Source organism: Streptomyces sp. NPDC001530 (genome assembly GCF_042894545.1).
GTDB lineage: Bacteria > Actinomycetota > Actinomycetes > Streptomycetales > Streptomycetaceae > Streptomyces.
In genome coordinates this window covers 1-55,925 of record NZ_JBIAVS010000029.1, presented here as the reverse complement: position 1 = coordinate 55,925, position 55,925 = coordinate 1, and the positions used below count along the sequence as shown (strand labels likewise).

Genomic DNA, 55,925 nt, shown 5'->3' with positions numbered 1-55,925 from the left:
GGACACGATCGGTGCCTCCGGCCCGGGCCCGGTGTTCCCGTCATGCGCGCCGGCGGCGAAGTCGCCGACAGCCCGGACATTGTTGCGCCGCACCCTGCGACTCAGCGTTCGAGCGAGAGGGAGCTCTTCGTCGTGCCAGGGTCAGTGCAGTGCGTCGATGGCCTTCACGATCAGGGCGCGGGCGTTGGCGCCGTGCACGGCCATGCCGTGCAGCCGTTCGAACGCGTCCGCGTAGAGGGCGATCTCGCTGGGCTGCGTGACCGTCACACGCGCTGCGAGGAGCTCCACCGATACGAGACTGTCGTCGTACATGTGGAACGTCTCCACGGGCCACATGGGCCTTGTCTGGGCCGACATGGGGATAACGCCGAGCGACACGGCCGGCAGCGCGCCCGCGGTGAGCAGATAGCCGAGCTGGGCGGCCATGGCCTCGGCGTCGGCGACCTGGTGGTGCAGCGCAGCCTCCTCCACCACGAGGAGAAAGCGGCGTCCTGGTTCGTGAAGGATCCGGGAGCGGTCCAGGCGCGCGGCTACGGCTTCCGCCACGTCGTTGGGGATGTCGCGGAACTCTGTGATGAGGGACAGCAGTCCCATCGCGTATCCCTCGGTCTGCAGCAGGCCGGGCACGAGAGTGGGTGAGTAGACGCGGAAGAGCTGGGTTGACTTGAACAGGGGCACGTAGCTCTTCTGCAGCTGCTTGAGTCCGGTGCGCAGCCTACGGCGCCATTCCACGTACATGGACTCGGCGTTGTGGGACTGGGCGATGATGTCCGGCGCCTGGTCGGCTGCCTCGCACGCCTCGCACCAGCGGCGGATGTCATCGGCCGACGGGGGCGTGCGAGCGCCTTCGATCCGGTAGGTCTTCGGGTGACTCCAGCCGCAGCGTGCGGCCAGCTCAGGCCCCGTGATCCCTGCATCGGCACGGAGCTCCCGCAGGCGTTGCGCGACTGCTTCGCGAGCAGCCTGGGCCGAGGAGGACGGAGAGAGAGGCATGAGCCGGCCTGGTCACCTTCGTGCTAGCTGATCTTGTAGTTCTCGTGGGGGATCGCGCGCGCCCACACCGTTGCAAAGGCGTCGGCACACAGCTTCGCCGCGGCCGGATCGTCGCTGGTCTCCCCGCCCGCCGAGGCCCCGTCGCCGGTGAAATGGTTCCAGAGGATGAGGCGATCATCGATCAGCCAGAAGTCATTGCCGGGCAGCGCAATGTCAGATGCTTGGCGGCGTGGCAGCCACCGCACTTGCTCGCCCGCAGCGACGTTGGTGAACGTGCCTGAGTGCTCGAAGCGGATGTATTCGCTGACCGGTTCGGAGACGATGCGGGCGCGGCGCACCACGACTTGGCGGGCCACCGTCTCCGCGATGAGATCGAGCCATGGCCGCCACCAGGAAGCGCGGTCTGCCGGGTCGTGGCGGAAGCCGGCCCGCCACTCGGCGAACGGGCCTTTCTCGTAGTCGACGGCGTAGGAGTCGCGCATCTCCAGGTGGACGGCTGAGCGCGTTGCCGACCCGAGAAGCTCAGCGAATGTCGGGACGATCGAGGACATCGCATGCCTCCCTGATCATGGGCATCATCCGGGCCGGAATTCGGATCACTGCCTCGTGGTCCGGGATCCCCTTGGCGTGGCCGGGGACCTCGAACTCTGCACACGCCGCCTCAAGTTGCAGGCTCGGCTTCCATCCTTGGAGCACGAGCTCTTCCTTCTCCTGGTCAACCCACACGGTGGGGCTTTCGCCGTCTCCGGTGTTGGGGTCGATCCCGATGAACTGTAGGTCCACGGCCGCCTCCAGCGCTCGTCGTGTTCAGGGATGTACACCACCATTCTGTGCCAGAGATAGCAGGCCAAGGGCGCAAACCAGCCGCGTGTACATAGGTGCACATTGCTGGCACTGCGGCACACCGGGCTCGTAGCGTCGTGACCAGCGGCAGCCCACTATCTGCCCATGCACACGCCGCGCTCCGGTGTCTGGGCAGGCCCACGCCAGCGGAGGCACGCGGATGAAGACGACCATGAGCCCACCCGTCACGCTCGGAATGCCCATCGACGAGCCCCCGCCGGCGCCGGGCTGCGGTGTCTGTACGGCCCTGGCCCGACAGCGGGCCGACGCCATCGCGGCCGGGGACCCCTCTCGTGCGACGGACTGCAACGTCGAGATCCGCAACCACCCCCACCCCAAGCGCCACGGAGGCAGGTCGTGACCGGCGCCCGGTGGGAATGGCGCGACTCGGGGAGCGCCTCCGGCCACATGCAACAGGTCGCCAGCAGCGGCACGTACAACCGCATCCAGACCGCGTATCGCGCCTACATCGACCACGCCACCACGTGCGACGGCTGCGGGCACGGAGAGCGGCGGTGCGCGGAGGCGGACCAGCTGTGGAGGGCGTACCGCGCCGCCCGCACCTAGCACCCTGCCCGACCCCGTACCCCATGAGCTCCGGGGACGGGCAGGACCAGGCCCCGGCCTCCGGAACCCGGCTCGCCGGCGACGACGGCTTCCTCGTTGGCCCAACGTCGGCGGCGGGCTCAACTGCCAGCCGCGTGCGGTGGCGCCCGGCGTGGAGGCTCCGCGGGCTAGAGCGACCTCCATGCAGTGTGCGTCGTCGTCAGACGGCGGTGGCGAGTACATCAAGGACCGACCGCGGCGTCGTCGTTGGGATGGCGGGCTCGCCAGTCACGGCGTCCTGTCTATCGCAGATAGGGACCATCCCCGCGCGTACGGGGAGCAGGCGAAGGGCAAGCTCGAGGACTTGAAGGGGAAGGGACCATCCCCGCGCGTGCGGGGAGCAGGCTGCGCGCTGTATGGCGCTTCGGGTGGCGCGGGGACCATCCCCGCGCGTGCGGGGAGCAGTTGCCCGCGTACCGCCAGGCCTGCTTGGCGAAGGGACCATCCCCGCGCGTACGGGGAGCAGGTGGTGTGGACGCTCTTCTGTGGATACAGGTAGGGACCATCCCCGCGCGTGCGGGGAGCAGAGCGCGGCGGGCGTCGAGGACCCACTTCTCGACGACGGCCCGAGTTCAGCCGACGCCGACACCACTCGGGCTGGGACCATCCCCGCGCGTACGGGGAGCAGAGGATCTGCACCGCGCGGCGCTGCCACTGCTCGGGACCATCCCCGCGCGTGCGGCGAGCAGCCGCGGCCCCGCTCGGAAATACAAAGAGCAGAGGGACCATCCCAGCGCGTGCGGGGAGCAGATGATGCCGCCCTTCCCGTTCTGCCGGGGCACGGGACCATCCCCGCGCGTGCGGGGAGCAGTGCACAGGGAACCGGGACTCGTTGACGAAGCCGGGACCATCCCCGCGCGTGCGGGGAGCAGGCGGGCGGGCGCCCGCCCGGCCGCGCGGGGTCAGGACCATCCCCGCGCGTGCGGGGAGCAGGCCTACAACGGGACGGGGCGCCCCGAGCCGGTGGGACCATCCTCGCGCGTGCGGGGAGCAGCACTACCTCACTTCTTGGTACGCACGTTGACGGGGACCATCCCCGCGTGTGCAGGGAGCAGTGGAACAGGCCGAAGTGGCCCTTCTTGTAGGTGGGACCATCCTCGTGGTCGACGATCACGTATTTCCCATCGGCAGCATCAGTTTCCTCGCCCAGACGTTCGGGCTTCAGGCACGCGGCTGTACTCGCCTCTCTGACCGAACAGCTGGCGAAGCGGTGCCCGGCTGGTCAGTCCCAGTCGGACGGCGGCTGGTCGACTCGGCCGCCCTTGTGCGGCGTGGGGATGTAGTCGCGCGCACCGCCAGGCAGCGCGGAGGCACACGCCGATGAGCAGGCGTTCACTAGCAAGGGCAATACGTCAGTGGCCACGCGCAGTGAGATCCACATCTGGTGGAGCCCGGCCTGTCCGATCGGGCAGTCGCAGACGCTGCAGCTGTGGATGGCCGTGGTGCCCCAGCGCCGGGGATCCAGGCTTCCCGGGTCGAGGTCCGTGACGGAGTCCGGGAAGGGCTGCAGCCGCGGGAACGGCGGTCGCAACTTGTAGTTGCCGAACAACGCGCGCGTGCTCACCGTGCTGCGGGTCAGCTTCCGGCATCGGGTGATCTCGTAGGGGAACCAGTGCAGCCGGTAGGACGTGTAGGGCGTGAACTCCTCCAGGCTGGTCATGGCCCCGATCTCGGGCGGGATCCGGACCAGGTTGCTGCCGTAGAGCACGAGGTGCTTGACCGCGGTCAGCTGGGCGATGCTCGGCGGCAGGGTGACGATCTGCCGCCGCTCTTCCGGGCTGAGCTCAATCAGGGGGCGGAACTCTTCGCGCCCGTCGGCGGCGGCCTCGTCGATCAGCTCCAGCAGATGCTGCCAGCCTGGAGCGGAGGTGTCCTGGCGCTCGTTGTGAAATCCGACCCGGGCTCGCGGATGAGGCCTGGACTGGTCGAAGCACGCGCAGACGTCCTGGCGGGACCCGCGCCGTTCCGGGGCCGGATCCGATGTGTCGCCCCAGCGATTCACACAGAGCCGCGGCTCTCTCTCGCTCGTCATGGCGCCAAGATACGAGGGCTGCCGCAAACCGCCTGAGTGATTATTCGGGTGAGCGCACAGACGCCATCCGCCCGCCGTGCTCGAACGTTTGGCCGGGGAAGCTGACGCTGCAGGTGGGGAATTACGTGACGTTCCACACCCCGCGCGTGCGGGGAGCAGTGGAGCAGCAACCGGGCGTTGGGCCCGGTCCTGGGACCATCCCCGCGCGTGCGGGGAGCAGGCGGTCGGCGCGGGGGTGATGTCGCACTACGAGGGACCATCCCCGCGCGTGCAGGGAGCAGCGCGTCTCGGGGGTGCGCAGGAACGTCGCGATGGGACCATCCCCGCGCGTGCGAGGAGCAGCGAACTTGCGCAGTCCCTGGACGCAACCCGGTCCGGGGGACCACCCCCGCGCATGCGAGGAGCAGTCGACCCGGGTGGAGAAAGCGTAGTTCTTGGCGGGACCATCCCCGCGCGCGGGGAGCAGGAGCCGGTGTTGTCACGCAGCTCGAAGATGATGGCACCATCCCCACGGGTTCGGAGATGAACCAGAAATGGCTAGAGGGCCGATGACTTGCACCGCCACACAGCATGTTCCAGGCCTGCGGGATCGTGTCCGAGCTGGGTGGCGGCCGCCTCATACACGGCCCGCAGCTGTTGGTGGGTCAGGCCCGTGATGCTGGCGTCTGCGGCGAAGGAGCGTAGGTGCGTGTCGATGGCGATCTGAGACCGGCCGACAAGGTTGCCGATGTAGTCCACGGTCTTTGGCCCGACGCCTTTCACGGTCCGCAGAGCGGCGCGGTTTTCTCGGTGTCCTACCCAGGTGTTGAGGTCTTCCCGGGTGTCGACGGCGCGGGCGGCCAGCAGGTCGGCTATGTGGTGGGCGGTGGCGACCCTGCGGGGGCTGTTGAAGTTCATGGCGACGGCCAGGTCGTCGGTGGCCAGGCGAGCCCGGAAGCCCCGCACGGTGGCGGCGTCGGGCCAGGCCGCCTGGAGCTGGAGGAGACGGGGGCGGATCGTCGAGGCGTACTTGCGGCGTGCCTGGAAGCTGGCGTCGCAGATGACGGCCCCCATGTGCGTCCAGCCTCCGGGTGCCAGGAACGGACCGTCGCCAAGAGTGCGACGAATGTGGGCGGCGAGCTGCTGGACGTGATGCTGTGCGGTCATAGCTCCAACGAGCTCCGTCCTGCTTGAAGAGACCTGGGCAACAAGCCTGCCGGACCGTGACCGCTCCCGCCCGCAGGATCAGGGGTCCGGATGCCGGAACGGCTCTGGGCGTACAGGGAACTTGAGGTGCCGGCGTACCGCCTCAAGGACGACCCTGGGTCGGAGGAGCCGAAGCCGGCCAAGGGTCCAGAGGCGAACCGATGGCTACAAGCTGGCTCTGGGAGGGGCTCCCTTCCGCGGCACCACCCCCGCGCGTACAGGGAGCAGACCTTCTCCGCGATCTGCTCGGCGAGTGCCGGGGGGCCATCCCCGCGCGTACGGAGAGCAGCGACAGACGTACGCCGATGTGAAGTACGGGTCGGGACTATCCCCGCGCGTGCGGGGAGCAGTCGGTCACCGTGGTCGTCGAAGTCCGGTCGGTGGGACCATCTCCGCGCGTGCGGGGAGCAGTTGTTCCCGCCCGGGGGAATGCCGTACTGGTCGGGACCATCCCCGCACGTGCGGGGAGCAGGTGCCGAGCCGGGTGGCCGCCTTGCGCAGTGCGGGGAGCAGTCCAACGCCAGCGCCCAGCGAGTGCCCGTTCTGGGACCATCCCCCGCGTGCGGGGAGCAGTACGGCGCCACGATCACGGACCGCACCGTGACGGGACCATCCCCGCGCGTGCGGGGAGCAGCTCTCAAACGCGCTCTTGTCGATACCCGTGAAGGGACCATCCCCGCGCGTGCGGGGAGCAGCAGACCGGGGTGTCGTCGAGGCCGGCGTCGGGACCATCCTTGCGCGTGCGGGGAGCAGTCGTTGTCGTCATCGGGCTTCACAGCAGGCGTGGGACCATCCCCGCGCGTGCGGGGAGCAGGGCGACGTCCCGTACTTGCCGATCTTCGTGATGGGACCATCCCCGCGCGTGCGGGGAGCAGTTGTAGGCGGTCGCGTCGCACACGAACGCCTTGGGACCATCCCCGCGCGTGCGGGGAGCAGCAAGCTCTTCGATCCGGCGAAGATTGGCTTGGTGGGACCATCCCCGCAGGTGCGGGGAGCAGGCCTCGGGCCCGTTGTCGCACTTCTCGATGGCGGGACCATCCCCGCGCGTGCAGGGAGCAGGTGGCTGCCGCCCTGTTCATGGGGCTGCGCCTGGGACCATCCCCGCGCGTGCGGGGAGCAGTGCCGCGCGACGACACACGAGAAGATAGGGCCAGGAACATCCCCGCGCGTGCGGGGAGCAGAAGGCGCCCGTCACCGGGCTGATGACCGTCCGGGGACCATCCCCGCGCGTGCGGGGAGCGGCCGAGACTCTTGCTGATCTGCCCCTTCGCCTTGGGACCATCCCCGCGTGCGGGGAGCAGGGCGACCTGCAGCACGTCATCGACTCTCTGCTGGGACCATCCCGCGCGTGCGGGAAGCAGCCGATGTTCTGGTAGACACCGCGGATGGCCTCGGGACCATCCCCGCGCGTGCGGGGAGCAGCACGGCCCGTGGATCTCGATGTACGGGTACGTGGGACCATCCCCGCGCGTGCGGGGAGCAGTTCCCCAGCGGGAGCAGTGGCCGCGTCGCATGGGACCATCCACGTGCGCGCAGCGACCAGCTGGACGGCCGTATCTACCCGGTCGTCAAGCAGGGCCCATCCTCGCGCGGGTGGGGCGAAGTCGGCCCGGCCGGAGCGAGGTTGGCCGCTTACCGGGTCAGCAGTAGTCCGCAGCCATACGCCCGGCCGTGCCCAATGCCCTGGGTCATCGCGTCGACCAGAGCGCCTGGGTCGGTGACCGTGAGCGTGCCCCGTATTTCCGCGCGGGCGATGCGCAGACCCTTGTGGGGGCCGGCGCTTGTGACCGTGGGGAGCATGCGTACGGACAGGGACTCCTCTTCTGCGGTGGCGCCGATACGGGTGACGCCGTCGGGATCCTTGCGCGGCTCGCCGGGCGGTTGGAGGCGGCGTGCGAACCAGTTCTTCACGTGGTCGGGGCGGGTGTGCGCGGCGCGGCGGCCGCGGGGACGGTCCGGGGCCGGCGGCCCGGACGGACGGCTGCGGATGGGGTTGACGACTGTGCGGAAGGTCAGGGAGTCGCCGGTGCGGAAGGTGCGGTCGACCGTGATCACATGCGGTTTGTCGGTGAGCGCGCCGCGGGGCATGCCGGCCCAGTCCCCGGGGACTCGGGACTGCACGACCAGGACGAGGGCGCCTGCTTTCAGGTCGACGGACCACGTGGACATCACTCCCATCTGCGCGCGGGCATCGCGGTCGCCATCGGTGACCCAGCCGCGGAATCCGCTCATGACCGTGCGGTGCATGTCCTGGGCGTCGATCAGTGACTTCGCTACGTAGGGGTGGCGCGCGTCCAGGGTCAGCACGGAGTGGGTCGCGACGAAGCGGGCTGCGGCCGTGCCGGTGTGCGGGGAATTGTTCACGGGATGATGTCTTCCCAATCGGTGGCGTCCGGGGCGATGGTGAGCCTGCGTCTGACCTCCCAGCGGGTGGTGTGCTCGGGCTGCAGTGCGTCGAAGCTGACCGGCTGGTCCTGGACGGGCACGGCGCCCCGTTCGGAGGGCGGGGTCTGGATCCATGCCCAGGGCCTGCGCGCCGGGTCGGCGGTGCCGTCCGGCCCGGGCAGGAGACGGTGGGTGCGGAATGCTGTGTCGAGGTCGCCGCGGATGGTTTTGAGGGCCAGGGTTCCGGACGGGGGGCAGGACTTGCGGCCCAGCCAGAGCAGGCGCTGCGGGTGCTCCAGTGCTCGCGCCACGGAGTTCAGGAAGTCTTCGTCCTCGTGCTGGAGGCCTGCCAGGAAGGTGGCGTCGGCGAGGTACCACCGCTCGGTGATGAGGGCCGAGCGGGCCAGTTCGCCGGAGATGAGCACGCCGGAGAGAGGGTCGGTCGCGATCTTCTTGGGGGCGCCGTACCATCCGGCCAGCGTGTGGTGGCCGAACTGGTCCGGCGACGCCGCCGCGTCGAGGGCTGCCGAGACGGCGGAGGCCCGCCGGTGGTCGGTGATGAGGTCGCGGGGGCGCAGTGGATAGGTTCCTCCGCCGACGGTGTGGTAGTCGCGGACGGGGACGCCGGGGTGGTCTGCGCGCACCCCGAAGAAGGCCCGGGCCAGTTCCCCCAGGGCCGTCAGCCGCGTCTGTTCCCTGTTGTCGTTGTCTGTGCGTGCTGCCGGGTGTGTGAGGGCCATGGTCCTCGGAAGTCCCAGGGCTGCCGCGCACATTCCGGTCACGGCCGATTTGGTGGGCCGGCTGTGCGAGTCGCGGCGTGCGGCGAAGCGGCTGGCCGTGCCCCACGACTGCAGGGGGCCGGCCAGCCGGATGAGCAGCACGTATGTCACGGTGTCAGTCCCTCGATGGTGTCCACCCGGGTCGCTCCTTCGGAGTTCAGGGTGTCGAGGAGTGCGTCGATCTGCGGGTCGTAGGTGAGCAGGCGGGCCGTGCGGATGTCGGGGCGGCGGGTGGCGACGAATGTGTGGTGGTCGAGGAGCCGTCTGACGCCGGCGGGTCCGGCCGGTCCTTCGCCGCCCTTGTCCTCGGGGTTCTCGTCAATGGGTTTTTGGAAGGCGGCCGCGTAGTTGTAGGGGCGTTCGCCTTCGAAGGCCAGTACCAGCGCGGGCAGCGAGCCGGTGGATGCGGTGGAGTTCTTCTTGGCCTCGGGGAAAGCCTCGACGAATGCGGTGACGAATTCCTGCTCCGCGGCGGCCGCGGCCTCTTCCGCTTGTGTCCGGGTCATGCCCGCGGCCTGGAGATTGTTCTTCAGCCGGCGGCGGTCGAGGACGGCGTGCCGGTAGAACGTTCCGGAGATGAGTGACTGGTAGCCGGTCATTCCCGCGCCCGCGTCGTCTGCGGCGTCCAGGAAGTCCAGTGCGTTCTTCTTGCGCTCGAGCTTGGCGTCGTCGGCCGCGGCGTAGAAGTCGTCGATCTGTTCGGCTTCCTGGACGGTGAAGGCATGCGCGCTCTGCACGGCGCCGTCCACGTTGGGCGAGTCGGGGATCTCGGCGAGGAACCGGCCGTACAGGGCGATGTCGATGGCGTCGCGCGGGGCCAGTGCGGTGAGCACCGCGGCGCGTGATTGCTTGGGCAGCGGGGGCAGGTCCTTGGTGTCCGCTCCGCCGGCGTCTTCGTATTCGGCGCTCTCGGGTGTCTTGCGGGCGCCCCGTTTGGGCTTGGCGAGGGCGCTCTGCGCGGCAAGATACTCCTCCCGCCATGCGCGCAGCGGTTCGGCTTCTGCCGCGATGTGCGCGGCGATCCGCTCGCCGGTGTCGGCGGGGGCGAACAGGAGCACCTTGGTGAGGTTGGCGACGGTCTTTTTGGCCTGGTCGCCGAACTTCAGTCCCGTCGCCTCCAGTACGGCCCGGGCCGTAATGAGGGCCTCGTCCTTCTCCCAGCCGTGGGCCGTCTCCAGTTGCCGCGCGGTGAGCAGCGCCCATTCCCGGGTTCGTATCCCGGTGGTGTGGCCGGCCAGGGGGCCGACTCCCGCGTTGGCGCGCTGGCGTGCGTGTACCCGCTCGGCGCGGCGCCGGGCCTGGCTCGTGATCATGTGCCGTTCGGTGCCGCCGTACACGATGGTTTTCGGCGATCCGTTCTCGTCGCGTACGGGCAGGACCGCGGCAAGGGTCTCCAGCAGGTGGAGGGAGAGGAACTGGCCACGCGGGGCGGAGGTGTCGGTCACGTGCTGCTGCCCTTCTGAGGGTTTGGGCCGGCTTGGTACGGCTCGTGGAAGTCGACCGCCCAGTGGTAGGCGATGCGGGCCTGGCGGTCGTTCCACCGCTCGAGATCGACAACGAGGTCGGTCCAGGACGGCGGTTGCTGTTCACAGGCGCGCAGCCGGGTGATCGCGTGCTGGAGGTGCCGCCAGGGGATGCGCCGGCTGGCCACGATCCGGTCCACCAGCCGTGTGGCGCCGGGGTCCCCTGGCCCGCGGCTGCCCGGGCTGCCGATCCTGCGGGCTGCTGTGCCGAGACTGCCGAACCCTCGAGCGGGCCGTCCCACGCCCCGGTGGTAGACGGCGAACAGGAACGCGACCTGTTCGTAGATCTCTCTGTGGTCCTGGTCCGGGGCGTACCAGCCGGCGCGGATGCCCGCGCTGGTGCCGGCCGTGACGCGTCGGAGCTGGGCGAGGTCGCCGTATGCACGGTTGTGCACCAGCGTGGTGAGCCAGGCCGTGAGGCCGTCTGCACCCTCTTGCGCGGATTCCCGCCCGGTTGCGCTGGTCATGCTTCTCCGTCCTTGAAGCCAGTGAGGTCGGCCGGCGCCCTGGGGCTGGTGAGCTCGCTCGTGAAGCGCCTCAGGGCCGCAGCGCGGGCCTTGAGGCCCTGCCCGTTCTTCGGAAGCGAGTCCAGTCGTTTGCCGAGGAACTCTCGTGCCGTCTGCACGAGCCACTCCACATATCCGGGCATGCAGTCGGTGACCATGGCCCCGTCGGCGACGTCCAGAAGCAGGGTGTGGAAGGGTTCTTCCGTCGCTTTCCACTGCTCACCCCGGGCGTCGAAGCGAGCGATCTGCGCCTTCTTGTCGGCGGGTTTGGGGTTGGCATACATGATTTCCCAGGCCGCGTAGGCAGCCCGGTCCAGGCTTCGCGCCACGTGCTCCGCCACCTGGGAGCCGCGTAGCGACGCCTGGTAGAGGACCGGGGCCAGGCCCGGGGCGAAGGGGAAGACGCTGGTGACCCAGCCGATCGGGGTGGTCTTGTTCGACAGGAGGCCGACCGCGAGCAGGTCGACGGGATGCCGGTCGGCGCTTTTTTGCCTGGGCAGCTTCGCCAGACGTGCATAAAGGCCTCCGGACTCCTCCTCCACCGCGGCGTAGAGGGCGTGCGCCTCACGCCACAGGTCACGGGTGACCGACGGCCACAGCGGCTTCTTCTCCCCCGAGCGCGTGACGGACATGACGGCGTCCTGGAGATGCAACTCGGCGTCCAGATCGAGAAGTTCACCGGCACCGATCAGCACCCGGTCGACAACGGCCCTGTCGCCGTCGAGTCCCGCCTTCGGTCTCATCAGCACCGAACGGCCCAGATAGCTGTGCAGGTCCGCGTACCCCTGCACGGGACGGGCCGGTGGCTTGGCCTGGAACCCTCTGCGAGTGATCGGCCCCTGCGTCCACGTCAGGTTGAGCACGCGCGACTCATCGGGGGCCGGCATCAGGTTGAGGCGCAGGGTGTCCCCCAGGGTCCGCCCCACGGCCAGGACCCGGATCCGGCCGCCGAGCCGCCCCGTGGCCAGGTTGGTCACGGCAGCCCCCAGCGTCGCCTTGCCCGATATCCGGGCGCGGCCGGACAGGCCGAAGACGTGCTGGGTCAGCATGGCCCGGAACGCCTTGGCCGCGGGCAGCGGATCGGGGTGCTCGAGATGGTGGTGATCGGCGAACTGGTTGTAGTCACCGGCATGTTCAATGACCAGCTGTGCCGGCCCCGTCCCGTGTTCCGCCAAGAACTCGGCGAGCTGAGCGTTCTGCCCCAGCGGCCGGGTGGGATGGAACAGGTCCCACTCCCCCGCTGGCTGCCCCGCCAGCCAGGACGCGACCTCGGCCAACGGGTGCGCCTCCTCCACCCATTGCTGCCACTCCTGCACCGAGGTGGGGTGAACCCCCGAGGCGTAGCACAGGGCGAGCAGGAACTCGACGACGGCGATCTTCTCGCCGGGGGTGTCCCCGTCGACGTCCGCCGCCTCCTCGGCCAGCGAGAACAGCTCCACCAGGTTCCGTCCCACGACCTCGCCGTCCAGCGACAGAGCCCGTACGCACACGTGCTCGCGGGGATCCCAACGCGGCCGTCCGCCCGCGTCGTTGAGCGGGGGTAAATCAGGCAGGTTCATATCGTGCGACCTCGATGTCTCGCGGATCGTCCACCTGAATGGAGCAGGAAAAGCTAGCAGGCGCCCAGGCCGGGACCGAGGCGTTCAGCACCATGGCGTGTCCCCGGCATAGAGCTGCTCTTTGGACTGCCTCAGCCGGCCGGGGTACGCCGATGGTCCGACCGGGGGCCGTCTGCTCGATTGCAAGCAGCAGGGCTCTCGTCCCCGCAGGCGCGGGGAAGAAGCGGAGACGTGACGTCCGACGCCTCCCTCCGTCGGGCCATCCCTGCTGTCGCAGGGAGTTGGCCGGCTTTTGAGCCCGCAGGTTCCGGTATCGTCCGCAGCAGTTGCCCACAAGCCGCCACGGCCCCGATGCCTTGATCCTCGGCAGCAAGGCCCTGGCCGTGGCCTGAGGCGGTCTCTCCCGGCAATACGCGTGCCGGGAGAGACCTCTTTACCTGAGCATCATGAGACGTGAGACCACCGTCGCGACGACGACTTCAATCGTCAGCCAGACCATGTCCTCGCCGTGTCTCCGTAACCACCCCCTCGCTTCCATCAGGCGCTCCCTCAGCCGGCGACGTACGCACTCGCTCACCGTTCACGCTCCTCCTGCGCTCCGCGCCCTGGGCGGTATGCAGGGCGCGGGACAGCGGGAGGGGCGCCGGGCAGCACCGCCAGGTTCACACGATGCCATCGCCCGGATGAGGCACGGACGAGTTGGAAAGTCTTTACGACACATCCTTCCGTGTTGCGGTATCTTCCGCCGCGGATGCGGCGAGGCCCATCGGCCGGTCACTCTCGGGGCGTCCGCCGCACCAGGATCGCCAGGGTCGCCCGTGCGTCGCGGCGCCGGGCCGGCGTGCGGGAGGCGACCGAGACGAGGGCGACGCCGAGCAGGGTCACGGAGTAGCTGAGGCCGGTCGCGGCGGCCAGTACCGTGGCGTCGGTCACCAAGGCGGGCAGTGCGGGCATGACGGTTCCCTTCCGGACAAGCTGTCCGGCGGGTCTGCCGGTCAGCGGGTGCGCCAGTTGTCCCGCGTCCGGCGGGTTTCCGGCGACGTAGGCAGCCCCGACCAGCTGGCATCCGTGCTGGTCATACGTGCCGCAAAAAGTGTCCGGGGACTTTCCGACGAGGAGACGGATTGAACGCCGAGAACACCAAGAACGCCGTCGCACGGTTGGGCAGTTGCTTGAACGCGCTGCATGAGGAAGCCAAGAGAACGCACGCCGCAGGGGTCACGCTCCCGCGACTGAACGAGGCACTTGCGGTGTCCACCTCGGCGCTGGGTGCTTGGTTGAACGGCCAGTCGGCGCCGTCACGGCGGAGACTTCCCAAGTACCGCGAGCTGATTGCCTATTTGGAGGAGCGTGCCAAGGGTCCCCGCCGCACCAGCGCGGAGTGGGATCTGCTCATCAAGGCAGCCATGGACGAGAGCCACGGCAAGCGTGGTGGGCGGCCCCCCAAAACCTCCCGCCCCGCCCGCGTAGCGCCGTTCCGCTACTGCCACACCGCCGCGGCCTACATGCCTCAGGTCCTGACAGGACGGGAAGCCGAACTCGAGCAGCTACAGACACTGATTGGCACAGGGTCGCCTTACCTGGTCCTCGTCGCGCCGCCGTGGGCGGGCAAGACCGCGCTGCTCGCCACTTTCGTGACGAGTCGTGCGACGGACGACGTCGACCTCGTCGCCTACTTCGTCCGCCGCAAGCACGGCACGGACACCGCTGAGGCCTTCCTTGGCACCATGGTGGAACAGCTGAGCCTGCATGTAGGGAAGCGACGGGGCCGGCCCGACAGAGCCACTCTGCTCGCCCTGTACGAGGAGGCCGCCCGGACGAGCATCACGCGTGGCCGGAACCTTCTCCTCATCGTCGACGGCCTGGATGAGGACGCCAGGCAAGACAACGCCGGAAACAGCGGCGGAGAGAGCATCGCCTCGCTGCTGCCACCACAGCCGCATCCGGGGCTACGCGTCCTGGTCAGCCACCGGTGGCACCCGCCTCTGCCCGGCGACGTGCCCATGGACCACCCGTTACGCAGAGCCGAGCAGATGCCCGGATTCCGGTCTTCTCCTCACGCCGGTGTCCTACGCAGCACCGCGCTGGACGACCTAAGCGCACTGTTCCGCGATTCCCGGGGCTGGGTAAGCGAGGTGGTCGGATTCCTGGCCCTGGCCAGCGGAGGGCTCAGCCACAAGGACCTGAGCCAACTGGCCGGAGCCGGTGGCCCGGTGCCCACGCTGATCCCGTACAACGTGCAGGATCTGCTGCACAGTGTGGCCGGGCGGGTCCTCGGGCCCGAGGACCTGGAGCCGGACACTTTCGTCCTGGCACACGAAGAACTGTACAAAGCAGCCACGGAGTCACTGGACCCCGACATGCTCGCCGAGCTGACCCAGCGCCTCCACGCCTGGGCCGACCGCTACCGTGCCCAAGGCTGGCCCGAATCCACTCCCCCGTACCTGCTCCACGGCTACCACGAGCTCCTGGCCAACGGTGGCGACCTCGACCGCCTGACCACCTTCGCTATCGATCACCGCCGCCTGCTGCGCCTCACCGACCGGGGACGTCCCGACGTCGCCCTGGCCTGCCTCGACCACATCACACAGACGACACCCACACCCGCGGTCCTGGCATCAGCAGCCGCTTCCCGCTCACTCCTCGAGGCGCAGAGTCGGCTGGTCCCGCGTGAGGTGCTGCACGCTCTTGGCGTGGTCGGCGACATCGCCCGCGCCCGCTCACTCGCGCTGTCGCCCTCCGATGCCGCCTCCAAAGCGGTACGGCTCCTCGAGGTGGTCCAGGCTCTCATCAGTGTCCGATCCGCGAAAGCGGCAGACCAGGCAGCCGGTCTTGCGCGCGAGGCCGCGGCGTGGGCCGAACAGGCGCAGCAGCACAACACGGTGACCGAAGCGGTGGCTGAGCTCGACAGCGAGGCCATCGTCCCCCGCGCCGCAGTCGCCCTCGCCGCAACGGGGCAGCCGGCCGCGGCGATCCGCATGCTCACAACGATCGACATCTGCCGGCCGGACCACGTCTCGGCCGTGGCCCAGGCCGCCGCTCTGCTGCTCGGGACCGATCCGGCCTTCGCGGGCCGGCTGCTGGACGAGTTGACCGCCGAAGCGGAAGACCAGGCGGAATCCGCCGAAGGCACGGCCTTCGCCCTGGAGATCTGGGCGGCCGTCGCCGCCGCCGACCCGGAACGGGCCGAGCCGATCCACCGCCGCATGCTGCAGTTCAACCCCGAGGTGAACAAGGAATCCTCGGATCCGGCGGCCCGTCGCGCTCAGCGAAACCGCGCCGGCATCTCGCGAAGCGCGAGGAATGCCCGAGGCGTGATGCCGCCGCGCGAGCCGAGCACGCCGTCGGCCGAGGTGGCGCACCAACTGCTCGCCGCCGGGGAGAGTCCCGAGAAAGTGCACGCCCTGCTCGCCGAGGCAGAGGAGACCGAGAAGCTGCTCAAGGAGATCGAGCGCCTGTCAGACCTCGGAAACGGCCCCCAACTGCGATGGCATCTCGAGCAATTCACGATGAGAACCGTCAAGAGATCTGCCGCCGCCCCCTGGCTCCCCTTCCTGGCACAAGCCCTGTCCAGCACCCGCGACGCCACCGGAAACGACCTCCTCTCCGCCTTGGAGGCCGAACTGTCTGACACCCCCCTGCACGTTCAGGTCCTCACCTCAGCCGCGCTGGCACACGCGGACGCAGGGCGCCGTGGCCAGGCACTGCAGTACACGAAGAAGGCGGCCGCGATCACCCAACGCATGACGGCCCCACAGCCACAAGCCCTCCTCGTCGCCCAGGCATTCGCTCACGCAGGTGATGGCGAGCAAGCCACCCACTGGGCATCCCGATTCCACGGACACAGACCGACCGGCAGGGCAGGCATCCTGTACCGGCGCACCGCCCTGGCCCTCGACATGGGCCTCAACCCCAAGGCCACCAGCACCCGCATCCTCACCGACAACGTCCCACAGATCAGACTCAGCTCATCCGGAACCAGCCTCCTCCAAGTCCTGCGCGACCGTGCCGCCGGAGCACACACCGACGCCCAGATCGCCTCGCTGCAGACCACAGCACGCGCCCGCCTCCGCACAGAACCCTCGATCACCACCGGGCTCGCCCTGCTCCACGCCACCCTCGGTGACACCAAACACGCATGCGACACAGCAGCCGCCTTGCCCGACCCCACCGCCCGCGGCACGGCACAAGCAACCCTCGCCACCTACCTGGCAGGCATCCCCACCTACCTGGACGTCACCGCCGACGAGGACCACTGGACACTCTCCCTACTCCAGACCCTCGCCCACCACACACACCCGCCACAACTCGACCAGACCCCCACCGTGCACAACCTCCTCCACCAAACCCTCAACACCCCAAGCTGGCACCAGGCCCTGCCCGTACTCGCCCGCACCCACCCCACAGCCCTCCACACAGTCACCGACACCCTCAACCAACATCAACAACTGCAATCCCACACATGAACAGCACTCCCGCCACCCCCGACCCTCACCCTGCACCCGCAGGGATGACCCCTGGCTATGAGTCGAAGCCCGCGCCGTCACCACACCTCCCGCACCCGCGGGAATACCCCTCGGCCTGCGCGAAATGACCGCGTTCTGACGCACCGCTCCCCGCACCCGCGGGGATGATCCTGCCACTCTGGAGATGGTGGCCCCGTACTGGCTCTGCTCCCCGCACCCGCGGGGATAGTCCCGAGCTGGCGTCCGGCAAGGCCGTCATCGTCGGCTGCTCCCCGTATCCGCGGGGATGGCCCCGTCGCCGTCGTTGGATGTGGCCGGCTGCTCCCCGCACGTGCGGGGATGGTCCCATGTACGGCGGCCTGTCCGACGAGCGGATCGGCTGCTCCCCGCACGCGCGGGGATGATCCCGGCGAATGGGAGGCCCTCACCGACTTCGGCAACTGCTCCCTGCACGCGCGGGGATGGTCCCGACTGGGACTACGAGATGATCCAGGCCGAGCACTGCTTCCCGCACCCGCGGGGATGATCCCCAGGCCCGGGTCCGCTCGGAGAGCGTCAGCCCCTGCTCCCCGCACGCGCGGGGATGGTCCCGACACGCAGTCGGTCCGCCCGACACGTTCGGTCTGCTCCCCGCGCCCGCGGGGATGGTCCCTCCGCATCGCACGCATGACCGTGTGCCGCATGCTGCTCCCCGCGCCCACGGGGATGGTCCCCCCTGGCGGGGGCGGCTGTTTCTTTGGCTGCGGCCAGGGCCGGCCCGCTGGTGACAAGGAGGCAGGAGCCAGAGGGGTGCTTACGGCGTAGACCTCTCTGCTGATCGCCGCGGGTCAGTCCTCGGGGTGTTGTCGCGCGCTGGCGACGATGTGGGACCAGGTGCCTGCGGTGCCGCCGTGCTCGTGGGCCAGTTGGCCGGCGAGTTGGGCTGCAGGAGTTTTGGGGTTTGCCTTAATCGCGGTGCGGGCCTGGTCCAGGCGGGGATCGCCGTCGTAGGGGTAGCGGCGGTCCGTCGTTCCGGTCGGGCGGCCGCCTCCACGCTCGCGGCGCTCGGCGTAGGTCCAGATGTCGCCGCGCCGGTACTTTCGCTTGACGAAGCCCTTTTCCGTCGTCGCCTCCTCGGCTGGTGCCGGCCAGTGCTTCGGCGGTCTCACCGGGTACTGGGTGATGCTGGTCGGTTGCATGCCCAGGACCCGGGCGGCTTCGGACAGTGAGATCAGGTCCTCGGCGTTTCCACTGAGGTCGACGTTCGTGCGCCACTGCTGATTGGCTTTGTAGCCCTCGTACCAGGTGTCCCAGGTCTTCGGGTTCCAGTACATGGTGTTGCCGATGGTCTTCTCCGGCTCGGGGTGCCGGTTGGACTTCCTGTCACGCCACAGCAGTTGGAGGGTGCTCAGACCCAGGCCCGTACGGTCGTGCAGGTCCGCGCGGCTCTCCAGCGCAGCGACGTCGGTGTGGCGCTTGTACCACTGGTGCCAGTCGGCGGCGTACCAGACCAGCGCGCGATTGATCGTGCCCGCGGCCTCGGGGTGGCCGTTGACCTCGCGCTCGCGGTACAGCCTCTCCAGGTGGGTGATGCTGAGCTCGTAGGTGTCGGCGAGCTCCTTGCGAGTCAGTACGGGGCGTCCGTCCAGCGCGGCCATGGGGGTGTCCTTTGTGATCTGTGGGTCCCGCGGCAGGGCCTCACGCGTCATCTTCGGCTCCCTCCTCGCGGCGGTCGTTGTGGTCGGCCGGCTGATGGCAGGAGCACCACGCCGGTCTCGGTGAGCGCGTGCTCGGCGTCACGCTCCGCACCGCTCGTGACGTTGCGGCCCTGGGAACCCAGAGGCTGTGCGACGGATGCTCCGGCACGAGGCGCCGTACACCCTCCGGCCCCAAACAACCTGAGACCGCGTGTCGTTCGAACGCCGGTAACAGTGTCAGCTGGACCAAATCGGGGGCAGAAGCAAGCCGGCTGGCGGTGATCCGCTCGGCAGCACCAGACCGGATGGCGCCTCGCCGGTCGCGCCAGAGAAGTCGACCGTACCGCCGGAGAACGTCGACCCGTCGAAGCTGCTACTGAACCCTGCGTCGACGAAGAAGCGGTCCGCGCCGCCCCTGAACTCTGCGTTTTCGAAGAAGACGCTGCCGCCGCTGAACGTCGAGCAGGGGAAGTTGACCCTGCCGCCGGAGAACGTCGACCCGGTGAAGCTGACCGTACCGCCGGAGAACGTCGCGGCGGAGAAGTCTCCGCCGTCGAACGTGACTCCGGTGAAGTCGAAGTCGTGGCCCTGCCAGGAGTGCGGATGCTCGGGTTCCAGACGGAGGTGGTCGCGGACGAGTCGGATGACGGTGTGCCGGACTTCCCGCAGGGCCAGGTAGGCGTGCCGGGCTTCCGCGTCGTTCGCCGGGAGGTCGGCCTCGGCGGTGTAGGGCAGGCGCAGGTAGGCGCACAGGACATCGATGCAGGTCTGGCGCAGGTCGCGGGTGGGGGCGTCGTCGGCGAGGCTGGCCAGGGCGTGCACTCCGCCGAGGCGGACCGGGGCGGATTCCTGGCCGAGCTGGGAGACGGCGGTGGTGAAGCGTTCGGTGTGCAGCCGGGTGGCCTCTCGCAGAGCGCCGTCCTCGTCGACCCGCTGGCGCCGGTAGGCCACGACCGGGGCGACCAGGGCGCCGGCCCCGGCGACCACGCCGAAGGACAGCTTCACCAGGTCGAAGAGCGTCTTGGAGTCGATGCGACGCTCCGGCTTGAGTTCCCGGGCGCCGAGCAGGTCCCACCCGGCGAAGAACACCGCGGCGGCCACCAGGAGCGCGGCGGTGAAGGTCAGGACCAAGACAGGGCCGACCGGCCAAAGACGCAGGCCGCGCCGTTCGGTCCGGCGCCGGGGCGCAGGTGCTCTCACGCATCAACAGGACGGTCAGGGCCGTCCGCCGGTTGCTGCCACACACCGACTGATGCCGGAACCACGCGAAGTCATGGACTGGACTCCGGACAAGCTCCCCATGTCCGGAGTCCAGAGCAGGGCTCATCTCCGGTATACGGGACGGGGCATGACAGACAGTCGGGTAACAGTCACCCCGGTCGTCACTCCAGTTGTCACCCCGGCGGCACCGGTCCGGCCCGAGGAGTACGACGCCGCGACCCGGGCCGCGCTGGAGCACATCGACGGACAGGCCGTGCGCGCGGTCGCGGACGGCCGACCGGAGCGTACCCGCAAGGGCTACGCCCAGGACTGGGCGAGCTGGAGCAAGTTCTGCGGCGACAGCGGCGTGCAGCTGCTCGCCGTCACCTCCGGCACCCTGGTGATGTTCGTCGAGTGGTTGTGGACCCAGCCCGGCTGGAAGGCGGGCACCTGCACCGCGCCGCGTCGGTCAGCGTCAGCGCCGGGTCGCGCACCATGCGGGCGGCGGCGCTGTGACGAAGGTTCTCCTCTGCAGTGGGTCCTCGGGCACGCGCATCTGACCACGACCGAGATCTACCTCGCGCCGCACCAGGACGAGGTCGTGGCGGGGGTCCTGGCCCGGCCGAGACCATCGAGGCCCATCGCGCCTTCATCGCCCGCCGCAGGGCCACCCGACCCAGCGATGAGTATCGGACCCCCACCGAAGAGGAATGGGACGCTTTCCTTGCGCACTTCGAGAAGCGCAAGGTCTCCATCGGCACCTGCGCTCGTGCCTTTTCAAGCCCCTGTGTTCATGAACACGCTTGTGTTCGTTGCTCGCTCCTCCGGCCGGACCCGGCCCAGCGCGGCCGGTTGGAGGAGATCCGCGACAACCTCGTTGTCCGCATCGCCGAGGCCGAGCGCGAAGGCTGGCTCGGCGAGGTCGAAGGACTCCGGGTCAGCCTGGCTGGCGCCGAAGACAAGCTCGCTCAAATGGACCGACGAACTCCCGGCGGCACGGCGATCAACCTCGGCATGCCACGCATATCACCAGCTCATCCCATCCGGGAGGAGGAGGGAATAGCTGCGCTGAGACAATCACTGGATGACCAGCAATGAGATCCGGTTCGACAGCCAGCAACGTGGCGACGGCGGCGTGCTCGTGATCCTCCCCCGCATCGACGGAGCACCACTTACCGAGCTGATCGACAGCTTCGAGATCGCCGCCGGGATGCAGCCCGCAGGCGACGCCTACGGTGGTCTGATTCCGCAGTTCTTCCGGTTCGGCCCGATGCAGGACCACTTCCTCGGACGGTCCACCAAAGCGTTGGGGCCGAAGACACCCGTTCTCGGCTGTGAATGCGGCGAGTGGGGATGCTGGCCTCTCATGGCCCGCATCACCACGACAGCCGACCTCGTGATCTGGGACTCCTTCGAGCAACCCCATCGCAAGTCCCGCGAGTACACGGCATTCGGTCCGTTCCAGTTCGACCGTCACCAATACGATGACGCCCTGCGCGCGCTGAACGCCGCAATCGGCCCCGACGAGACGTGATTCGCACCCGCCAGCGCTAGTTCAGAGAACCCTGCGTCCGCTGCTCCCTTCTTCGCCCCGATCCCGCCCAGCGCAGCCGTCTGGTCGAGATCCGCGACAACCTCTTTGACCGCATTGCTGAGGCAGAGCAGGAGGCCTGGCTGGGCGAGATCGAAGTACTCCGTGTCAGCCTGGCCGACGCTGAGTCCAAGATCAGCCAGATTGACACGGCGGCCAGAGGCGAGCCCGTACTCCTCGGCATGCCGGCACGGCGATAGCCTCTCTGCACCGCCTTCGGGGGTCTTGGTAAATGGAGGAGGCCGCCTGGAAAGCAGTCTCGCGACAGAACGCAGTTGACCGTTGTGACGGCCTGAACGCAATCAGGTTCCGTTACCCGGACGGGGAGGGATCAAGCTCTCTGCCGGCTTGCGGGGCATCCGTCCGGGGACAAGAAGGGCGACGAGCACGGCCCGGCGTCCACCGGGCAGTCCTCGAGAGACATCACCCGCTCACACCACCTGCAACGCAAGTCAGCTCGAGCGCCCACTGCGTTGAGGCGCCTCACCGCTTCCGTCGCGGCCTCGAACCATGTTCGGTCGACAACCGTCGTCGGAGCGGCTTCAAGCAGCTGCTTGCTTCGCCATGCGCTCAGCCCAGTTACTGAGCGAACCGCTTGGACAAGGTCGATCCCTTGATCGCCGCTAGAGGACAGCAGCACGTCGAACTCCGGATCCTCCACCATCCCCCCATCGGACCAGCCATACCGTCTGGCAGACAAACCGCCACTACGGCACATCAGATCATGCTGCCTGGATCCCCTCTCAGGCTTCAACGTCATTAGCCAGGCCGAAGCTGATGGCGCCAGCCCAGATGGTGGTGGGGGGCACGACGGACCTCCGTGACAAGCCCCGAGACCTGTGGGATCTCGGCTTCCGTGGCCGAATCTCACGGCCGATGACCACTCGGTGGCCGATCGGCCATACGTCTGAGACAGGCTGGTCAGCCTCCCATGGACAGTCTCCTAGCAGCGCGGCCTTTCGGCCACTGGCCGACGTGTCAACGGTCAGGGGGCGGGTAGGACAGCGGGGGTCCCGGTTGGGCGGCTCTAAGATCCTTCGCACACCGCCGCGGCGGAGACCGGCCGATCGTCAGATTCGGGAGACCGATGCGACTTCGAGGCCCAGCGATATGTGCAGCCGCGGCGCTGCTCGGCCTGACCGGATGTACCACGGGACCGAGCGCGCCGCACCACGCAGGCCATACGACGGCACCTGCAACACGGCCAGCCACCTCCCGCGGCCCATCGCCCCGCATCCTCCCCGACGTCTCTGACTGCGCCAGCCCGACCGCTGGCGACCCTGCCGCCATCCCCGACCCCTCCGCCCCGGCCTACGCGGGTCCAGGCCCGCATCGCGTCGTGATCGGCCAGTTCGTCGACACGGCTGGAGAGGACATGAATTATGCGGGCGGGCAAGAATTCGACCTGCCCGCCTCCTGGGTGTCCTTCGCGGCCGACCATCTGCTCCAAGACCCCTCGCACGCCCAGCTGATCGTGTGCCTGACCGGCCTGCGAAGGACAAGCACCAAGGCCATCGGGACCTGCGAATACGACTTGGCGGCTGCGGATGTCTACCCGGCCCGCCTCACCTATGAGGTGTTCGAGGCCAAAACCGGGCGGCGGCTGGCACGCACGACGATGCCCAGCGGCGAAGCCGACATCGACGTCTCCTGCCCGGAAAGCGTGGTCTCCACGGCAGGCGCCACTGCCCCGGTCGCTCAGGCGCCGAAGGGCGCGACCTTCCGGTCCTGGCTCCGTCCCCTCATCCTCGGCCCGGCACGGTGACCCATCCGCGGCACTGAACGGCCGACCCGCCTGGTAGCGGTTCGTCAGTCCGCGTTGCAGACCGGGGCCAGGAAGTTGAACGGACTGCCGCGAGGATCCGAGGATTTGGACACGCCCGTGAGACTGGCCGGTTGGACACGGTGTGAGACACCGTGAGAAGCCACGCCGCCGTGGACGACCACTCCCGCCTGGCCTACGCCGAGATCCTGGCCGACGAAAAAGGCACCACCTGCGCGGCCTTCCTCACCCGCGCGGCCGCGTTCTTCGCAAGCCACGGCATCGCCCGCATCGAGCGCGTGATGACCGACAACGCCCGGACCTACCGCACCTCCGGCGCGTTCCGCGAGGCCTGCCAAACCCTCGGCGTCAAGCAGAAGTTCACCCGGCCCCGCTGCCCCTGGACCAACGGCAAGGTGGAGCGCTTCAACCGGACCCTGCAGGCCGAGTGGGCCTACCACCAGGTCTTTGCCAGCAACACCGAGCGCTCCGACGCACTCGCGCCCTGGCTGCACTTCTACAACACTGGCCGCCGACACACTGCGCTCGGCGGCCAGCCACCGATCACCCGACTGTCACCAAAGTCATGACCGAGTACATCTAGCGCCACAATGGCCTCCCTGGAAGCCTTGCAAACGGCCTGGCCCCCAGACGAGGTTCCAGACGGCGGGATCGGCGCTGCGGATCACGGAGGCCAGGCAGTCGAGGGTTTTCAGGACGCGTGGGGCGCCCAGCGAAACCTTCCCTCCGACATACGCGCAGTCGATCTCGTCTTTGCCACGGGATGATTGCAACCGAACACCGCCAGAACGGCATGTACGGGGCATGAGAACACCGCACCCCGTGCGCTCGCGCTGGCGGCCGTCGGCCTGCTCGACGACGCCCTCGCTCTCGACCTGCGACGGCCCCAGGACTACTTCGGAAGGGTCTGGAGCACCGCCTTCCGAGCCCGAGATCTGGCCCACACACAGCACGGAGACGATGCCGCATGACCGCCTCCACAGCGGCCGCCATCGCCGCCCTTCGCCGGCAGACCCAGGACAAGCTAGCCCGTGTTGAGAAGGCGCTCGGCCAGCTCCGCCGCGAACGCGGCCGCCTGACCGTCCGGGCCGTCGCCGAACGAGCAGGAGTGTCCGCGACATTCCTCTACGAGAACACCGACGCACGGATCCTCGTCCAGAACGCCACGGCCGACCACCGCAGCCGCCACGACCGCCAGGCCCAGCAGGAACACGACCGGATCGAGGCGTCCTGGCGGGAGCGTGCTCTGAACGCCGAGGCCGAGCTGACCCGCCCCCAGAAGGAGGTCTTCGCTCAACGTCATCGGATCGAGGAACTCATAGGACAGCTCCGCGACTTCGACCAGATGGTCCCCGGCGAGTCCCTCCAGACCCTGACCACCGAGAACACCACCCTCAAGCACCGCGTCCACCAGCTCACCCGGGAGCACCGCAAGCTCCAGGAGCGGCTCGAAGGCGCACGCTCCAACCTCCGCTTCGCCGAGAAACGCATCGCCGACCTCGAAGCCCAACTCCTTGAACAGGACCAGCCATGACCGACGAACCAACCGCCGAAGTGATTCGCCTCGACGGCGACCAGGCTGCCTTGGCTTTGTCACTGAGAGCCGAGTTCTGGCAGCACCAAAGCTCCGCCCGGTGTGCTCGCCTGGTGCGATGATCATCCTCGTGTTTTCGCTGCCCACGATGGAGTGAGAGGACGAAAAGCCGTGGATGTGTATGAAGCCGTGGACAGTCGCCGGGCCGTGCGGGCGTTCAGCGATGAGCCGGTATCCAAGGAAGTACTCGAGCGAGTGCTGGCGGCAGCGACGCGGGCTCCGTCGAGTGGGAACCTCCAGCCGTGGCATGTCTATGTCGTGACCAGCGAGCCCTTGGCCGAACTGAAGAAGCGTGCGACGGCCAGGGCACTGGCGGGAGACCCGGGTGATGAGCGGGAGTACCCGATGTATCCGCCCGAGCTGACCTCGCCGTATCTGGACCGTTTTTCCGCGGCGGCCGCCCAGCGGTACAAAGCGCTGGGAATCGAGCGCGAGGACCCCGACAGGCCCATGAAAATCGCCGCCTTGAACTCGGAGGCGTTCGGGGCGCCGGTCGTGCTGTTCTGCTACCTCGACCGGGCGATGGGGCCCGGTCAGTGGGGGGACGCGGGGATGTACTTGCAGACGGTCATGCTGTTGCTGAGGGCGGAAGGGTTACACAGCTGCCCCCAGGTGATGTGGACGATGTATCGCGAGACCGTCAGCCAGATGGTCGGAGCCGATGACGGGCTCGTGCTGTTCTGCGGTGTCGCGGTGGGATTCGAGAAGGAAGGCGTGCCACGGCTGCGTACCGGGCGGGCGGACATGACAGAAACAGTGAGCTTCATCGGAGTATGACCTGCTGACCCTCGCCGCGGAGTCCGCCACGTCACGGACATCCACGCGACGCATCCATACAGTTCACAGCCCATCCGATCAGAACGACGCTCGGTAAAGATCACGTCCCGGCGGGGCCATTTCTCCGGCCGCCCGCCCTTCGGGGTCTGGCAGGCCGGCACCGGCAGGAGGGATCTGAGCAGGGCCCACTCGGCGGCGGTGGTGTCGGAGGGATAGGTGCGTGGGCGCATCGCGTCCCCTTGAGTTCGATCACAGTGGTCAGGCGGCGCTCAGCAGGTCGAGGGTGGTCTCGACGGCGTTGAGCTGGGTTTCGACGTAGGCGATCCACTTGTCCTGCGGGATCAGTCGGCCGTGCGGGGCGACCGTGCCGGTCAGCAGACGGCCGAGTTCCACGAAGCACTCGTGGATCCGCGCGATCTCGTACTTGCGCAGCACGTCGGCATCCCCGCTGAAGCGATAGCCCTCGCCCAGCGACCACACCACCGGCGGCCAGTCCTTCTCCGCGGCCTGGTCGCGCAGCATCGCCAGCCCGTCCTGGACCTGGCTCCGGGTGAGTTCAGTCGACTTCACCAGCTGCGAGAACGTCACCCCGACGCCCTGGGCCTCGTGGAGGACCTTGCGGATGCACTCGGCGTGCGAGCGGGCTGCGTCCCCTTTCTTGCGTGGTGCTCGCCAGGACCCGGTGCAGGTGCCAGCTCACCTCCGCGCGCCGGTGCCCGGCCGGCCACCGCGAGGCCGTCCAGCGGCGAACGCTCAGCGGTCCCCGAGGACAGCGAACGCGAAGGCAAGGCGACGGTCCAGCCAATCTGCCTTGATCGTAAGCAGTTTGATGCTCTGGGAGATCATGACCAGCTCGCCGCCAGACACCCACTCCAACGTACGGCTCTTGCGAACAGGGCTGCTGTGAGTGTCGTCAGGCCCCATACCGGTCACGGCGTTCAGTACCTCTGGGACGACATTGTCGGCTGCCCGCTGAGCAATCCGCTTGGCGTTGAACCCGCTCCACTGATTACGCCCAACAATTTCCGGGTGTCCGGGCTGCTCGATGCGCCAAGTGTGCTTGAAAAGTTTGCTGGATTGGGGAATGCGTCGAATAGCGCCGATTCCCTCTCCATGTCCATCGAACACCTGGATGCGGCGTTCGCTGCCCTCGTCCCCCTCGGCGACGAGGTAACACAGCAACTGCTGCGCTTCGGGGTCCTCGTACAGGCACGGTTCCATGGCCGACGGCGGCGCGGGAGGGGCGACCGCAGCGACGTAGGCACAGGGAGCGAATACCTTCGAGTTGCCCGCACCCTTGGAGACGCGGATGGCACGCGGGCCACGCACAGGACGGGCACGATTCTTGGTGACCGGACGCTCCACAGTGCCGATGGTGAACTCTCGTACCCCAGCCCACGCGACAGCGGGCACAGGGGCCTCCTCCCGTGCCCCACCCCTCCCGAACGCCACGCCGTCTCCTCACTACTCGCGCGTACCACTACGGCGTAACCGTAGCCTCCTGCCGATACGGCGGACCGAGGGAGGCAAGACCGTCCTGCTCGTCGGGAACGGTGTGGAGGCGGCCCTGGGACATCGGTGATGGGCTTGTTGGAGGAGCCGGAGGGCTGCCCGGGTGCGGGCGCGCCCAGGTCGACGGGCTGAACACGCTGCAGATCCTTGCGGCGCGCCGCTACCTCTACACCCGTCCGGGCAGCGCCCTACGGCCCTTCATCACCCGGCAGATCTGCGGCACGGGCCGTCGAACGAACCGCTCACCGGCACGAAGTGAGCCAACAGGGCGGCCGCTTTCGCAACTTCACCCGGCTCCCCGGAAACCTCATGTGCCCCGGGGACCTCCCTCGTCACTAGAAACCGCGAACACTGGCCGCGCCGTACCCACTTGCGCCCACCGCTCACGCCCCGGACCCGCACCCGCTCAACAGTCTCCGGCGCACTTGCAGCGCGACCCCAGCGCACGCGCCTGGCTCGCCGCACCGCAGGGGGCGGGTGCCGCTGGGCAGTGGCCCGACGAATTCACCACCCTCGCCGGCGACTTCATCGACTGACCGCACCCCGAGGAGGCGGAGTGCCGCACGTCACTGCGGCTCGCGCGCAGGGAGGGAACAACCCCAGGCAGTTGACCGTTCACCTACATGTGGCTGCGGAGGGGACAGTGTCCCCGGGCCTCACCCATAGCCCATGGGGACGATCGTCCGGCTGAAGCCCGATGGAGCCTTCCGCCGAGAGGTGACCGCCCTCCGCACGTCACCACCCCACGGCCCCGGCTGGTCTCCCCCGTCCAGCCGGGGCTTCGCGTTCCGTCGTGCCGCGCCCCAAGTCCACCGTGCAGCGCACTCCGGAGGCCGCTGCGAGCGTGAGGGCGGGGCGTCCCGTGGCGGTCCGGCCGCTGCAGCGGGCGGGCGGCGTGATCGACTTCGCCGCGTGTGAAGCCAACCAGGCCGCCGGCGGAAAGACGGGGGTGGTCCTTGACCACTTCAACATCTGCCAGCACAGATTCAACACCCCATGGCCCGAGTCTGCCCGACGCCCCCGGGGGGGGAGCGCGTGTTTTTCGCGCCGGGCGGCCGGGTTGCGGGGTGCCGCGGGAGTGATTTCATGGAAGTAGGCGCGTGCGCGGGTCTTCCGAACCGGAGTTGCCCTCGGAAGGAGAGCGCACGATGACGAAGATCGTCCGCCACCCCCCGGGCAAGGAGCGACCGCGCCACGCGCCCATGGCGACGCTGGACCTCAGACGGGCGGGGAACCGGGTCGGACGTATCCTCGTGGGCCGCTGGCACACTCTGACGATCAGTCTGGAAGCCCGCCGCGGGACCACCCGCCCGAAGAAGTGGCGCAGATGGGTCTCCTACGCCAACGGGACCAGAATCGTCTGGACCATTGCCGTCCTCGCGGTCCTCGCCTGGTGCGGGGAGGGCCTCTACATCCTGATCTCGGGCGAGTCGACCGGCTTCGAGGACTTGCGGAAGAACGGAGGATTCGACGCCTTCCTCCGCTTCGTCGGTCCCGTCCTCACCGCTTCGATTGCCGCCGCGCTCTTCCTGTTCTGGTGGTACAGCTGGAGCAAACGGCGTTACCTCACCAAAGCCCGCAAAAATCCGGGTGGACTGGTGCTCACGGCCGGGCCGGAGACCGCCGAGATCGTGGGGCGCGAGGAGATCGCGCAGGTCATCGCCCAACGGCTGCGCGAGCGCAAAACCCGTCGGCCGTATCTGCTCGTCGGCGGCGTCGGCGTCGGAAAGACCGCAGTCCTGGTGCGGCTCACCGAACTGCTGGCCCGGCAGCGCGCCGTGCCGGTGCCGGTCCGGCTGCGGGACGTGGCCGACGGGACCGACCTGAACTTCGAACGCCTGGCCAAGCGGCGCTTCGCCGAGGAGGCGCCCCCGGGCATCCTGGCCCGCTCCAAGAACGATCGGGTCTGGCAGCAGCTGCTCGCCGACGACAAGCCGGTCGTCATCGCCGACGGCCTGGAAGAAGCCCTTCTCGACGACAACCTTCAGCAGAACCGGGACAACATCATCCGCAGGGCCATCGAGCGCGCCCAAGAGGAAAAGCTGCCGCTGGTCATCGCCTCCCGGCCGCACAGCCCGCTGGAGAGCACCGCCGCCGCGATCGTGGAGCTGGAACCGCTGAGCGAGGAGGAGGCGCTGCGCTTCGTCGAGGCGCACGTACCGGAGACGGACGAGCGCCGCGTGGACTGGATCGTGGAGACGGCGGAGGTAACCGAGTCGCCGATCTACCTGCAGATCGCCCGCGAACTGCACCAGCACGGTCTTCTGGAGCGCGACCGGCCCCGCGAGGACGAGGATCGCCTGGACACGCGTAGCCGCGACCGCGGCACGCTTCGGTTGTGGCTGATGGAGACATGGGGCTCGGCGCTGATCGAGGGCCGGCTGCGCGAGGATGTCGCGGTTTCCCCGCAGGAGCGCAAGGACACCATGGAGGTGGTGTCGGCCCTGGCGTGCATCGGACTGCTCCAGGACAAGCTGGAGGTCTCGTTCGAGGAATTGCTCGACCATGACATCCACCCTGGTCCGGCGCGGATCGCGCAGGCGCACGCGGAGCACGTTTGGACCAACAGTCGTCGTCGCTTCGACAAGTACGGCAAGCGCACGAAGGCATACTCCGAGTGGCACCGGCAGCAGATCTGGAACACGCTCTGCGGCCGGCTCGGCAAGAAGGCGGCCAAGAGCCTGCGCGGCGGGAACATGGTCCAGTGCAATGCTGTGCTCGCCCGCTTTGCGGGCAACGCGGACAAGCTGAAGCTCGTGGAGGGCTTCGAGCGGAAGGTCCGCTTCCCGCACAGCATCATCCAGGCCTACCTCGGCTACCGCATGCTTGACCACCTGCAGGAGAACGACGCCGGAGCGGCGACCGAACAGGCACTCCAACCGCCCGGTCCCAGCCGTGAGTTGCTCATTGCCCTGGTGCTTCTGTCCCGCCGCCGGGCGGCAAAGCTCACGGACAAGGGAGGCAGTGTCCGAGCCGAGCTGAGGAAATGGAAGGACGAGCGGGGGCGCCGGGCACCAGTGGGCGGGCGCACCCTGGCCCACCGGCTCCTCGTGGCCGCGAACCGCCGCCCGGACGACCCGAAGGTCCTCGATCTCTACGCGGCCGCCCTGGAGATCGAAAGTGTGGAAAAGGACCCGAGACTGCTGCGCGACATCGTCTCCGCGGTGCGAGGTCGCTGGAACCGCATCAAGGGGGATCACCGCACTCTCGAGGACGCGAAGTTGAGGCTGCTCAAGCAACTCGGCGCGGGGCTGCGGACGGCCAACAAGAAGATCGACACCTCGCGGCTGTACTGGCAGCTCTTCCAGATCGGCAAGGCGGAGCCCTCCTACTCCGTTCGCCTGGCCGCCGCCCAGGAGTTCGGCACCGGCGGCAACGCGGCGTTCGCCGTGATCCGTGAGCGGATCGGTCTGCACAACGACCCCTTGACCCAGTACGACAACGAGATCAGAAAGCTGAAGGCTTGGAAGAAGTGGCAGTGCGACGACTGGGCCAGGAAAATGAAGAAGGAGAGGGCCGCCCGCAGCCCCTCGCAGGACGCGTTGTCCGAGGGCATCGAAAAGCTGCAACGCGACCGGAAGAAGTTCAATCGGGAGTACCGGCAGCAACGGCTGGAACTGTTCAGGGAGTTCGTGATGCGAGCCTGGATGCTCCCCATGCTCCTGGGCTCCGTCGACGACGCCCACCGTGACGAGGCCCGGGAGCGTCTAGACAAGTGGCTGCGCCACCTCGACCCGAAATCCACTGGCGGCACCCCCGACCTGCCGCTCGCTCTGGAGGCCGCGCTGGCCCAGGGCTTCAAGTACGCGGCCAACCGGCGGCAACGCCATCCGGACGCGTATCCGGGTGGTCGCGCCGACCTGATCCGGCAGGCGGAGACCGTGCTGCGGCAGTCCCGGTGCTGGTACGCGCAGCTCTGCCTGATCCAGGCGCTGTGCCTGTGGGAGCTCCCAGACAGAGCTGGCCGCTACGACGACCGCGACGGGTCGCACGAGCCGCCCCCGGCGATCGGCGGGACGACCGCCGTACAGACCGTGGAGCGCTGGCTGTCGATGGCGGGCACGGTGAACAGGGCGCCCGGCGTGAACGGCGACTCACCCCCGCGGCTGCATCCGTTCGTCGCCGAGGCGGGCGACCTGGCCGCCCTCGCCCTGGAGACCGGGCAGCCCGAGCGCTTCCTCTGGGTCGACGAGAAGGGCGTCACCGACAACATCGGCTCCCGCACCGGCAATAGCGGGGCATACCGCAAGCACAACCTGTGGATCCCGCCCTCGGTCGGCTGGAGCACCCTCGACAGCCGCGCCCAGCGTCTCGTCGGCGACGTGCTGATCATGCTGAACCTCATCGAACGCGACGGGCACCCGGACGAGGTCGAGGATCGCCTGGCCCGCGCGGAGCAGCCCGGCATGCAGCTCCCGCCGTGCATTCGTACCGATCGCGAGCCGCTGCGGCCCGATAGGCCGACCGGCACCTTGGCCCCGCCCACACCGGGCTCGGCCTGTCTGCCCGACTGCAAGTTCCAGTTCTGCCCGTACCCGCCCCGCGGCTGCCTGCCCCGAAGCGAGATCCGCGAGCCGTTCTGCCGTCAGCAGCAGGCGCTGCTGCCCGGTCCCGTGCGGCGGTGCTTTCCCAGGATCCTGCGCAGGAAGACACCGCACTGGGTCGGCATGCGCGTCCGGGAACTGGACCGGTTCTGGGACGCGATGGCCGGGCGTACGCGCAACTGACGTGGAGCCCCGCAAGTTCAGAGAAGGTCGGTGTACAGCTTCGTCGTCAACTGGTTGCCGCAGCCGCCCAGCAGGAGCCCGCACCAGAACGTGTCGGGCTCGTGCCGACGGCGGAAGACGTCCAGCTCGATCGCCTCCATGGGAAGCATCAGCGGCTCTTCCGACTCCACGTTGCCCAGCACCGCCGTCTGCCTGACGGCGATGACCAACTGGGCCCTGTGGGCGCTTCAGTGGTACGGGCCACAAGCGGGCAAGTGAACCAGGGCCGAGCACCGGCTGTTCGGAGGAAGCGCGAACCGCAAGCCATTCGCCGACCGACCACCTTCCGCGCCCTGACAGAAGCTGTGCCCCCGTGTCATGCGACCGTTCGCACGGCATTGCCGACGACCTCCGCCAACTCGTCGGCGGACTCGGGGGTCAGGCGGTAGAACCCCTGGAGACTGGCCGAGCGTTCGAGACGGCCGTCCACCACGTATTTCAGGCCGCGGGTCTGGCCTCGGCGGTTACGCCAGGTAAGCCTCGCCAGAAGATCGCCGGGGATCGGTGTATCGAAGCGTACGGGCGTCGCGTCCACGTGCACTGCCGCAGCGCCGCAGCCGCCGGCGCCGAGCATCGACCAGTCGCCGTGCCCGGGAAACGCCGGGTCCTGCCACGTCGCGGGGGCGGTGCCGCAGCAGTCACCCCGCTCCATGTCGATCACTCGCATCCGGCTCACCACGGACACGACGCGCCGGTTGACGTGCAGCGCGTACACCTCGTCCCCAACACGGGCACCCGACCAGGCGGGCAGGGAGGAATGGACGCCGCTGAAGGCGACCGGCGGCCGCTCGCCCACGCGGCCCGTCTTGCGCAGGGCACGGCAGGTGTCATGGGTCCACAAGACGGTGAAGGCATCAGACATGCCGTGATCCTAGGAACGAGCACTGACAACCAGCCCAGCCGTCGGAGCGGTCGACGATCTCCGAAACGAACAGCGTCTCCGCCGGCAGCAGCTGGACCAGCCTGCCGAGCAGGCCCCCCGCTCAGCCGCCCGCCGAAATCGTTGGCGCGCTGATGATCAGAGCTGATTCCGCTGCCCCGCGTTGCCCGTTCAGGCGAGTCCAAGTCTGCTGAGTGCCGTGGTCCAGTCGGTGACGATGGCCTGCTGTGCGGCGGCGAGGGTGACCTTGCCGGAGCAGACCGCGGTGTGCAGCTTCGTCTCCACTGGGTCCTTCTTGTTGTTGACCCCGGTCCCCGACTTGTGGCCGGGATCCGGCGGCTCGACCCACAGGTTCCGCGGGTCGTTGGGGTCGCCGCCGAGCTGCAGACTGACCAGGTGGTCGTACTCGGCATCCCCCGGGGGCCTGGTGTAGCCGTAGGTGACGGCGTTCAACTCCTTCTCCTTGCCGGTGACCGAGGTGGGCGGCCGGATCTCGGAGGTGTAGCCGCCCTTGCGGCAGATCGTGGTCTTCAGGTTCGCCTGGGTGACGGCCGGGGAGATCGCGCCGGGCGTGCACTTCGGATCCTCCAGCGGCTCCCCCTTTTCGTACCGGTAGTGGCAGCTGCCCGCATCCGGCTGCTGCTGCACCGTGTACGTCTCCTGCGGCCCGGCCCCCACGGCGATCGCCCGCCCGGACGTTCCGCCCGCAGTGCCGGTTCCTGACGGGCCCGCCGCCGGCGCCCCGCTCGGAGATACGGCCGAGCCACCGATCGAGGCAGAGGAGCACCCTGCCACACACAGTGCGGTCAGCAGTACGGACGACGCGGCGCGGGCAGCGGAACGCATGACGACCCTCACTCACGAGCAGGCAATGGCTGAGCAGATGCTGACCCACCCGATCGTCACCACACCGCGCGGACGGAGCACACACCCCATAGGACGAGGAGCGGCCGTGGCCTATCCGCTCGGGATTAGCCTGCTCGCCCACCATCAGTCGCAACGGGCGCTCTCGATGATGACCGGCTGGGATCCGAAGGCCCCTGCTGGCGGGCGGGAACCTGGTCCGGCGGGGCCGTGGCTGGATGATCCCGGGCCGGCCGATCCCACCGGAGGGGTGGTGGAGGTAGACCGCACCGTCAACGCGGTCGGATACCTCGGCCTGGGCGGAGACAAGGTCCTGATCGGCTGGCCGTTCGCCGGACAACGGGTCACCTTCCGGCTGGACGGTCGAGTGCTGCAGGTCCTCGACGAACAGAGGGTTCTGCTTGTCCTCTCCGCTGTCGGCGGCTGCCTGTGGCCGCCTGCGTGATGCCCCTCCGGCCGGACCGCCGCCGCAGCTGCCTCCGCCCGCCGAGCAGATCGCCGAGCGGACCGTCAGCAGCGTTGGCAGCTTCATGGTCGCCGGACAACGCATCCAGCTCGGCCGTGGCTATGCCCACCAGGTCGTCACCGCCCACCTGGCTGAGGACGTCATCCGCGTCTTCGACGGCCAGGAGCTCACCGTCCCTCGCGTCACCAGGAAGGAGGTGGTGGTCCGCAAGTCGGCGAACACAACCGCCGGAAGATCGCGTGCCCGCCGCGTCAGGAAGGCTCGGACGACTCCGCGGACGGCCAGTCGGCCAGCCGGGCGCGGGCTTCCTGCGCAATGACGGGCCACGGGTCATCAACCAAACGCGCAACTGTCGACCGCGGCGAGCGTGGATGGCCTGCAACGAGCCTCCGCACGGCGTCATGCGGATCGTCGACCAGCCGTTCCAGCAGCTCAGGCGGGCAGTTGCGCTTGCTGGCCACCCGGTCTCGGACTCGCCAGTCGGAATCCTTAATCAGCTCGGCCAGAATCTCCGACGGCACCGTTCTGTTATGCGCGGCCCAGAAACGCATGTCGGGATGGTTACGCACCAGGTCCCACCAGACTGCCAGTGGCAAGGTTGCCCACGCAGAACGGTTGTACTCGGCCGGTTCCTCACTCTCCCGCAGCCGGATGAACTCCTCCACGGAGGTGATCTCAGGGAAACGGTCCACCATGGCAGACAGTAAGCCACGATGTCTAGGTCAGACGTCAAGCATCACCTGACGCCGAACCGTCAAGCCTCACCCGAGACGCGACAGGGTAGTGGCGATTGATGATTGGCGCCCTACCGGGAGGGCTCGGCGACGTCGGCCACGGTCACGTCGGCGAGGCGGCCGGCCGGCCCGAAGTCGCCGAGTTCGATCGCGAGTAGCGCGGGCACGAAGGTGGGCAGCTCGATGGAGCCGCGCCGGACCTCGAAGCCGCAAGTAGACGTTGCCGGGGGAGAACCGAGCGGAGTGCTTGCAGCCCGCCTGAAGGCAGCGTCCCTCGGCGGCGAGCGCGAGTTGCTTGAAGGCGGCCGTACGGGCGCAGGAGCGGCAGGTCGGTCTCCGTCGCGTGCAGCAGCGGGAGCCCGTCGTACGCGATGTACGGACCACGCGGCGCCAGCGCCTCTGAGCAGCACGTGCTGTTGGCAGCTCGCGCCTTCCTCCGCGAGCAAAACCACATCCCGCGCACCGACGCGGGCCAGATCGTCCCCAGGCCACTCCCCCTGTGATGTGCGCGCGATATCCCCAATTCCTTGCCGCAACCTCAGAGGAACACCCGGGCTGGAGCCCGGTGGAGGTAGGAGGAGCCCACGCTGGACTGAGTCGCAGAATCGAAGGACTCCACGAGGATCTGCAGCCATAGATCCGATCGGGCAGGATGGCGGGATGCCTGTTGATGGACCATGGGAGCAACTGCGATCTCGACTGCGGATCGGCGAGTGCTTGACCGGGACCGTCGTACGCGTTCCCAAGCTCGGTGCCATCGGCATCTTTGTTGATCTGGGGCTCCCTGTAGGCGGCTTCGTCGATGTCCTCCTCCTCCCGCGCGACCCAGCCCGATGGCCGGAAGAGGGCACCGTGACTGACTTCGAGATCTGGTGGATGGACGAGCGCCCACAGATTCGGCTCAAGCCGGTCAAGTCGGCATACCTGCTTGAGGACTTCGACTCTTGGGTCGCCCAGCAGAACAGCGTCGCAGCCAAGCAATGGCTGCAAAGGGCTGGCGAGAGGCGCCGGGACGTGTAATTACCCGAGCGCATTCTCTCCGGACCGGGCCCCACGGCGATCGCCCGCCCGGACGTTCCGCCCGCAGTGCCGGTTCCTGACTGGCCCGCCGCCAGCGTTCCGCTCGGGGACGCCGGCAAGCCCCCCGAGCGAGACGGATGAACACGCCGCCACGAAGAGCGTGGCAAGCACTACGGACGATGCGACGCGGACAGCGGAGCGCATGATGACCCGTCACGAGCAGGCAGGAGCTGAGCAGATGCTGCCCCACCCGATCGTCACCACACCGCGCGGGGTCCCGCGCGAAGGAGCACACACGCCGTAGGACGGGGAGGGCCCGTGGCCTATCCGCCCCGGGGTAGGGCTACTTGTCCACGAGGTAGGCCTTCTCCCCCACCATCAGCGGCGCGTCGGACGGCCCCTTGATGTAAGGGCCGCGCCAGATCACCCGGTGCTCCTGACAGCTTCCGGAACGCTTCCCGAGGTGGAGCACCTGGCTTGCAATCTGCGAGTCGGGCATCGCTGCCGCAGTGACTCGCCCGGGCGGAGCCACCCGCGAGTACTCCTTAAACGCCTTACTCCGTTGCGCTGTCGGCTGCACCCCGTCGCCGGACGCCACCCTCTGCGGGGCCAATTGCCTGCGCAAGCCGCGGATCTCCTGTGAGGTCGCGCCCGTTCCGGCCAGCACGCACATCGATGGCTGATCCCTGTGCAGATCCTTTGACTCCTCCGTGGGGTCCATGATCCGATTCGCCGGGCTGGGTGCGGCAAGTGTCCACATCCAGCTGCATGTTGTGCGCACATGACCAGTGAGCGACTCTGTCGGGAATCTTGAGGTTCGGGGTCATTTACCCTGCCTCCACCACAGGGGCCGGGGCAGTCCTCGTTTGTCGAGGTACTGCTGGAACGCCGTGGGCGGGCGCGCGGGCCGCCATGCTATCGCCGGGCACTGAGACGGCCATGGCCCACCACGCGCCGGAGGTGCTGGACGAGCACTTCCTGGTCGACGGGCGCGGCAGGTTCCGGCCGCGCACCGAGCGCGATGGCCGGCCGCCGTCGCGGGTGCGGATCGAGGCCGCCCGCGCCAGTCGACCATTTCCATAAACTATGAATATAAAATTGCTATGCTTCGAGCATGAGTCGTCAAGACACCGCTCCTGGCGCGTCCGCCGCCATCGGGGCAGCCCTCTACGGCCTGGCCACCAGGGCCGCGAGACGCCTGCCCCGGGACATGAGCCTGACGTCCGCCGCCACCCTGGCCACCCTGGACCGGACCGGCCCGCGGCGCATCACCGATCTGGCCGCGGTCGAGGGCGTCACCCAGCCCGCGATGACCGCCCTGGTCCGGGTGCTGGAGGAGTCCGGCCTGGTCGAGCGGCGGGGCGACGCGTCCGACAAGCGGGTCACGCTGGTGTGCCTGACCGAGGCCGGCGCCTCCTATGTCCGGACGCGGCGCCAGGCGGGCGTCCACGCGTTCGAGCGGTTGATCGGCGAGCTCACCGGCGACGAGGTCGAGGCGCTGGTGGCGGCCCTTCCGGCGCTGAAGCATCTGGCAGAACTCGAAAGCCAGGACCGCGAAGGGCTGAAGCAGTGACCGGGCAGCCGGTCGGCGGGGTCGCGGTGAAGGCGTTCCCGGTGGCGCGTTCCGAGGCGCGGCTGCTGGTCCCCGCCCTGATGTTCATCGCTCTGGTCGTGGCGGCGGTCGCCAGCCTCGGGACGCCGCTCATCACCAGCGTGGCGACCTCGTTCCACGTCTCGCTCGGCAGCGCGCAGTGGACGCTGACCGTCGCGCTGCTCAGCGGCGCCGTCGCCACGCCGGTCCTGGGCCGGCTCGGAGCCGGCCCGCACCGGCGGGCCACGATCCTCGCCACGCTGGCGCTCGTCGTCGCCGGCAGCGCGCTCACCGTGCTGCCGCTGCCGTTCGCGTGGCTGCTGGCCGGCAGGGCGGCCCAGGGCGTCGGGCTCGGGCTGACGGCGCTGATGATGGGCGTGGCCCGGGACCACCTCCCCGAGGAGCGCAGCGCGGCCGTGATCGCCCTGATCTCGGTGGTCTCGATCATCGGGGCCGGCGTCGGCTACCCGCTGGCCGCACTGCTCGCCGAGCTCGGCGGGGTACGGGCCGCCTACGGCCTCGGCCTGGTCGTCACCGCCGCCGCCCTCCTGACCGCGTGGCGCTCCATGCCCGAAGCCCCCGAAGGCCGCTCCGCCCACGTGGACGTGGCAGGCGCGGTCGTCCTGGCCGCTGCGCTGCTCCTGGTGCTGTTCCTCGCCGGCGAACGGAATCTGTGGAGCCGGCACCTCGCCGTGGCGGCGGGCCTCGCCGTCGTCGCGGTGGTGCTGCTCTGCGTCTGGGCCGTCATCGAGCTGCGCAGCACGACGCCCCTGGTCGATGTGCGGGCGGTGCGGCACCCGGCGGTCGCCGGGGCGAACCTCGCCATGTTCGTCGGCGGGATCGGCATGTACCTCCTGCTCACGCTCATCACCCGGTACGCGCAGACGCCGCACGGCGCCGGCTACGGCTTCGGGCTGACGACCTTCGTCGCCGGGCTGGTCCTCATCCCGTTCTCGGTGCTGGGGTTCGTCGCCGGCAAGCTCACGCCGCGGGTCCGGACGCGGATCGCCGACCCCCTGCTCCTGGCCGGCAGCGCCGTCGTGGTCGGCGGCGGGTTCGCCCTGTTCGCGGCGGCCCGGTCGGACCTGGCCGAACTGTTCGCGACGATGGGCGTGCTCGGCTTCGGCGTCGGCGGCTTCTCGGCCGCGATGCCCGGCGTCATCCTGGCCGTCACCCCCAAGAGCGAGACGTCGAGCGCCATGAGCTTCAACTACGTCGTCCGCAGCGTCGGGTACTCCCTGGGCAGCGCCATCGGCGGCCTGATCCTCGCCGCGGGCACCGGCCCCGGCCACCTCTTCCCCGACGACAGCGCCTACACCACCGCGGCGCTGGTCGGCATCGGCGCCATGGCGATCACGACGCTGACAAGCCTCGCTCTCGCCCGCCGACGCTCGTCCGAGACCAACCCGTAAGTCAGATGCACTCATCCCAACACTGGAGGTTCCATGCCCAAGGGCTACTGGGTCAGCGTCTACCGCACCATTTCAGACCCTGAGAAGCTGGCTGCTTACAACAAGCTGGCCGCTCCGGCCGTCAAGGCCGGGGGCGGTCGGACCTTCGTCCGTGGCGGTCGGGTCGTGGCGCATGACGCCGGAATCGCCGAGCGCACCGTCCTGATCGAGTTCGACAGCTTCGAGCAGGCCGTCGCGGCGCACGAGAGTGCGGCCTACCAGGAGGCGCTGGTCGCCCTCTCCGACGGCGTCGAGCGCGACTTCCGCATCGTCGAAGGCATCGACTGACCGAGGTCCAGTCGGATCTTCACTGAAGCTCAGTGCGCGCCGACACGTCAGGCAGGGGAAAAGACGTGCGACTCAGACGAGTCCTCATGGCGATATCCGCGCTTGCCCTCACCGCGAGCGGAAGCAGCGCGGCCGTAGCCTCGGCCGACATCGCGGCTAACTCCGCACGTGCGGCAGCCGTTTCGCCGACACCGGAATCCAGCTCAATCGACAGACCGCAGGTTGTACAGCCGCGTAAGCACGCCAAGAGCACCGTGCCGTGCGACCAGATCCGAAAGCGAGCAGCGGCCCAGGGGAAAGCGACGGCTCTGTGCGTGGAGTCCGTCGCGGCCTCCGAAGCCCCCAAGCGGGTGGCACGGGCCGTCGCTGCAGCAGCTGCTGTCCGAGGGCAAGTCCCTGGCCGCGATCGGCCGCCAGCTGCGGCTGGACCACGCGACCATACGGCGCTTCGCCCGCGCACAGAGCCTCGACGAACTGCTGGTCAAAGCCACCAACCGGGCATCGATCCTGGACGAACACAAGCCCTACCTGCACAGGCGCTGGCGCGAGGGCTGCCACGACATCCCGCAGCTGCACCGCGAACTGCGCGCACGCGGCTTCACCGGAGACATCCAGTGCGTCCGCCGCTACTTCCGCCCCTTCAAAAAGCCGCACAGCCCCAAGCCGAAGAACCCGCCCGCACCCGCTCCCGAGCTGCGGCCCGCCCCGAAACCCCGGCGCGTCGCCCGCTGGATCATGACCAACCCCGGACACCTCGCCGAGACCGACGCGGCCGAGCTCAAAGAGATCCGGACCGCCTGCCCACACCTCGACGCCACCGCACGCCACGTCCGCGACTTCGCCGACATGATGCGCGATCTGAGAGGCGAGGAACTGCCCGCATGGATGGACCGCGTCCTCGCAGACGACCTGCCCGCTCTCCACTCCCTGGTCAACGGCATGAAGCGAGACCTGGACGCCGTCACCGCCGGCCTGTCCACGCACTGGAGCTCCGGCCAGGTCGAAGGCCACGTGACCAGAGCCATTCCTCAAGCGCATGGGCTACGGGCGGGCCAACCTTGATCTGCTCCGCAGACGCATCCTCCTCAGCACGTGATCGCTGAGCCTCGCCATATGCTGCAGGCCATCTGCGGGTTGATAGGGGGATCGGACACGGTGAGTGAATCGTTCTTGCTGATCTGCGACGACCTGCCGCACACAGTAGTCCTGACTGACGCTGGCCCCCGGGCCATCGAGATCGTGAAACTACTTCACAGGCAAACCGGGTTGAGCTTGTGGCACTGCAAGTCCCTCATCAGCAAACTTCCGACGAGCATCCTCGAAAAGGTGCCGGAAGAAGTCGCCACCGCCATGGTGGCCGAACTCCGCGCAGTCGGTGCCAGCGCTCATGCCGAAGCGAGCCAGTAGGGCCCCGGCGCCCTGATGGCCACAAGATCCCCGCCAGAGCCCGTAATTCCCCACCTCCCTGGGGCGTCGGGGATATCAGGCCATGTCCCCGCTCGGCCTTCCGTGCTGCTGCGGTCCTAGGTCGGAGGTCGGTGAGGGTGGGGCCCGGGCCGGTGGGTTGATAGCTGCCGAGCCTGCTGATTGGCTGGCCGGCATGACTGATCTTGGACCCGTCGCCTGGCCACCTGCCCCGATCAAGACCGAGAGGCTCGTGCTCCGTGAGCCCGAGGCTCGGGACCGTGCGGCGGTCATCGAGCTGCTGGCCTCGCCAGAAGTGGGCACCTACCTTGGTGGCCCTCGACCGCGTGACGAGCTCGAGCGCGCGATGCCGGGGCGCCCAGCCGGCGCCCCGGCCTTTTTATAGTCGATCTCGACGGAGCAATGATCGGCCAGATCACGCTCACCAGAGACACGGGGCACATTCGTCAGGCTGCCGGGGGCGGCCGAGCTCGGTTACCTGTTCCTGCCGGAGGCGTGGGGATGCGGGTATGCCGCCGAGGCGTGCGCGGCTGCACTCGGCTGGTTCGCCGGCGCGCTTCCTGGCGAGCCGGTGGTGCTCGCCACCCAGACCGCCAACGTCCGCTCGATGCGCCTCGCGGCGAAGCTGGGGTTCATCGAGGTAGAGCGGTTTGAGGACTACGGCGCCGAGCAGTGGTTCGGCAGATTGATGTCACCGGCTGGGGTGGGATAGCCGCTCCCGCCCCAGGCTCGTTCCGTCCGGTGCTCGGCTTACGAGTGGACCTGGGGTGGGAGAGCGGCAGCCCCGGCTGGGACATCTGTGTGCGTCAGTTTGGGCAGAGCACACTCGACACGGCGATGTTGATCTTCCTGGCCTCTTCGTCTGTGACCTTGTGGTCGCTGGTGGAGAAGCGGGCCTTGGCGGTCATGTCGGCGTTGCCGCCCCCCTTGATGGTTGAGCACTGGTTGCGCGCGTTGTCGACGGCCTTGTCCTCGTCGGTGACGAGGGTGGGGTCGATGGCGCTGAGGGCTCTGATGAGTTGGGCTCGCTTGGCGGCGTCGGGCTTGGCCGGGATGCCGGCTGCCTTCTCTGCGTCGCTGTAGTCCACGGACTTCGATGCCTTCGGCGTGCTGGCCTTGGTGGGCGCGGCCTTGTCGGCACTGCCGTCTTCGCCGGTGCAGCCGACGAGCGTGACTGCGAGCGCGGCGGTTACGGCCGCGATGGTGATGCGGGTGCGCATGATCCCCCCCTGGGATGTTGTTGCTGAGGGGACATCATCCACCAGTCAGACACGACGAAGCGCCAGCCGGGGGGACCGTAACTGGGGCTTCGTCGTGCGTCTTTGGTGCCGGTTGAGGGCACAGGTGACCGGGATCGTGACACGCGCCTGACCTGTGGTCAAGCGGCCGTGGCCTGCCCGCGTTTGGTGGCGAGGGTGGCGGTGTCCTGGACGGCGTACCAGGGCTGCGGGGGCTGCCGCCGGATCGGGTGAGCTGGCCGCGCTGGACGAGCTTGCGGACGCCGTCGAGGCTGATGGCGAGCTGCTGCGCGGCCTGGTGGGCGGTGAGGTGGCCGGGCCGGATGTTGAGCGACTCCATGGCCCCATGATGCCGTTACAGTAGCGGCGCCCGTCCTCCGTGTGGTCGAGGCCTCCGTGGTGCAGGCAACCTTCGCGGTGCAAGCTCGGCGGCTGGACGTCCCCGTCGTTGCAGACGAGCGTCTGTTCGTCGGGGCGCGGAGGCTCTTCTGAGGTGGCTGTGTAGACGATGGCGACGACCAGTAGCAGGCCGCTACCGCAGACGGCGCACCCGCACCACGATCCCGGACCCGAACGCGGCCACCCGCCCGGACCTGGTTCTGCGGGACTTCCAGCCCGATCAGGCAGGCCTGGACGCGCGCTGGTGCGGCGACATCACTTACATCCCAACCGACGAGGGCTGGCTGTATCTGGCCACCGTCATCGACATTTCCTCCCGCCGCGTCATCGGCTGGGCCACCTCCGACCACTTGCGCACCGAGCTGGTCGCTGACGCGCTGCGGGCCGCCTGCCGAGTCTGTCGGGGACCAAGCGCTCAACCATCAACACGACTCAAGTCGTACAGCGCGCCGAGCAGGTACCCGGCGAAGGTCCCGATCAGGACAATGGCCCAGCCGTACCAGCCCGGAAAGCGCCCAGGACGAGGGCGAGTTTCACGTCGCCGAACCCAAAGCCCTAGCTGATGAGGACGCGACTACGTCGTCGAACACCTCGGAGACCGGGCCGCCGTCCTGATCGTCGATGACACCGGCTTTCTGAAGAAGGGCATGATCTACACCCACCACGAGTCCTTGACCTGCGAGCCGCGGAGACCGGCCTACGCGGCCAGACCCGCCACCGCGGCGGATGTACTACCACCAGGCCACACGCGTGCCCTCCGGTGTGGAGTAAGGCCCTATCACGCCATCCGCTTCGGCTTCCTCGCCCAGCGGACGGAGTCGGGTCTATTGACGGCGGCCGGTGGCCAGTTCGAGAATGACACGTCATTCCGCTTTCCGCTGACGTGAGGGGAACTCCGTGCCCGGAGGTGTGGTCGACAAGCGGGACGCTATCCTGCGCGCCGCCGGAAAGGTATTCGCCGAACGCGGCTACCACGCGACCGGTATCTCCGACATCGCGCGGGAGCTCGGCGCCGGACACGGCACGTTCTACCGTTACTTCAAGAACAAGGAGGACATCGCGCGGAGCGTGGTGTCGCGAGCGCTCGGCCGGATAACGGACGCGCTGTCCGACGAAGACCCCGGCTCCTCGGAGACCCTGTCGCAGTACCGGGAGCAGGTCAGGCGGATCGGCCACAAGTTGTTCGAGCTCGTCGTTGCGGAACCGGAGTTGGGCCGCATTCTGTTCTACGACGCGATAGCCATCGACCGCGCCGAGCCCGACCTCGCGGGCCAGGCCATGGAGGCGGCAGCCGCGTACACCGCCGCGTTCATCCGCAACGGCCAGGACCGTGGCTTTCTGCGTCGCGATCTGGACGCCCATGTGGTCGGGCTCGCGGTGAACGGGATGATCGTGACCGGAGCCGTACGCCTGCTGCACGTGCAGGACCCCGCCGGCATGCGTCAGCCGTGGATCCACACGGTGGAAACCCTCATGTTCGACGGCCTCGGCTCCTCCTGAGCCGCAGGCCCGCAAGGACCGTTCATTTCTTCTGCCTTCGAAGCGGAATGACGTGTCATTCCGGATGGGAGAGCACGATGGTCCAGGTCGACGTCTTCTGGTCGTACGGCATCGGGGCAAGCTTCGCGACCGCCGCCGCGTATCGGCTCGTCAGCAGTCCCGGTTCGCCCCGCCGCCGCGTCCTTCGGTGGTCGGACCCGTACCTGATGGGCACCGTCCTGTACTGCTCGGTGCTGTTCGCACCCAGCGGCGTATGGCTGCTCTGGGGCTTCCCGGACTGGGAGACGATGCAGGTGGCCCGTGGGCACGAAGCGCTGCCCGCCTGGCTGGTCGCCCTGTTCGCCGCAACCAACGTGAGCCAGGGCCTGCTCGGATACTGGGTCGCTGCGCGGCTGATCGCGGCCGGCCGCGTGTACGCAGCCTTCCTCCAGGCCGGAGTGGGCTACCTCGGGATGTTCTTCATCCTGGTCCACGGCTGGGACGGGCGCGGGTACCAGCGGTTCTTCTCGGCCGACCGGAAGAACTTCGCGGCCTGGCCGGAACACCCGGGCTTCGGGCAGGTCCTGTCCCGCGTCGGCGACTGGCTGTCTTCGCCGGTCGCGCTGACGCTGTACGGGATGGGAGCTGTCCTCGTACCCGTGATGCTGGCAGCGATGGTCTCCTGGCTCGGGTCGGGCGAGCGTGAGCCGGGCAGCAGTGCGGCACCCGGGCACGTCCGCATCGTGCTCGCGGTGCTGGGTGCCGTCTTCGGAGTGGCGCTCGGCAGCGCCGTCGCCTCAAGTGTTCTGATCCATCTGCTGGACTGGTGGCTCGGCGTACCCGCCGCGGCGGCCCTCATCGCCGTGGCCGTCGTCCGGCGTGGGACGGGTGCGGCCCACCGCGCCTTCGGGCTGCTGGCCCTGCCCGACGCGCACAGCGGCCGCCCGCGGCACGTGCCGTCGGCCGGCTGACGGCGTTGGAAGGATCCCCAGTGTCACGACATGCCGGAAATTCGGCCATGCCCACGCGTCCACCACCGCGATCTCCACCTGCAGTCTCATCCAACTTCCGCACCCGCTCCCTGCGTCGCGTCCTGGACGCCACCATCGAGGCCGCTCTGCGGCCGGGAAGGACCTCCTGATGCCACGCCAGATCAGCTACCGGTGGCGCCTGCGCGAGCTGATGGCCGCCCGCGGCATGTTCACCGTCGCCCAGCTGATGCCGCACCTGACCGAACGCGGCATCACGCTGTCCTCCTCCCAGGTCCACCGCCTGGTCTCCGGCACCCCGGAACGGCTGTCCCTGCCGGTGCCGGCCACCCTCTGCGACATCCTCGACTGCACGCCCACCGACCTGATCGCCACTTCGGCCCAGAACCTCCCGGCCCGTCGGGCCGTCGGCGAGGAGGCGCCGGCCAACCTGGCCGCCCGCCGCCCCCCCGTTATCTTCTTCGCGGTCCTGCAAGAGGGCCGCTGGCCTCCGGGCCCGGCATGACTGTTCCCCCCTGTCGAAGGCATGACCTGGGGGGGTGGTGTCACCGGGCCCGAGGGGTGCCGTTGGAGACGCTGATGAGAGGTCCGACTACCGCCTGGCCAGGTGCAATGCCCGGCCGCTTGTGGGCGGCAGGTCTGCATAACGTGGATGCGCGCGTACGGCGCCATCGCCCCGGCCAGCACCGCACGAGCCCTGTTCAGGAGGACGGGTTGTACGACATCGACGACGTGGGCGTCTTCCTCGGCCTGGACGTCGGCAAGAGCGCCCATCACGGACACGGGCTGACTCCGGCCGGCAAGAAGGTCTTCGACAAGCAGCTGCCCAACAGCGAGCCCAAGCTGCGGGCCGTGTTCGACAAGCTCACGGCGAAGTTCGGCACCGTGCTGGTGATCGTGGACCAGCCTGCCTCCATCGGAGCCCTCCCGCTCACGGTCGCCCGGGACGCGGGCTGCAAGGTCGCCTACCTGCCAGGTCTTGCCATGCGGCGGATCGCCGACCTGTATCCGGGCGAGGCGAAGACCGACGCGAAGGACGCCGCGGTGATCGCGGACGCCGCCCGCACGATGCCGCACACCCTGCGCTCTTTGGAGCTGACCGACGAGATCACCGCCGAGCTGACCGTTCTGGTGGGCTTCGACCAGGACCTGGCGGCCGAGGCCACCCGCACTTCCAACCGGATACGCGGCCTGCTCACCCAGTTCCACCCCTCGCTGGAGCGTGTGCTCGGGCCGCGTCTGGACCACCAGGCCGTGACCTGGCTGCTGGAACGCTACGGTTCCCCGGCCGCGCTGCGAAAGGCCGGTCGTCGCAGGCTGGTTGAGGTGATCCGGCCCAAGGCCCCACGCATGGCACAGCGGCTGATCGACGAGGTCTTCGACGCGCTCGATGAACAGACCGTCGTGGTCCCGGGCACCGGCACGCTCGACATCGTGATCCCGTCCCTGGCCCGCTCGCTCGCCGCCGTTCACGAACAGCGCCGGGCTCTGGAGGCCCAGATCGCAGCCCTGCTGGAGGAGCACCCTCTTTCGAAGGTCCTGACCTCGATTCCGGGGGTCGCGGTCAGGACCGCCGCCACCTTGCTGGTCACCGTCGGCGACGGCTCCAGCTTCCCCACCGCCGCTCACCTGGCCTCCTACGCCGGCCTCGCCCCGACAACAAGGTCGTCGGGAACCTCGATCCACGGCGAACACGCGCCCAGAGGCGGCAACCGGCAACTCAAGCGGGCGATGTTCCTGTCCGCGTTCGCCGCCCTGCACGACCCCGCCTCCCGCACCTACTACGACCGATGCCGGGCCCGCGGGAAGACCCACACACAGGCTCTTCTCCGTCCGGCCCGCCACCGCATCAGCGTGCTGTTCGCGATGCTCCGCGACGGCACCTTCTACGAACCCAGAACCCCACGCCTCGCTTGACGAAAGACATAGAGGCACCCCCCCCCACGGATCCGGCTAACGCCCAAGGCGTGAGCGATGACGTCCGAGGAATACGAGCGGTGGCACGTCCGGAACTGCGCTCGTGTGCGATGAGCGTGCACCACTTGCACGCGACTCCTGAACACGCGGGCCCTCCAGTCCTGGGGCCGCACTCAACTGCCGGTCGCTTGCATCCATCCTCACCTCACCCAGCTCGGCAGTCGCCACAACCAGGCCTTCCCGGTCCCGCACTACCCAAAATCCTCATCGAGGCCCTGGACCACGCCGAGACGGCGATGCACACCGCCGAGGTCGCCGCCTACCTCAACCGGCCCCTGCTCGCCCCGCCCGCCACCGAGGACATCCGCGCCGACGCAGCGCCCGCCTGCTCGCCGAGCAGCGCGCCGTCCCGGCCCGGCTCCCGCCCGAGCGCTTCACCCTGCTCCGACATCCCCACCCGCTCTCCCGTGCCCGGCCGTTCGGCCCGGCACAGGCCAGGGCCAGAAGGAGGGCGCGCACCGCGCCGGTGCCGTCCGGGGACGGCTCTTGCCTCACGGTGGCGGTGGCGGTGAAGCGGCCGCCGTCCGAGGGGAACGCCAGCCGGAGCACCCCGTCGTGGCCTCCCTCGTAGCGGGCGGGAGTGAACCCCTCCAGGAAGCGCAGGCTCGCCGCGAGGGAGAACGGGCCGCGGGGAGTGAGGACGACGGCCTTCACGGTCAGCCTCCGTGCACGGTGAGCCGGTAGCCCTCGGGGCCGGTGAAGGAGAACATCGGCCCGAACGGGCTGTCCTGCAGCGGGGTGACGTCTTCCGTGCCTGCCTCCACGAGCTGCTCGCGCAGCGCGCTGGCGTCCGTGGTGCGCAGCCACAGCGCCACGCCCAGACCGGGGCGCGCGGCGCCGTCCAGGTCGACGCCCGGCAGCGGCTCGCGGACGGCGAACGGGATGGGGCTGGTGGTGAACACGACCGCGCCGGGCGGCGAGGCGGGGGCCCGGCGCAGCCCAAGGTGCTCCTCGAAGAAGGCGGCTGCGGCAGGCAGGTCCTTCACCTGCAGAGCGATGAAATCGGGGCCTTCGACGGTGGCGGGCATGGTTCCTCCAGGGCTGGGATGCCAGGGCATCTATGTCAGGACTTTGACATACCCGACTCTAGGTACCGGTTCTTGCGCATGTCAAAATGCTGACATGGAAGACCGCGCTCCCGTGCCCTCGCCCCACCCAGCCAAGGACGTCACCGAGCACGTGGGATACCGCCTCAAACGCGCCTCAGCCGCCCTGCGCAGCGCCATGGACCAGGCCCTGCGCGAGCACGACCTCACCGTCCCGCAGTACTCCTGCCTCGAACTCCTCGACGTCAAGCCCGGCCTGTCCAACGCCGACCTGGCCCGCGGCACCTTCGTCACCCGGCAGTCGGCCAACGTCGTCCTGCGCGGCCTCAAAGACGCCGGCCTCATCACCCGGCCGGCCACCACCGACCACGGCCGCGCCCTGCCCGTCCACCTCACCCCCGCCGGACAGCAGCGCCTGCACGCAGCCCGCAGCGCCGTCTACGCCATCGAAGAACGCATGATCAAATCCATCCCCGCACGGCGCCTGACGGCTCTCCTCGCCGACCTTGCCACCATGACCGAGGCCCTCGACGAGTGACCGCCTGGTCCTTCGGTGAGAACCCAGCAGCGTGACGTGCCGGCAGCGACGGAGCTTCCCGAGCCGGGGGTTGCGGCCCGCGTTGAAGACGAGGGTTGGCTGTGCTCCGCCGAATCCGACGTCGGGCGGGCCGATTTCGATGCTGCCGTCACCTTCTCGAGCCAGCTCGACGTAGCCGAGGACATCGCACCAGAATGCGGCCAGTCAGCCAGGGCCTTCCGCGTCGATGACGAGTTCGCTGATTCGGCATGCCATGCCGCGAGCATAGGTGCGCCAGCCCGGCCTCGTCCCCATCCGATCGCGGCGGTGCGGTCGTGAACCTCGGCATCATCGGCCAGGCGGCGGGCCTGTTCGCCGTCACCAACATCGACGACATCCTCGTCCTGGCCCTGTTCTTCGCCCAGGGCGCCGGCCACAAGGGCGCCACCCGCCGCATCGCCATCGGTCAGTAACTCGGCTTCGCCGCCATCCTGGCCGTGGCGGTGGCCCGGCTTGCGGCGCCACGTTCCTGCCCGAAAACGCCATCCCCTGCCCACACATGCGCGGGACGGAGGCTGCGGCTGGGCCAAGAGGCGATGTCCCTGCAGTGGTGAAGTGCCGGGCGGACACTGAAGTGTTGGCAGAGCGTCAGTTTCAGACCGACACTCCCCAGAGAGAACTGGGAACTGACAGCCCCGGCTGCCGCTGCGTGCTCTCACACGCGAGCTGGCGGCCATCGTGGACGACGACCCTCATTCTCCGTCACCGCCCTGACGGACAACTGTGAGCCGACCGCCGACTGCTGCGGCGCTTCGTCAAGGGCCAGACTCATGATGCGCGCAGCACCTGCAGCGTGACATCAGCTATCCCGCCCCCACAGAGCTCAGGGGCAGGCCCGAGCCTCCGTCACACCCGGAGCGGTTCACACCACCGGCCGTGGCCGTGCGTGAGATTGCTTTGAGATCCGCTGATCACTCTCACCGTATCCGGTCTCGAGGACCATCGTGACCTCAGAAAACCATGCCGCGCCGTGCCTGCCGAGTGGCCGCCCACTCCCTTGATCCGTCCGCCGTGACCTACGACACTCCCGAAATCGGAACCCGAATGCGGGCAGTGGCGAACAGCAGGTGACGATGCCCGCGACTTCAAGGGGAGTTCATGAACCGAAGAGGCGACCAGTGACGGTCTCACCGAGTGTGGGAATCCGCCACGCGACCGGCCCGGAAAGCGCCGGTGACTCCGACGCCTCGGTCATCGAACGGTCCTGGGCGGAGCCTGACGCCTTCGCCGGGCTGTTCGAACGGTACGCCGACGACATCCACCGGTACGTGGCCAGACGGCTCGGCGCCGACGTGGCCGACGATCTCATGGCGGAGACCTTCGTCATCGCCTTCCAGCGCCGCCGCTGCTACGACCTGTCCCAGCCGCACGCGCGGCCGTGGTTGTACGGGATCGCCACCAACCTGGTCGGCCGGCACCGGCGGACCGAGGCCCGCCGTCTGCGCGCGCTGTCCCGCGTCACCTCGCTGGTAGCCGACGAGGGCGACGACGGCGAGCCCCTGGCGGACCGGATCGCCGACAAGGTCAGTGCCGAAAGCTCCCGCGCCGCACTCGCCGGGGCGCTGGGCCGGCTTCCCGCCCGTCACCGCGACGTATTCCTGGTGATCACCTGTGGCGATCTCGACTACAAGGAGGCGGCGCAGGCCCTGGGCATACCCGTGGGCACGGTGCGCTCACGCCTGCACAGGGCCCGCAGCAAGCTGCGCCAGGCGCTGAGCGCGTCACATCCCGCTGTCCTGCACGACGCACACAAGGAGACCGATCATGGATGACCTCACCGCCGTATGGGACGCCGGCACTCCCCCGCTCACCGACGAGGCGCGCGCCGCCGCCCGTACCAGGCTGCAGCGGGCCATCGTCCAGGAGCGCCGCCGGACGGTGGCGGGCGGTATGCCCCGCCGGCTCGCGCTGCGCGGTGCGCTCGCGGGCACGGCCGCCGCGATGACGGCGGGCGCCGTCATCGCGACCATGCGGGAGGGCAAGGACACCGACGCGCCGCGGATCACCCCTCTCAGCGCGGCTCAGGTGCTCCACAAGGCCGCGGACAGGTCGCGGGCCGACGGCAGCCGACTCCCCGTACCGCGCGACAACCAGTACTTCTACACCAAGACCTACATCGAGCGGACATATGTCAAGGGCGGCAGGACCCGCACCTGGACGGACGAGAGCTGGATGTCGGTGGACGGCACCAAGCCCTCCTGGCGCCAGGAGCACGGAAAGGTCCACCACGACCCTCCCCTGACCAAGCACGAGGTGCGGTGGCCGCCCACCGTCTACTCCAAGCTCGCCACCATGCCGACGGACCCGGACAAGCTCCTCGACGCGTTCCGGCTCGGCGGGAAGAGCTCGCCTCAGGCGGACTCCATGGCGTTCTGGGAGGCGTGTCTGTTCATGCAGGGACCACGGGTGATGCCACCGGGGCTGCAGGCCGCCGCGTTCGAGGCGCTCGCGAAGATCCCCGGGGTCAGGCCGGACTACGACGAGGTGGACGTGCTGGGCCGGCACGCGGTGGGAGTGTCGTACCCCAAGGTCGATTTCACCTTCCTCTTCGACCGCCGCACCTTCGACTACCTGGGCATGCGTCTCAGGGGCAGCAGCAGCGAATACGTGCACGGCCACCTGCGGCGGTTCGGCTGGTACCGCGAGACGAGAAGCCTGCGACAGGTCGGTGTGGTCGACCGCATCGGCCAGCACCCCTAGCGGGCATGACCACACACAAGGCCGACCACAGACGGTATGCACCATCCGGCCGGGCAGGCTGGGCCCTACTGCCCGGTCACGTCGCACCGAGCCGACGGGACCGGCGAGAGCCGGTAGGCGTCCCCGCGGGTGATCACGAGGTCGGCTGTGGGCGGCGGGAAGGGGGTGCCCAGCAAGCGGGTTCCCGTGTCGGCGAGGGAGCCGAGCAGACGACGGCGGGAAGCCTCGGACTGCACGGTGTCGGCGCACGAGCCGATGGTGGGTGGGGCGAGCTGGGCTCCTGTCCCGGGGCCTGCGCGGCCGGTCACGGGGAGAGCGCACCCGACGTCGACACGGTGATGGCGTCCGAGTTGTTCGACCGGATCGATGCGCTGGTCACGTCCCGCCTCCCGGCTGCCGCCGCCAGCGGAGCGCAAGCGGCTGCGTCACGCGCACGGCCTGACGCTGGATGAGGTGGCCGCCGCCCTGAACGTGCGGCGGGCAACCGTCAGCGGCTGGGAGTCCGGCAAGACCGAGCCGCGGCCACCGGAATGGTTTTGTACGTGGGAGCTGACACCACTTGTCGCTCAGAGCGGGGAACGCACGGTTTCGCCAGAGGGCGATGTCTGTGAGTTCTGGCAACACCGGGGGCTTCGGTGGGAGCCTGGGGCTGCTCTGCGGGCTTGAGGGTGCAATGGCGCACGCGTCGTAGAAGGCGTCGATGTCGCGGGCGGCGCCGACGAGAAGCTTGGCCATCTGGCGCTTGCCGAGCACCGGGCCGCACCGGCGCCAGATCGCCTCCCGTGCCGCGTCGTAAGAGACGCGGGTCGCTTCGCGCACCGCCTCGCGGGGCCAGTCCGTGCGAGTGCCGGCCCCGCGGCAGCGACAGGACCGCATCGGCAGGGTGCACGTTGACCGCGTCCAGCCGCCGCCAGGCGCACCGGCTGACCGTCACCGTGCCGAACACCGTGGCCAGCAGGCGCTGGTGGCCCGTCTCCAGGCGTGGCCGGCGAAGACCGTCGGGGCCGATCACGTGCGGCCGGCGCACCGAGACGGCCTGGTGTTCACGCAGCGCACGCAGGTCGAGATGATCCTGCAGAAGCTGTCGCACCAGGTCACGCCCCCGCACTTCGAGGAGGCCCTCCAGCTGGTCATGGGTGAGATCGTCCCGAACCCACCACCAGCCCACTCACACAAAAGCCCAGCTCAGCCAGTCACTCGAAACGAGCCGGACCCATAGGAGATACACCCTGCCGGGTTTACGGCAGATAGGCCAGCGTGTACACGCCGGCTCCGCCGACGGTACAGAGCATGGTGCCGCCGGGATGCCAGGTGATCCCGAGCACAGGGCCTGCAACCCGGAGAGCACAGTGGCATTGACCATCAGCAATCTGCCATAGCCGCACGGTTCCGTCGTTGCTGGCGGTGGCCAGCAACGCACCATCTGGGGAGAACGCGCACTTCTCCACCCAGCTGGTGTGGCCGGTCAGTACCGCCTGCTCGGTGCCATGGGTAACCCGCCACAGCCGCACCGTCCGATCGTCGCTGGTGGTGGCGAGCAGAGCGCCATCCGGAGAAAACGCGCAACCGTTGACCTGGTCGGTGTGGCCGGTCAGCGCCGCCTGTTCGGTGCCATCGGTAACCCGCCACAGCCGCACCGTCCGGTCGCTGCTGGCAGTGGCGAGCAGAGCGCCATCCGGAGAGAACGGGCAACTGGTTATCCGGCCACTGTGGCCGGTCAGTACCGCCTGGTCGGTACCGTCGGCAATCCGCCACAGCCGCACCGTCCGATCGCTGCCAGCGGTAGCGAGCAGAACGCCATCCGGAGAAAACGCGCAGCCGATCACCACGTCGGTGTGGCCGGTCAGTACCGCCTGCTCGGTACCGTCGGCAATCCGCCACAGCCGCACCGTCCCGTCCTGGCTGGTCGTGGCCAACAGGGCACCGTCCGGGGAGAACGCGCAGCCGTTGACCCGGCTGCTGTGGCCGGTCAGTGTCTGCTGCTGGCTGCCGTCGGCAACCTGCTGCAGTCGCGCCGTCCCGTCGTCGCCGGTGGTGGCGAGCAGGGCGCCGTCGGGAGAGAATGCGCAGCCGTTCATCCGGTTGGTGCGGCCGGCCAGCACCGCCCGCATGGTGCCGTCGGTGACCTGCCACAGCCGGGCGGTCTGGTCGTTGCCTGCGGTGGCCAGCAGGGCCCCGTCGGGAGAGAACGCGCAGCCCCACACCCAGGTAACGTGGCCGGTGAGTACCGCATGTTCGGCACCAGTGGCGACCTGCCACAGCCGCACCGTCCTCTGGCTGGTTGCCGCCAGCAGCGTGCCGTCCGGGGAGAACGCGCAGTCCCACACCCGGTCGGTGTGGCCGGGTAGCGTCGCATATTCGCTGCTGTCGGCGACACGCCACAACCGCACCCTTCCGTCGTCGCTGGCGGTTGCCAGCAGGGCCCCGTCCGGGGAGAGGGCACAGCACCAGGCCCCGCCGGTGTGCCCGGCCAGCACCGCCTGCTCGGCGCCGTCGGCCACCCGCCACAGCCGCGCCGTCCCGTCCTGGCTGGTCGTGGCCAGCAGGCCACCGTCCGGGGAGAACGCGCAGCCGCGCACCCCGCCGGTGTGCCCGGCCAGCACCGCCTGCTCGGCGCCGTCGGCCACCCGCCACAGCCGCGCCGTCCCGTCCTGGCTGGTCGTGGCCAACAGGGCACCGTCCGGGGAGAACGCGCAGCTGTGCACCCAGTCGGTATGCCCGGCCAGCACCGTATGCGTGGTGCCGTTGGCAACGCACCACAGCCGCGCCGTCTTGTCGTCGCTGGTGGTGGCCAGCAGGCTGCCGTCCGGGGAGAACGCGCAGGACCACACGCCACCGGCATGGCCGGTCAGCACGGCTCGTTCACGGCCGTCGGCAACGCACCACAGCCGCGCCGTGTCGTCGTCGCTGGTGGTGGCCAGCAGGCTGCCGTCGGGAGAGAATGCGCAGCCAGTCACCCCGCCGATATGCCCGGTCGGATGGGGCTGGGCCGGGTCGATCTGGTCGGGCAGGGGCCAAGCGGGCTCCAGCCGGGGCCGGGCCAGGGTGGCCTGGTAGCGCTGCAGGACCGTGGCCAGCCCGGGCAAGCCGTGGAGCCGGCTGGCCAGCGTCGCGCCCAGCGCTTCAGGCGGGTCGATCGGGCCGAGCAGAGGTGCGGCCTGCTCCAGTACCCCCCGCAGCCTCTCGGCGGTGGATGTGGCCACAAGCGCCAGGTCGGCCACGGCCCCCACCACCGAGCCGAGCTGGCGGGTCTTGGCCTCCACCCACCGCAAGTCCCCCACCACGGTGGCCAGCTCCTCATCCTCGCCAGCGGCGGCCAGGTGCCACGGCAGATAGCGCCACAGGTAAGCGACGTCGGTCCGCAGGGTCCACCACGGCCGCGGCCTGGCGTCCTCTGTATGGGGAGCCAGTAGTGCGGAGGCAGCGGTGGTCAGCCGCCGGTGCACCGCGGCTCGCTCGTCGGCGCCGTGACGGGTGCGCAGGTACGCGCGGAGCACATCGTGCACCACCAGGCGCGGCCCGGGTGCATCGAGCCGGTAGTCGGCGACCAGCCCCAGAGCGGTCAGGTCGTCGCACAGTCGCTCCACTCGGGTGCCCGGCCACAGCAGGCCGAGCACGTCCAGGGGGATGTCGACGTCTTCGGGGAAGATCGCCAAATCCAGGTAGTGGCACCGGTCTTGCGGGGTGAGCAGCGCCAGACTGGCCTCGACGGTGGCGGCCACCGCTCGGCTGCGCTCGGCCGGGCGCGCCGGATCGAACGCACCCGGCCCGTCGGCCATCAGCGTCTCCCGCACCTGCTCGGCCGCCTCCTGGGCTAGTTGGCCACGCTCCACCTGTCGGCGCAGGACACCATTGAGCAGGTTCAGCAGCACCGGCCACCGGCCCGCTACCCGGGCCAACTGCTCTGCGGTCTCGACCGCCAGCCCCGGCACTCCGTCGGCAACCAGCCGCCGTGCCTGCTCCGTTGACATGGCGTCCACCACGATGTGCTGCCCGTCGACCGGCAACAGGTCGGGGATGCGGGTGGTGACCAGGCGGGTGCAGCGGCGCCCGCCGAAGCGGAACGGTCGCAGCTGCGCCTCCTGCCACACGTCGTCGATCACCAGCAGCACCGGCTCCTGCTGCTCGTCGAGCAGGCGGCCCAGCTCCGCGCCGGCGGCATCCGGGTCGGCCAGGGACGGCCGCCGACCACTCAGCGCGCAGGCAAGGTCATTGGCCCGCTCCGCCAGATCCGCGCCGCGCACCTCCTGGCCGAGCGTCACCCACAAAAGCCCGCCCGGATAGCGCACCTGCAGCTCCGGCCGGTGACACATCCAGGACGCAAGCGTCGTCTTGCCGAACCCTCCCGCCCCGCGCAGCCCCGTGGTCATCGCCACCTCGGTCGGCTCGGGCGCCAGCAGCGCGGACGCCAACTGCCCCGTCAGCTCCGGCCGTTCCACCATCCGCTCCAGCGGCGGCGCCATCCACGGCCGCAGACGCGTAATGGGCTCGCCAGCCCGACCGTGCCCGCCGCGGTACGCCGACCCGCGGCCCGCACGCCAGACCTCGACCCCGACCCACACCACGACCAGCACCAACAGAGCGGTGCCCACCGACCAGGTCCACTGTGACGTAGCCACATTGGCCAACACGCCCGCGCCAAAGGCCAGCAGCGTAGACGCCCCCGCCGCCGTGCCCTGCCCGGACCACCTGCGCGCCACCCCGAACCAGCCTTCGCCACGGCGGCGCGGAAACCCCCAACGGCCGCACCCTGCCGTCATCAGAAAAGTACCGAGCGTCACCGAGCGGTGCATGCCGCTCCGCAGAAAATCACCGCATCCGCTCCATGCCACCGGCCAGTGGACGAAAGCGGGCGTCCGTTCGGAACACCGAAACCTCCTCCCGTACCGAGACGGGCTGCTTGGCTGTCGGTTGCTGGGACATACGGGCTTAGTACTCCAGCAGCGTTTCGCTATCTGGCCTGGTCAGAGGCGTCGTCCGGAGTGTAGTTGGCTGATGGCGTGTCAGGGGCGGTCTTGGCGGACC

General features: G+C 69.1%; 51 protein-coding genes, 8 pseudogenes and 2 CRISPR repeat arrays. Of the genes and pseudogenes, 28 read left to right on the top strand and 31 right to left on the bottom strand.

Annotated features, from left to right (window positions below; translation table 11 throughout):
- Positions 1-141: 141 nt before the first annotated feature.
- Genes ACFY0T_RS42680 through ACFY0T_RS42670 form a run of 3 tightly spaced genes read right to left on the bottom strand, consistent with a single transcriptional unit; the run spans position 142 to position 1,776 of the window.
- Positions 142-993: a helix-turn-helix domain-containing protein gene (locus tag ACFY0T_RS42680; RefSeq protein WP_388883730.1), complete on the bottom strand. Its 852-nt coding sequence runs from the start codon at positions 991-993 to the stop codon at positions 142-144.
- Between the two features lie 23 nt (positions 994-1,016).
- The gene (locus tag ACFY0T_RS42675; protein ID WP_388883728.1) at positions 1,017-1,544 is read right to left on the bottom strand and encodes a DUF6879 family protein; all 528 of its coding nucleotides are present in this window, start codon (positions 1,542-1,544) and stop codon (positions 1,017-1,019) included.
- A complete protein-coding gene (locus ACFY0T_RS42670) occupies positions 1,516-1,776 on the bottom strand; it encodes a hypothetical protein (RefSeq protein ID WP_388883726.1) in 261 nt (86 codons plus the stop codon). The genes ACFY0T_RS42675 and ACFY0T_RS42670 overlap by 29 nt, the downstream gene beginning before the upstream one ends.
- Before the next feature lie 232 nt (positions 1,777-2,008).
- Here ACFY0T_RS42670 and ACFY0T_RS42665 point away from each other — a divergent pair, with 232 nt between their 5' ends.
- Together ACFY0T_RS42665 and ACFY0T_RS42660 are read left to right on the top strand one after the other, a co-directional pair.
- On the top strand, positions 2,009-2,197 hold the full coding sequence (locus ACFY0T_RS42665; protein ID WP_388883724.1) for a hypothetical protein: 189 nt from the start codon (positions 2,009-2,011) through the stop codon (positions 2,195-2,197).
- Entirely contained in the window at positions 2,194-2,403 is a 210-nt protein-coding gene (locus tag ACFY0T_RS42660; protein ID WP_388883722.1) for a hypothetical protein, read from the top strand. Before ACFY0T_RS42665 ends, ACFY0T_RS42660 begins: the two co-directional genes overlap by 4 nt.
- A 638-nt stretch (positions 2,404-3,041) precedes the next feature.
- A CRISPR array of direct repeats spans positions 3,042-3,497; the repeat unit is 29 nt; unit sequence GGGACCATCCCCGCGCGTGCGGGGAGCAG.
- A gap of 167 nt (positions 3,498-3,664) precedes the next feature.
- On the opposite strand, the gene ACFY0T_RS42655 is transcribed toward ACFY0T_RS42660, so the two are convergent.
- From ACFY0T_RS42655 to ACFY0T_RS42620, 8 genes are all read right to left on the bottom strand, one after another.
- A complete protein-coding gene (locus ACFY0T_RS42655) occupies positions 3,665-4,474 on the bottom strand; it encodes a leucine-rich repeat domain-containing protein (protein WP_388883720.1) in 810 nt (269 codons plus the stop codon).
- Between the two features lie 130 nt (positions 4,475-4,604).
- Positions 4,605-4,942: a CRISPR direct-repeat array (repeat unit 29 nt; unit sequence GGGACCATCCCCGCGCGTGCGGGGAGCAG).
- Between the two features lie 69 nt (positions 4,943-5,011).
- Positions 5,012-5,620 carry a hypothetical protein gene (locus ACFY0T_RS42650; protein ID WP_388883718.1) on the bottom strand — a complete coding sequence of 203 codons (609 nt, stop codon included), beginning with the start codon at positions 5,618-5,620 and terminating at the stop codon, positions 5,012-5,014.
- A gap of 1,671 nt (positions 5,621-7,291) precedes the next feature.
- Complete coding sequence (gene cas6e / locus ACFY0T_RS42645; RefSeq protein WP_388883716.1) at positions 7,292-8,023, bottom strand: type I-E CRISPR-associated protein Cas6/Cse3/CasE; 732 nt, start codon at positions 8,021-8,023, stop codon at positions 7,292-7,294.
- Entirely contained in the window at positions 8,020-8,934 is a 915-nt protein-coding gene (gene cas5 / locus ACFY0T_RS42640) for a CRISPR-associated protein Cas5 (protein WP_388883714.1), read from the bottom strand. Before cas5 ends, cas6e begins: the two co-directional genes overlap by 4 nt.
- Entirely contained in the window at positions 8,931-10,268 is a 1,338-nt protein-coding gene (locus ACFY0T_RS42635; RefSeq protein ID WP_388883712.1) for a type I-E CRISPR-associated protein Cas7/Cse4/CasC, read from the bottom strand. Before ACFY0T_RS42635 ends, cas5 begins: the two co-directional genes overlap by 4 nt.
- A complete protein-coding gene (gene casB, locus ACFY0T_RS42630) occupies positions 10,265-10,813 on the bottom strand; it encodes a type I-E CRISPR-associated protein Cse2/CasB (RefSeq protein WP_388883710.1) in 549 nt (182 codons plus the stop codon). The genes ACFY0T_RS42635 and casB overlap by 4 nt, the downstream gene beginning before the upstream one ends.
- Positions 10,810-12,411: a type I-E CRISPR-associated protein Cse1/CasA gene (locus ACFY0T_RS42625; protein ID WP_388883708.1), complete on the bottom strand. Its 1,602-nt coding sequence runs from the start codon at positions 12,409-12,411 to the stop codon at positions 10,810-10,812. The genes casB and ACFY0T_RS42625 overlap by 4 nt, the downstream gene beginning before the upstream one ends.
- Positions 12,412-13,185: 774 nt before the next feature.
- Positions 13,186-13,365: a hypothetical protein gene (locus ACFY0T_RS42620; RefSeq protein WP_388883706.1), complete on the bottom strand. Its 180-nt coding sequence runs from the start codon at positions 13,363-13,365 to the stop codon at positions 13,186-13,188.
- Between the two features lie 170 nt (positions 13,366-13,535).
- Here ACFY0T_RS42620 and ACFY0T_RS42615 point away from each other — a divergent pair, with 170 nt between their 5' ends.
- A complete protein-coding gene (locus ACFY0T_RS42615) occupies positions 13,536-16,877 on the top strand; it encodes a hypothetical protein (RefSeq protein WP_388883704.1) in 3,342 nt (1,113 codons plus the stop codon).
- 827 nt (positions 16,878-17,704) lie between these two features.
- On the opposite strand, the gene ACFY0T_RS42610 is transcribed toward ACFY0T_RS42615, so the two are convergent.
- The 3 genes from ACFY0T_RS42610 to ACFY0T_RS42600 form a co-directional block, all read right to left on the bottom strand.
- Entirely contained in the window at positions 17,705-18,565 is an 861-nt protein-coding gene (locus ACFY0T_RS42610) for a hypothetical protein (RefSeq protein ID WP_388883702.1), read from the bottom strand.
- Between the two features lie 225 nt (positions 18,566-18,790).
- A complete protein-coding gene (locus tag ACFY0T_RS42605; RefSeq protein WP_388883700.1) occupies positions 18,791-19,684 on the bottom strand; it encodes a hypothetical protein in 894 nt (297 codons plus the stop codon).
- A 387-nt stretch (positions 19,685-20,071) separates the two neighbouring features.
- A complete protein-coding gene (locus ACFY0T_RS42600; protein ID WP_388883698.1) occupies positions 20,072-20,203 on the bottom strand; it encodes a hypothetical protein in 132 nt (43 codons plus the stop codon).
- A gap of 402 nt (positions 20,204-20,605) precedes the next feature.
- On the opposite strand from ACFY0T_RS42600, the gene ACFY0T_RS42595 reads away from it, so the two are divergent.
- Positions 20,606-20,851 carry a hypothetical protein gene (locus ACFY0T_RS42595; protein ID WP_388883696.1) on the top strand — a complete coding sequence of 82 codons (246 nt, stop codon included), beginning with the start codon at positions 20,606-20,608 and terminating at the stop codon, positions 20,849-20,851.
- Positions 20,838-21,287: a hypothetical protein gene (locus ACFY0T_RS42590; RefSeq protein WP_388883694.1), complete on the top strand. Its 450-nt coding sequence runs from the start codon at positions 20,838-20,840 to the stop codon at positions 21,285-21,287. The genes ACFY0T_RS42595 and ACFY0T_RS42590 overlap by 14 nt, the downstream gene beginning before the upstream one ends.
- Before the next feature lie 388 nt (positions 21,288-21,675).
- On the opposite strand, the gene ACFY0T_RS42585 is transcribed toward ACFY0T_RS42590, so the two are convergent.
- The gene (locus ACFY0T_RS42585) at positions 21,676-22,008 is read right to left on the bottom strand and encodes a ribosomal protein L7/L12 (protein ID WP_388883692.1); all 333 of its coding nucleotides are present in this window, start codon (positions 22,006-22,008) and stop codon (positions 21,676-21,678) included.
- Between the two features lie 675 nt (positions 22,009-22,683).
- Between ACFY0T_RS42585 and ACFY0T_RS42580 the strand changes: the two genes are divergently transcribed.
- The 4 genes and pseudogenes from ACFY0T_RS42580 (at position 22,684) to ACFY0T_RS42565 (ending at position 25,498) form a co-directional block, all read left to right on the top strand.
- Positions 22,684-23,109, top strand: a complete 426-nt coding sequence (locus tag ACFY0T_RS42580) for a hypothetical protein (protein ID WP_388883690.1) — start codon at positions 22,684-22,686, stop codon at positions 23,107-23,109.
- Positions 23,110-23,270: 161 nt separating this feature from the next.
- Positions 23,271-23,696 (top strand): annotated as a pseudogene (locus tag ACFY0T_RS42575) (integrase core domain-containing protein); the annotation flags it as partial.
- 398 nt (positions 23,697-24,094) lie between these two features.
- Entirely contained in the window at positions 24,095-24,661 is a 567-nt protein-coding gene (locus ACFY0T_RS42570; RefSeq protein WP_388883688.1) for a hypothetical protein, read from the top strand.
- A gap of 171 nt (positions 24,662-24,832) precedes the next feature.
- Positions 24,833-25,498 (top strand): nitroreductase, encoded by a 666-nt coding sequence (locus ACFY0T_RS42565; protein WP_388883686.1) that lies wholly within the window; start codon positions 24,833-24,835, stop codon positions 25,496-25,498.
- 258 nt (positions 25,499-25,756) lie between these two features.
- On the opposite strand, the gene ACFY0T_RS42560 is transcribed toward ACFY0T_RS42565, so the two are convergent.
- Positions 25,757-26,086: a RacP protein gene (locus ACFY0T_RS42560; protein WP_388883684.1), complete on the bottom strand. Its 330-nt coding sequence runs from the start codon at positions 26,084-26,086 to the stop codon at positions 25,757-25,759.
- A gap of 165 nt (positions 26,087-26,251) precedes the next feature.
- Positions 26,252-26,911 carry a hypothetical protein gene (locus tag ACFY0T_RS42555; RefSeq protein WP_388883682.1) on the bottom strand — a complete coding sequence of 220 codons (660 nt, stop codon included), beginning with the start codon at positions 26,909-26,911 and terminating at the stop codon, positions 26,252-26,254.
- Positions 26,912-28,158: 1,247 nt separating this feature from the next.
- Between ACFY0T_RS42555 and ACFY0T_RS42550 the strand changes: the two genes are divergently transcribed.
- A complete protein-coding gene (locus ACFY0T_RS42550) occupies positions 28,159-31,737 on the top strand; it encodes an NACHT domain-containing protein (RefSeq protein WP_388883680.1) in 3,579 nt (1,192 codons plus the stop codon).
- A gap of 17 nt (positions 31,738-31,754) precedes the next feature.
- Here the strand turns inward: ACFY0T_RS42550 and ACFY0T_RS42545 are convergent, their stop codons facing one another.
- The 3 genes from ACFY0T_RS42545 to ACFY0T_RS42535 form a co-directional block, all read right to left on the bottom strand.
- Positions 31,755-31,946 carry a hypothetical protein gene (locus ACFY0T_RS42545; RefSeq protein ID WP_388883678.1) on the bottom strand — a complete coding sequence of 64 codons (192 nt, stop codon included), beginning with the start codon at positions 31,944-31,946 and terminating at the stop codon, positions 31,755-31,757.
- Between the two features lie 146 nt (positions 31,947-32,092).
- The gene (locus ACFY0T_RS42540; RefSeq protein WP_388883676.1) at positions 32,093-32,638 is read right to left on the bottom strand and encodes a hypothetical protein; all 546 of its coding nucleotides are present in this window, start codon (positions 32,636-32,638) and stop codon (positions 32,093-32,095) included.
- 189 nt (positions 32,639-32,827) lie between these two features.
- Positions 32,828-33,502, bottom strand: a complete 675-nt coding sequence (locus tag ACFY0T_RS42535; protein WP_388883674.1) for a hypothetical protein — start codon at positions 33,500-33,502, stop codon at positions 32,828-32,830.
- A 163-nt stretch (positions 33,503-33,665) separates the two neighbouring features.
- Between ACFY0T_RS42535 and ACFY0T_RS42530 the strand changes: the two are divergent.
- Positions 33,666-34,226 (top strand): annotated as a pseudogene (locus ACFY0T_RS42530) (IS481 family transposase); the annotation flags it as partial.
- An 11-nt stretch (positions 34,227-34,237) separates the two neighbouring features.
- On the opposite strand, the gene ACFY0T_RS42525 reads toward ACFY0T_RS42530, so the two are convergent.
- The 3 genes and pseudogenes from ACFY0T_RS42525 to ACFY0T_RS42515 form a co-directional block, all read right to left on the bottom strand.
- Positions 34,238-34,681 (bottom strand): hypothetical protein, encoded by a 444-nt coding sequence (locus ACFY0T_RS42525; protein ID WP_388883815.1) that lies wholly within the window; start codon positions 34,679-34,681, stop codon positions 34,238-34,240.
- Between the two features lie 110 nt (positions 34,682-34,791).
- Positions 34,792-34,887, bottom strand: coding sequence for a hypothetical protein (locus tag ACFY0T_RS42520; RefSeq protein WP_388883672.1), 96 nt, complete (start codon positions 34,885-34,887; stop codon positions 34,792-34,794).
- A gap of 115 nt (positions 34,888-35,002) precedes the next feature.
- Positions 35,003-35,174, bottom strand: a pseudogene (locus ACFY0T_RS42515) (DUF6420 family protein); the annotation flags it as partial.
- 263 nt (positions 35,175-35,437) lie between these two features.
- Here ACFY0T_RS42515 and ACFY0T_RS42510 point away from each other — a divergent pair.
- On the top strand, positions 35,438-35,740 hold the full coding sequence (locus ACFY0T_RS42510) for a hypothetical protein (RefSeq protein WP_388883670.1): 303 nt from the start codon (positions 35,438-35,440) through the stop codon (positions 35,738-35,740).
- A 343-nt stretch (positions 35,741-36,083) separates the two neighbouring features.
- Here ACFY0T_RS42510 and ACFY0T_RS42505 read toward each other — a convergent pair whose 3' ends face one another.
- Positions 36,084-36,461, bottom strand: a complete 378-nt coding sequence (locus ACFY0T_RS42505) for a hypothetical protein (RefSeq protein WP_388883668.1) — start codon at positions 36,459-36,461, stop codon at positions 36,084-36,086.
- 489 nt (positions 36,462-36,950) lie between these two features.
- On the opposite strand from ACFY0T_RS42505, the gene ACFY0T_RS42500 reads away from it, so the two are divergent.
- The 6 genes and pseudogenes from ACFY0T_RS42500 to ACFY0T_RS42475 all read left to right on the top strand — a co-directional run bounded on the left by ACFY0T_RS42500 (position 36,951) and on the right by ACFY0T_RS42475 (position 41,207).
- Positions 36,951-37,313, top strand: a complete 363-nt coding sequence (locus tag ACFY0T_RS42500; RefSeq protein ID WP_388883813.1) for a MarR family winged helix-turn-helix transcriptional regulator — start codon at positions 36,951-36,953, stop codon at positions 37,311-37,313.
- Positions 37,310-38,743 carry an MFS transporter gene (locus tag ACFY0T_RS42495; RefSeq protein WP_388883666.1) on the top strand — a complete coding sequence of 478 codons (1,434 nt, stop codon included), beginning with the start codon at positions 37,310-37,312 and terminating at the stop codon, positions 38,741-38,743. The genes ACFY0T_RS42500 and ACFY0T_RS42495 overlap by 4 nt, the downstream gene beginning before the upstream one ends.
- 33 nt (positions 38,744-38,776) lie before the next feature.
- A complete protein-coding gene (locus tag ACFY0T_RS42490; RefSeq protein ID WP_060897481.1) occupies positions 38,777-39,070 on the top strand; it encodes a DUF1330 domain-containing protein in 294 nt (97 codons plus the stop codon).
- A gap of 222 nt (positions 39,071-39,292) precedes the next feature.
- Positions 39,293-40,132, top strand: coding sequence for a hypothetical protein (locus ACFY0T_RS42485; protein WP_388883664.1), 840 nt, complete (start codon positions 39,293-39,295; stop codon positions 40,130-40,132).
- 51 nt (positions 40,133-40,183) lie between these two features.
- Complete coding sequence (locus ACFY0T_RS42480; protein ID WP_388883662.1) at positions 40,184-40,477, top strand: ribosomal protein L7/L12; 294 nt, start codon at positions 40,184-40,186, stop codon at positions 40,475-40,477.
- 193 nt (positions 40,478-40,670) lie between these two features.
- A pseudogene (locus ACFY0T_RS42475) lies at positions 40,671-41,207 on the top strand (GNAT family N-acetyltransferase).
- A gap of 94 nt (positions 41,208-41,301) precedes the next feature.
- Here the strand turns inward: ACFY0T_RS42475 and ACFY0T_RS42470 are convergent.
- Positions 41,302-41,715, bottom strand: coding sequence for a hypothetical protein (locus tag ACFY0T_RS42470; RefSeq protein ID WP_388883660.1), 414 nt, complete (start codon positions 41,713-41,715; stop codon positions 41,302-41,304).
- Positions 41,716-42,221: 506 nt separating this feature from the next.
- Between ACFY0T_RS42470 and ACFY0T_RS42465 the strand changes: the two are divergent.
- Positions 42,222-42,527 (top strand): annotated as a pseudogene (locus tag ACFY0T_RS42465) (DDE-type integrase/transposase/recombinase); the annotation flags it as partial.
- Between the two features lie 44 nt (positions 42,528-42,571).
- Here ACFY0T_RS42465 and ACFY0T_RS42460 read toward each other — a convergent pair.
- Positions 42,572-42,687: pseudogene (locus tag ACFY0T_RS42460) on the bottom strand (prepilin peptidase); the annotation flags it as partial.
- A gap of 342 nt (positions 42,688-43,029) precedes the next feature.
- Here ACFY0T_RS42460 and ACFY0T_RS42455 point away from each other — a divergent pair.
- The 4 genes from ACFY0T_RS42455 to ACFY0T_RS42440 all read left to right on the top strand — a co-directional run bounded on the left by ACFY0T_RS42455 (position 43,030) and on the right by ACFY0T_RS42440 (position 46,517).
- Positions 43,030-43,632: a TetR/AcrR family transcriptional regulator gene (locus ACFY0T_RS42455; RefSeq protein WP_388883658.1), complete on the top strand. Its 603-nt coding sequence runs from the start codon at positions 43,030-43,032 to the stop codon at positions 43,630-43,632.
- Between the two features lie 77 nt (positions 43,633-43,709).
- Positions 43,710-44,582 carry a hypothetical protein gene (locus ACFY0T_RS42450; protein WP_388883656.1) on the top strand — a complete coding sequence of 291 codons (873 nt, stop codon included), beginning with the start codon at positions 43,710-43,712 and terminating at the stop codon, positions 44,580-44,582.
- 169 nt (positions 44,583-44,751) lie between these two features.
- Positions 44,752-45,105, top strand: a complete 354-nt coding sequence (locus tag ACFY0T_RS42445; RefSeq protein ID WP_388883654.1) for a helix-turn-helix domain-containing protein — start codon at positions 44,752-44,754, stop codon at positions 45,103-45,105.
- Positions 45,106-45,314: 209 nt separating this feature from the next.
- Entirely contained in the window at positions 45,315-46,517 is a 1,203-nt protein-coding gene (locus tag ACFY0T_RS42440; RefSeq protein WP_388883652.1) for an IS110 family transposase, read from the top strand.
- A 324-nt stretch (positions 46,518-46,841) separates the two neighbouring features.
- Here ACFY0T_RS42440 and ACFY0T_RS42435 read toward each other — a convergent pair whose 3' ends face one another.
- Together ACFY0T_RS42435 and ACFY0T_RS42430 are read right to left on the bottom strand one after the other, a co-directional pair.
- Positions 46,842-47,231 carry a hypothetical protein gene (locus ACFY0T_RS42435; protein ID WP_388883650.1) on the bottom strand — a complete coding sequence of 130 codons (390 nt, stop codon included), beginning with the start codon at positions 47,229-47,231 and terminating at the stop codon, positions 46,842-46,844.
- Positions 47,232-47,233: 2 nt separating this feature from the next.
- Entirely contained in the window at positions 47,234-47,605 is a 372-nt protein-coding gene (locus tag ACFY0T_RS42430) for a VOC family protein (RefSeq protein WP_388883648.1), read from the bottom strand.
- 94 nt (positions 47,606-47,699) lie between these two features.
- Between ACFY0T_RS42430 and ACFY0T_RS42425 the strand changes: the two genes are divergently transcribed.
- Positions 47,700-48,161: a MarR family winged helix-turn-helix transcriptional regulator gene (locus ACFY0T_RS42425; protein WP_388883646.1), complete on the top strand. Its 462-nt coding sequence runs from the start codon at positions 47,700-47,702 to the stop codon at positions 48,159-48,161.
- Between the two features lie 51 nt (positions 48,162-48,212).
- Here the strand turns inward: ACFY0T_RS42425 and ACFY0T_RS42420 are convergent.
- A pseudogene (locus tag ACFY0T_RS42420) lies at positions 48,213-48,365 on the bottom strand (VOC family protein); the annotation flags it as partial.
- 110 nt (positions 48,366-48,475) lie between these two features.
- Here ACFY0T_RS42420 and ACFY0T_RS42415 point away from each other — a divergent pair.
- From ACFY0T_RS42415 to ACFY0T_RS42405, 3 genes are all read left to right on the top strand, one after another.
- Positions 48,476-48,613 (top strand): hypothetical protein, encoded by a 138-nt coding sequence (locus ACFY0T_RS42415; RefSeq protein WP_388883644.1) that lies wholly within the window; start codon positions 48,476-48,478, stop codon positions 48,611-48,613.
- Between the two features lie 705 nt (positions 48,614-49,318).
- On the top strand, positions 49,319-49,972 hold the full coding sequence (locus ACFY0T_RS42410) for an RNA polymerase sigma factor (RefSeq protein ID WP_388883642.1): 654 nt from the start codon (positions 49,319-49,321) through the stop codon (positions 49,970-49,972).
- A complete protein-coding gene (locus ACFY0T_RS42405; RefSeq protein ID WP_388883640.1) occupies positions 49,965-50,900 on the top strand; it encodes a CU044_5270 family protein in 936 nt (311 codons plus the stop codon). Before ACFY0T_RS42410 ends, ACFY0T_RS42405 begins: the two co-directional genes overlap by 8 nt.
- Positions 50,901-50,965: 65 nt before the next feature.
- On the opposite strand, the gene ACFY0T_RS42400 is transcribed toward ACFY0T_RS42405, so the two are convergent.
- A complete protein-coding gene (locus ACFY0T_RS42400) occupies positions 50,966-51,208 on the bottom strand; it encodes a hypothetical protein (RefSeq protein WP_388883638.1) in 243 nt (80 codons plus the stop codon).
- Between the two features lie 30 nt (positions 51,209-51,238).
- On the opposite strand from ACFY0T_RS42400, the pseudogene ACFY0T_RS42395 reads away from it, so the two are divergent.
- Positions 51,239-51,431 (top strand): annotated as a pseudogene (locus tag ACFY0T_RS42395) (helix-turn-helix domain-containing protein); the annotation flags it as partial.
- 707 nt (positions 51,432-52,138) lie between these two features.
- On the opposite strand, the gene ACFY0T_RS42390 reads toward ACFY0T_RS42395, so the two are convergent.
- Entirely contained in the window at positions 52,139-55,693 is a 3,555-nt protein-coding gene (locus tag ACFY0T_RS42390) for an NB-ARC domain-containing protein (protein WP_388883637.1), read from the bottom strand.
- Positions 55,694-55,925: the final 232 nt, after the last annotated feature.

What these genes read in the sequence shown, in the direction of transcription:
- ACFY0T_RS42430 (WP_388883648.1), bottom strand. Translation starts at nt 47,605, where the DNA reads ATGCCCGCCACCGTCGAAGGCCCCGATTTCATCGCTCTGCAGGTGAAG.
- ACFY0T_RS42680 (WP_388883730.1), bottom strand. Translation starts at nt 993, where the DNA reads ATGCCTCTCTCTCCGTCCTCCTCGGCCCAGGCTGCTCGCGAAGCAGTC.
- ACFY0T_RS42505 (WP_388883668.1), bottom strand. Translation starts at nt 36,461, where the DNA reads ATGGACCCCACGGAGGAGTCAAAGGATCTGCACAGGGATCAGCCATCG.
- ACFY0T_RS42650 (WP_388883718.1), bottom strand. Translation starts at nt 5,620, where the DNA reads ATGACCGCACAGCATCACGTCCAGCAGCTCGCCGCCCACATTCGTCGC.
- casB (WP_388883710.1), bottom strand. Translation starts at nt 10,813, where the DNA reads ATGACCAGCGCAACCGGGCGGGAATCCGCGCAAGAGGGTGCAGACGGC.
- ACFY0T_RS42450 (WP_388883656.1), top strand. Translation starts at nt 43,710, where the DNA reads ATGGTCCAGGTCGACGTCTTCTGGTCGTACGGCATCGGGGCAAGCTTC.
- ACFY0T_RS42390 (WP_388883637.1), bottom strand. Translation starts at nt 55,693, where the DNA reads ATGCACCGCTCGGTGACGCTCGGTACTTTTCTGATGACGGCAGGGTGC.
- ACFY0T_RS42470 (WP_388883660.1), bottom strand. Translation starts at nt 41,715, where the DNA reads ATGCGCACCCGCATCACCATCGCGGCCGTAACCGCCGCGCTCGCAGTC.
- ACFY0T_RS42535 (WP_388883674.1), bottom strand. Translation starts at nt 33,502, where the DNA reads ATGCGTTCCGCTGCCCGCGCCGCGTCGTCCGTACTGCTGACCGCACTG.
- ACFY0T_RS42675 (WP_388883728.1), bottom strand. Translation starts at nt 1,544, where the DNA reads ATGTCCTCGATCGTCCCGACATTCGCTGAGCTTCTCGGGTCGGCAACG.
- ACFY0T_RS42405 (WP_388883640.1), top strand. Translation starts at nt 49,965, where the DNA reads ATGGATGACCTCACCGCCGTATGGGACGCCGGCACTCCCCCGCTCACC.
- ACFY0T_RS42625 (WP_388883708.1), bottom strand. Translation starts at nt 12,411, where the DNA reads ATGAACCTGCCTGATTTACCCCCGCTCAACGACGCGGGCGGACGGCCG.
- ACFY0T_RS42480 (WP_388883662.1), top strand. Translation starts at nt 40,184, where the DNA reads ATGCTGCAGGCCATCTGCGGGTTGATAGGGGGATCGGACACGGTGAGT.
- ACFY0T_RS42590 (WP_388883694.1), top strand. Translation starts at nt 20,838, where the DNA reads ATGACCAGCAATGAGATCCGGTTCGACAGCCAGCAACGTGGCGACGGC.
- ACFY0T_RS42525 (WP_388883815.1), bottom strand. Translation starts at nt 34,681, where the DNA reads ATGGTGGACCGTTTCCCTGAGATCACCTCCGTGGAGGAGTTCATCCGG.
- ACFY0T_RS42655 (WP_388883720.1), bottom strand. Translation starts at nt 4,474, where the DNA reads ATGACGAGCGAGAGAGAGCCGCGGCTCTGTGTGAATCGCTGGGGCGAC.
- ACFY0T_RS42585 (WP_388883692.1), bottom strand. Translation starts at nt 22,008, where the DNA reads ATGGTGGAGGATCCGGAGTTCGACGTGCTGCTGTCCTCTAGCGGCGAT.
- ACFY0T_RS42540 (WP_388883676.1), bottom strand. Translation starts at nt 32,638, where the DNA reads ATGTCTGATGCCTTCACCGTCTTGTGGACCCATGACACCTGCCGTGCC.
- ACFY0T_RS42665 (WP_388883724.1), top strand. Translation starts at nt 2,009, where the DNA reads ATGAGCCCACCCGTCACGCTCGGAATGCCCATCGACGAGCCCCCGCCG.
- ACFY0T_RS42425 (WP_388883646.1), top strand. Translation starts at nt 47,700, where the DNA reads ATGGAAGACCGCGCTCCCGTGCCCTCGCCCCACCCAGCCAAGGACGTC.
- ACFY0T_RS42445 (WP_388883654.1), top strand. Translation starts at nt 44,752, where the DNA reads ATGCCACGCCAGATCAGCTACCGGTGGCGCCTGCGCGAGCTGATGGCC.
- ACFY0T_RS42620 (WP_388883706.1), bottom strand. Translation starts at nt 13,365, where the DNA reads ATGCCCGCACTGCCCGCCTTGGTGACCGACGCCACGGTACTGGCCGCC.
- ACFY0T_RS42490 (WP_060897481.1), top strand. Translation starts at nt 38,777, where the DNA reads ATGCCCAAGGGCTACTGGGTCAGCGTCTACCGCACCATTTCAGACCCT.
- ACFY0T_RS42610 (WP_388883702.1), bottom strand. Translation starts at nt 18,565, where the DNA reads ATGACGCGTGAGGCCCTGCCGCGGGACCCACAGATCACAAAGGACACC.
- ACFY0T_RS42570 (WP_388883688.1), top strand. Translation starts at nt 24,095, where the DNA reads ATGACCGCCTCCACAGCGGCCGCCATCGCCGCCCTTCGCCGGCAGACC.
- ACFY0T_RS42550 (WP_388883680.1), top strand. Translation starts at nt 28,159, where the DNA reads ATGACGAAGATCGTCCGCCACCCCCCGGGCAAGGAGCGACCGCGCCAC.
- ACFY0T_RS42500 (WP_388883813.1), top strand. Translation starts at nt 36,951, where the DNA reads ATGAGCCTGACGTCCGCCGCCACCCTGGCCACCCTGGACCGGACCGGC.